The sequence below is a fragment of the Bradyrhizobium sp. 87 genome (assembly GCF_023073015.1).
GTDB classification, from domain to species: Bacteria; Pseudomonadota; Alphaproteobacteria; order Rhizobiales; family Xanthobacteraceae; genus Bradyrhizobium; species Bradyrhizobium canariense_D.
The window spans coordinates 1-40,858 of sequence record NZ_JADPIQ010000023.1 but is presented as its reverse complement, the minus strand read 5'-3'; the positions used below and the strand labels follow the sequence as shown (position 1 = coordinate 40,858).

The following is a 40,858-nucleotide window of genomic DNA, read 5'->3' as shown; positions in this document are numbered from 1 at the left end:
CGTATACCTTGCGCAAACCCTTTCTCCTAAGCTGCCCGTAAGACGTTATTTGTACCGTCGTCACCAACAAGAAAAGGCGGGCGGCATGTCGATTGCATTCCGAATGTTTGTTCTCTTGTCCTGTGCTTACGCCGGTTGGGAAACCCCAAGCATTCATTCGGCGAATTGCGAGAACCTCAGCAACAAGGGCGTTCTCCAACCGGATAAGTAAGGAATGAACAAAACAACCCGCCACCTTGAACGTCCGCAACCAAGCCAAGTTCGGCGTGCTGACCTCGCGCCGGCCACCGGTTATGCGATGCTCGTCGATGGTCCTTTCAAGACCGAATTTCTTGATCAGGACGCCGCGACTCAAGCGGCCCTTGAACTGTTGGCCAAGTATCCCATGCTGAAGATCGAGATCTACGATGCAGCATCGAAGTCACGTGGCCCGCGAAATAGCCGCTGCGTCGCAGCATGCGTGATAACCATGTCTTCTGTTTTAATCTACCTTTAGCTTTTTACTAACAATCCAGGTCGCAAGGTCGTTGCCAAACGGAGGCGGCCTATGCCTTTGATGAAATATTTCGCATTCGTCGGCAGCGCTCTCGTCCTGTTGCTGATCGCGATCGGCTGGTGCTTCCCGCAGCAGGCGATGGGCCCCGGTAATAGTGACGTAGAGCGACCGTCCATAAGGATCAGCTCAGCCGAGCGGGCACCTGAACGGGTCATAATCGATGCCAGCTTGCCGACCATTGTGGCTCCGTCGAACATGAGTCCTTCTACATCGATGACGTCGGTGCAATCTGCTTGGCCTCTGCAGAGCGCATTGTCTGAACTCGACGTTGCCCCGAAACCGGTCACTCCGAAATCAGGCGGCGAGGTTTTGAAGCGGAAGCATGCTGCAAAAGGCGCATCTGGGAAAACGGTCCCTAACGATCGAGCAGCGAAACCGTTGAATATTATTCCCGTACCCGCAACGGGAGCGCAAATTGCCGCGCCTGATACGAGAATGTCGTTACTGGAAACACTCAAGGAGCGGCTAGGGCATACGTTTTTCAAGCTGAACTGATGACGGTGCCGACTATAGGACCTCGACGGCGCCATTCACGGCGGAGGCGCACCCGGCTCGATTGGACCGACCTAATAGATAGACTCTGAAGATAGCATCCGACGGCAGCAAATCGGCCCCCCGCGTCGCCGGCGCGGCTGGAGCAAGCCCGCACAAAACGGCTTTAGTTCGAAAAGTCGAATAGCACTTGGCCTCGAACGAGACGGCCGAAACAGGGCAACTGCGGTCCTACAGTGATGAGCAGGGCCAATGAAGCCGCAGGATCGCTCAGTGTCATGCAAACGGAGGCGGTTCGCCGCCAGTACGCTTCAACTAAACGGGACCCCATATCATCGACTGATCAGCTTTCGAAACGAAGGCCTTTTCAACATGAAGAGAGCGCGGGTGCTACGGCTCCTTGCAAGGAACCGCCAGCTTCCGCGATCAGATCACACGATTGTTTTTAGATACAGACTGGGATCAAAATATTTGCTTGCCGGCGTGAAATCCTTGATGCCTGCGTTGGCCATGAACAAATCTGTCGACTGCTGCAGCCAGTTGGTGACCGTCCCGTCTGAGTACATGCGCTTCCACTCCCTGGACGTGAACATCTTCTGGGCCTTGAACGATTCGTTGATGTCGGCCGGCGGGGTTTGGCTATAGTGACCCTTCTGCAGCTTCTCCATCGCTTCGGTGCTGTTCGCGACAATGTAGTCATTCGCATCCGCCCAGCCACGGATCAGCTTCGCCAGCGTTTCCCTGTTTGGCTCGTAATAATCGTTGGCCGCCGCCCACCCGCCGATGATAGCGGCCTTTGGATAGTAGGCCGACGCATCGGCGAGCTTGACCGCCCCTGGCACCTTGTCCCGAACCGTGACGTTGAAGGGTACCCAAAGAGCGACGGCCGGTACCGCGCCGGAGATAAAGGCGGTCACGGCGGCTGGCATGGTCTGGTTGACGAGTTCGACCTCCTTCGGATCGACCTTGTTGGCGCGAAGCGCGGTATCCAGGAACACATGCGCGGTGGTACCGGTCGCGGTCGCGATCCGCTTGCCCTTCAGGTCCTCAAACGACTTGATGCCCTGGTCGCCGCGAACCCAGAGCTGTGCGGTCGCGACCTCAATGTCGTTGATCAGGAACACCTTGCCCTGCCCCCGGGCAGGGAAGTTCGAGAGCACCGCGCCGGTGGCCAGTACGTCGAGGCTGCCGCCGATCAGCGCCTGGAAGATCTCCAAGCCGGTGTTGAATTGTCGCAGCTCGAGATCGAGGCCCTGCTTTTCGAAAGAACCGCGATCCATGCCGGTCCAGATCTGGCCATCAACGGCGACGGTGTGGAGATAGCCGACGCGTACCTTGGTTTTGGCCTGCGCGATCGCGGGCGCTGCGACGGTGAGAGATCCCAGGGCAAGGCCCGCGGTGGTCGTTAGAAATTGTCTGCGATCCATGGTATCCTCCGTTTTGTTTGTTATTCCGAGAATGATGCCGGACGCATTTGCGCCTGCTGGGCGCGATACTCGTCCATGACGAGCTGCCTGATGTAGCTTCGCAACTCGCCGAATTCGGCCCGCTCCTGGATTGATTCATCGCGAGGATAGGCGAACGGCACGTCGATGATCTGCCTGATCCGTGCCGGCCGCGCGGTCACCACCACGATGCGGGAGGCGAGATAGATCGCCTCTTCCACGGAGTGGGTGATTAGCATGACAGTCTTGCCTTCGGTCTCGAGCACCTTGAGCAGCAGGTTCTGCATGTTGGAACGGGTCTGGGCATCGAGTGCGCCGAACGGCTCATCCATCAGCAGGAACTGCGGCTTGACAGCATAGGCACGCGCGATCGCGAGCCGCTGACGCATGCCGCCGGACAAATGCTTGGGATAGGAGCCAGCGAAGTCGGTCAATCCCATCAAGTCAAGATAGTGATCGCAGATGGCATCGCGCTCGGCTGCCGCTACGCGGTTGGCACTGAGCGTCAGGCCGAAAGCGATGTTCTGCTTCACCGTCAGCCACGGGAAGACTCCATATTCCTGAAAGATGACGCCGCGCTCGGGTCCGGGACCCGCGACGCGACGTCCGTCGAACAGCACATTTCCGGTCGTCGGCTTCTGGAAACCCGCGAGCATGCTCATCATCGTGGTCTTGCCACAGCCGGAGGGGCCGATCACCGCGATGAAATCGCCATCGTTGATGTCGTAGCTGACGTCCTCGACGACATTGAGGCGGCCCTTCGGGGTCTCAAAGGACAACGAAACGTTTTCGAATCGCGCACGCTTCGTCATGCGACGACCCGATCCTGCCACACCAGCAACCGCGCCGTGATCCTGCGCAGGATCATGTCCATGATCAGGGCGATCAGGCCGATGCAGATGATGCCGACATAAATGACATCGAGCAGGAAATAGGTCGAGGCATTCTGGATCATCGCGCCAAGTCCGCGCTGGGCCGCTATCAGCTCGGATGCAACGAGAGTCGCCCAGGCCACGCCCAATGCGACCCGCAGCGCGGTGAGGATATGCGGGACGGTGAGGGGAATGATGACCTTGCGGAAGATTTCTGCCTGACTGGCGCCGAGCGTCTGCGCTACGCGGATGTAGAGGGGCGTGATCTGCGAGACGCCTTCATACATCACGATCACGCCGGAGAAGAATGAGGCGTAGAACAGGATGACCAGTTTTGCGACCTCGTCCACGCCGAAATAGACAATCACCAGCGGGATCAGCGCGATTGGTGGCAGCGCGCGAAAAAAGTTGATCATCGGGTCGGCGAAGGTGCGGGCCGGGCGATACCAGCCGAGCAGGAAGCCAACGGGCACCGCTGCAAGAATCCCGAGCGCGACGCCGAAGAAGACGCGTCTGGTCGAGGCGAAGATGTCGACGAGGAGGCCTTCCTTCGTGAGTAGCTCGAAGAACTTGGCGGCGACCTGGTGCGGCGCGGGGATCAGCGAGACGTTGACGAAGCCGCTCCAGCGCACCGTGTACCAGAGCAGGATTGCACCGATCCACGGAATCAATCCGAGACCAAAGCGTCTTACGCCAGCTCCGTTCATTCGACGCGTCCACCCGGATAGCGGTTGATGTTTCCCGATTCATATTATAAATAGGATGACCATACAAGAGCGCCTTTGGTCATAGGCATAGCAGGCCTTTTGAGCATGACATCGTCGTCTTTCACCATTCGCAGCCTCCAGGCTTTCGGCTATCGCTATCCATTGACGACACACGTCATCACCTCGTTCGGGCGGATGGCCGATCGTCCTGCTGTTTTCGTTCGCGTCGAGGATACGGACGGTTACGTGGGTTGGGGCGAGGTGTGGTGCAATTTTCCAGCGCCGGGCGCCGAGCATCGTGTTCGGCTGGTCAACGAGGTGCTCGCGCCGGCCCTTGTCGGATTCAAGGCGCAAGGTCCATCAGCTGCTTTCGAGCGCCTGACGCAGGGAACCTCGGTGCTCGCGCTGCAATCCGGCGAAGCGGGTCCGTTCGCACAGTCCATCGCCGGCATCGACCTTGCTATCTGGGATCTTCACGCGCGTCGCCAGAACGTTGCGCTGTGGAGGCTGCTCGGCGGATCCCGGAACAGGATCAAGGTATATGCCAGCGGCATCAATCCCGCAGGATCAGAGCGCGCCGCTGAGGCAGCCCTCGCACGCGGCTACCGCGCCCTGAAGCTGAAGATAGGTTTTGATCCGGCGGCCGACCGTGCCAATCTGGCGGCCCTGCGGCGGCTTGTTGGCCAGGCCTTGCTTGCCGCCGACGTCAACCAGGCCTGGACCATCGCGCAGGCGCTTGAGCTTGCTCCGCAGCTGGAGGCCTTCGGCCTTGGCTGGCTCGAGGAGCCGATCCGCGCCGACCGCCCGCGGCAGGAATGGAAGCAGCTCCGTCAGAAGATCCGCTTTCCGCTCGCCGCCGGCGAGAACATCGCCAGCCACGCCGGATTTGCCGAGGTGCTGGGCGAGCCGGTTCTCGGCGTGGTCCAGCCGGATATCGCGAAATGGGGTGGACTGTCGGCTTGCGCGGGCATCGCGCGCGACATCCTGCAGTCAGGAAAGATGTTCTGTCCGCATTATCTTGGCGCCGGGGTCGGACTTCTTGCGTCGGCCCACCTTCTGGCCGGCGTCGGCGGGGACGGGCTGCTGGAAGTCGATTGCAATGAGAACCCGCTCCGCGATCGCTTCTGTGGCCCCGTGCTTGAAGTCCGGGACGGAACGATCGAGCTCGGCGACGGGCCGGGTCTCGGCCTCACGCCTGATCTCGCGTCGATCGAACAGTATCGGACCGCCTGATGTCATCGCACGGCTACGATTACATTATCGTCGGAGCGGGCTCCGCCGGCTGCGTAGTCGCAAACCGGTTATCAGCCGATCCCGCCTGCCGCGTGCTGCTGCTGGAAGCCGGGGGATCGAACCGGAACTTTTGGCTCAGGGTTCCGGTCGGATACTACCGGACCATCTACAACGAACGCTTCTCGCGCCTGTTCAGGACAGAACCATCGCAGGGAAGCGGGGGCCGCGCCATTGTCTGGCCGCGCGGTCGTGTGCTCGGCGGGTCCTCATCGATCAACGGCCTGATCTTCATCCGCGGCCAGCACGAAGACTTTGACGATTGGGACCGCCTCGGCGCCGATGGCTGGAGCTATCGCGAACTCCTGCCTTATTTCCGGCGCTACGAACGCTACCGCGGCGGCGAGAGCCAGTTTCACGGTGGCCTTGGGGAGTTCGAGGTCTCCGATCTCCGCAACGACAATCGGGCATCCAGGGCCTGGGTCGAGGCGGGTGTGCAGTTTGGCCTGCCACCCAATCCCGACTTCAACGGCGCAACCACGCTCGGCGTCGGCACTTACCAGCTCGGCATCGGGCGCCACTGGCGGACCAGCTCCGCCTCCGCGTTTCTGCAACCGGTTGCCGGCCGTCGGAATCTTTCCATCATCACCCATGCGCATGTCAGCAGGGTCGTTTTCAACGGTCACGTCGCGAGCGGCGTCGAATGGATTAGCAATGGACAGGTGCACAGCGCGACAGCCGATCGCGAGGTCATCCTGTCGGGTGGGGCCCTGCAGTCGCCGCAGATCCTCCAGCTCTCCGGCGTCGGTCCGGCTGATGTACTGCGCAAGCTCGGCATCCCCGTCGTTTCCGATGCTCCGGAAGTGGGCGCCAATCTTCAGGACCACTATCAAGCCCGGCTGATCGTCCGCCTGAAGGAGCGGATCTCGCTCAACGATCAGGTCCGAAATCCCGTCGAGCTTGCGAAGATGGGCCTGCAATGGATCCTGGCAGGCAGCGGTCCGTTGACGGTCGGCGCAGGGCAGGTGGGCGGTGCAGCCTGCACCGAATACGCCGTCGGCGGCCGGCCGGACGTGCAGTTCAACGTGATGCCACTGTCCGTCGACAAGCCCGGTGAGCCCCTTCACACCTATTCCGGATTTACGGCTTCGGTCTGGCAATGCCACGGAAAGTCGCGCGGCCAGCTTGCGATCAGCTCGACTGACCCATTCGAGCAGCCGCGGATCGTGCCCAACTATTTCGCCGAAGAAATCGATCGCAAGACCATCGTTGCGGGCCTGAAGATCCTGCGCGAGATCTATCAACAGAAGGCGTTTCGTCCGCTGTGGGACGTCGAGGTGGTGCCAGGAGACGCAGCAAGAGACGATGCCGGGTTGTGGGATTTTGCGCGCAGCACGGGTGGCACGGTGTTCCACTGCGTCGGGACCTGTCGTATGGGCCGGGACGAGCGAGCGGTGCTCGATCCGCAGCTGCGCGTGCGCGGCGTCGAGCGGCTCCGCGTGATCGACGCCTCGGTGATGCCGCAGATCACTTCGGCCAACACCAATGCAGCCAGCTTGATGATCGGCGAACGTGGCGCTGCGCTGGTCATGGCCTGAAGGCGCGGCCCTGAATCGGGAGGACGAGATGGAATTGAGTTCCGACAGTCACGTCCCCAAATACGCGCAAATCGCCGACATCTTCCGCCAGCGGATCGCGCGCGGCACCTGGACCCATGGCTTTCGCCTGCCAGCCAACGAAGACCTTGCGGCCGAGTTCGGCGTGTCGCGTGTCACGATCCGTCAGGCGGTCGAGCTGCTTGCCCGCGACGGCGTCATCGAGGCCCAGCAGGGACGAGGCACGTTTGTCACGGGCACCGTGCGGCAGGATCGCTGGCTCAAGGTCGAGACTACGCTGTCCGATCTTGCGGACATGTACCGCGACACCTCGCCGGAGATCATCAACATCTCGGAGAGCCGCAGTAATGCGCCGCTGCTTCCCGAAGACGGCAAGCCGGCCGAGAAATACGTCTTCATGCGCCGCCTGCACTCACGCCGGAAGCTGCCTTACTGCGTGATTTCCATCTATCTCGACGAGAAGATCTTTCGCACGTCGCCAAAGCGTTTCCGCAATGAGACCGTGATCCCGATCCTCAACGATCTCAGGGATCCCGCGATCGCCAGCGCCCGTCAGACGCTGACGATCGGCACCGCGGATCTTGAGGCGGCGCGGCTGCTGCGCATGCCTCTGAACTCGCCCGTGGCCGAAGTCCGTCGTGTCTTCACAACGAGCGACCGCACCGTGATCTATCTCGGCGAGGTCACCTATCGCGGCGATTTCGTGCGTATCGACATGGACCTGCGGCCGTAGAGCCTAATCCGCAAGAGCGCGGAGCGGCTTTCGGGCAAGGTCATGCTCAAACCCGGACTTTGACCATCTACCGGGAAAACAATTCCTGGTTCCGACCTTCAAGTTCTTCGCCATAGGTCCGCAGCACGTGGGATTCGCTTAGCGTTCCGATCGCTGTCCGACTGTCAGCGCGGTCAACGACTGCAAGGACATCTGCCTCGCTGCGTTCGAAGGCTTTCAGGATCTCGCGAACCGACGTAGTCGGAAACAGGCATTCATCCTGTTGCTGCGCCAGCGATCCGAGCGGCTCGTCGTCTCTGTTGGCGACCGAATGCAGCGTGGCGGCCGGAACGATGCCGGCATAAGTCTCGTTGGGATCACGCAGCACGATCTGGCGTACCAGTGCCGGAGAAAACAGCCTTTGCGCCTCGCCGATCGGCATTGTCGTCGGGGCGTTCTCGAAGTCCGTCCGCATCAAGGACGCCGCGCTCATTTGCCTGGCCCAGCCGATGTCCTGCGGGCCACGGATGACCTCGCCCCGCAAATGGAAGCGCCACGTCGCAAAGCTGTAGCCGAAAAGCTCGCGGACAATGAGCGCGCAGACCGATGATGCGACTACCGCGCCAACGGTGACGGAGAAGTCGCCGGTGATTTCGAGCGCGAGACAGACCATGCTGAACGGCGCGCCCAGTACGCCGGTGCCCAGTGCAGCCAACGCGGCAATGGCAGCGGTGCCCGGTTGCAGGGCGAGCGTAGGAAGGAGGCCGGTCAGCACGATGCTGTAGAGTTGCCGATCAACGCGCCGAGCAGCAGCGAAGCGAAGAAAAGTCCGCCACGAAACCCAGAACCGAGCGAGATGGCTGAGGCCAGGATCTTGAACACGATGGTCGTGGTAAGCAGGAGCCAGGTCGGATTGCTGACAAGCAGGATCTGCATCGCGCCGTGGCCGGCGCCCAGCACGGTCGGCGTCAGCAGCGCAAGACCGCCGAGCAGCAAGCCTCCGAGGATCGGCCGCATAAATCCCTTGAATACCGCGATGCGCTGAAAGCACCGCTCTGAGAACGCGACTGCGAGCATGACGAGGATGCTGACGAAGGCGCAGATGACGCCGATCAGCACGGTTTGCCCAATCATCTCGACGGACACCGGCGAGGGGAAGCCGGGCACCATCAGGAACGATTGGTGCGTCAATTGCCGCGCGACCAGCCACGCAGTAACAGCGCTTGCGGTAACGGGAACGAGTGCGGCGGAGGTATACGCGCCCAGCACGACCTCGAAGGCGTAGAAGGCGCCAGCCAGAGGTGCCGAGAACGCGGCGCTGATCGCGCCGGCGGCGCCGCAGGCGACCAGGAGCCGCATGTCGTTACGCCGGGCGGCCAGGCGCTGGCCGATATGAGAGCCGAACATCGCGCAGATCTGAGTGTAGCCAGCTTCCAGTCCGACCGATCCACCGAACCCGTTGGAGAGCAGGGTCTGGACCGAGATTAGCAAGCTGCCGCGAAACGATACCCGGCCGCCATAGAGCGCGTTGGCCTCGATGGCATCGGCGAGCTGCTGGCCCTTCACGCGCCGGGCGAAGTACAGCCCGATGAGCGCGAGCACCAGGCCACCGAGCATCGGGATCAGCAGCGTTCGTTGCCAGGAAATCACCCCGGTGGCGCTGAGATGTGCGTCGAAGGGAATATCGAACAGCAGCGCATGTGAAACCTGGCTGAGGCCCGAGATCGTGGCGACGAGAACGCCGCTGAGCAGTCCGATGACAATGGCGACCAGCACAAGGCCGGTCTCGCGATTGCGCACGAAGTTGCGCAGAAAGAGCGGCAGCAAACGGATGCCGGCAGCTTGAGCCGGCTTCCCGGCATGTGGGGCTGGCGCCATCCTATGCCGGATCCCGCGGCGGTTCAGCGCGCACGACACGGAAGCCGATGTTACTCGATGACGAATCGGGTGAATTGGAGCTTCGCGCCGCGACGCGGTAGCGGTTGCAGTAGGATGCGTGGCAAAGGAAGGATCCGCCGCGCATCGAGCGAGTTGGCGTTGGCTCGCGGTTCAAGGGATCTCGTGATGGCGTGAGGTGGTGATAGCTCGCCGAAAAATAGTCCTCGCACCATTCCCAGACATTTCCGGCGACATTGTGCAGGCCATATCCGTTTGGGGCGAATGCATGAACGGGCGCTGTACCGAAATAGCCATCATCCATGGTATTGCGCTTCGGGAAGTTGCCCTGCCAGATGTTGCAGCGATGCTCGCCGTCGGGCTGCAGCTCATTGCCCCAGGGATAGGTGGCCTGGTCCAGCCCGCCGCGTGCGGCCATCTCCCATTCCGCTTCGGTCGGGAGGCGCGTGCCGGACCATTCGCAGTAAGCCTTCGCGTCATTCCATGAGACGTGGACGACGGGGTGATCGAGCCTGTCGAGTATGCTGCTCGTCGGCCCTTCCGGCTGCGCCCAGTAGGCGTGCAGCACTGGAACCCACCACGGCGTTTCCTGAACGCGTGTCGTGCGTGCGGTGCGCGTCTCTTCGGACAGGAGCCCGTCGAAGACAAAACTCCAGCCGTAGCGTTCGGCTTCCGTCGTGTAGCCCGTGGCACGGACGAAGTCGCCAAATTGCAGATTGCTCACGGAGTGGCAAGCGATGGCAAACGGCGACAGCGTAACAGGCCGCACCGGGCCTTCGCCATCTTCAACGAAACCCCTGTCGGCAGATCCCATGTGGAAGGTCCCCCCAATTGGTGAGCTCCAGCGGCGCGAGATCGGGGTTGAACTACAGGGGATCGCCGCTTGCGTATCGCTGGCCGCCGCCGGCCCCTTGCCGGCGGCGCTTTGGAGGCAGCAATGTGAGTGGTCGTTCGTCATGTCCTAGTTCTGCTTTTCGTCCTCCCAGAAGGCCGTGCCGCCTTCGGCTTTCATCAGCTCGAGAATCTTCTCGCGCGGGATCACGCCGCAGCGACTGGCCCATTGCTGATACTGCGCCGTCATCTCGCGGACCCGATCTGGATGCTGCGCCGCGAGGTCGTTCATCTCGGTGCGGTCCGTCTCCATATCGTAGAGCTCCCAGGGGCCCGGATATTTCCGCACCAGCTTCCACTTGCCGACGCGCACAGCCGCATTGCCTTCATGCTCCCAGAACAGCGGGCCGCGATTGCCATAGGCCGAAGCGAAAGATGGCACCAGGCTCTCGCCCTCGCAGGGCAAAATAGTGTTGCCGTTGTATTCACTTGGGTAGGTGGCACCGGCGACGTCGAGGATGGTCGCCATCACATCGGTGAGCTGGCTTGGATTGTGCCGCAGGCCTCCCTTCTCGGAGATGCCGCGCGGCCAGTGCACGATGAAGGGCGTGGCGATACCTCCTTCGTGGACCCAGTGCTTGTAGAGCCGGAACGGGCTGTTGGAGAGATTGGCCCAGGCGGTGCCGTAGCTCTGGTAGGTGTCCTCGCCGCCAGGCATAAGGCTTGGATCGTTGCCGAAGCGCACCGGCCTGCCGTCGCGGGTCTTTGCCTGTGCGATCATGAGCTGGTCGACCAGCTCCTTCGCAGTGACGCCTTCCGGAATGTCCTCGGCGCACGCGCCATTGTCCGAGAGGAAGATGATCAGCGTGTTGTCGATCTGGCCGGTCTCTTCCAGCGCCTTCAAGATTCGCCCGATGCCCTGGTCCATCCGGTCGATTTGGGCCGCGTAGACCTCCATGCAGCGCAGCGTCCATTCGCGCTGCTCGGCGTCGGTCCACGCAGGCTGGGTCGGATCGCGATCGGTCAGACGCCAGTTCGGATGGATGATGCCGGCCTCGACAAGGCGCTTGAGGCGCTCCTCGCGCAGCTTGTCCCAGCCGGCGTCGAAGCGGCCCTTGTATTTTGCGATGTCCTCGTCATGGGCGTGGAGCGGCCAGTGCGGGGCGGTGTAGGCGACGTACTGGAAGAACGGCGCGTCGGGCTTTTCCGCCTTGTGCTGGCGGATGAAGGCGGCGGCCTGGTCGCTGATCGCATCCGTGTAGAAGAACGACGGGTCCTTGACGGCCTCGTGCTCGATATTATCGTTGCCGCGGGTTAGCGTATTCGGGTGATAGAAGCTGCCGGCGCCGATGATGGTGCCATAGAAATGGTCGAAGCCGCGCTGCATCGGCCAAGCGTCGGTCGGCTCGGTGAGGCTGCTGGCGATATGCCACTTGCCGCTGAGATAGCTCGTGTAGTTCCTGCTCTTGAGCGCTTCCGCGATTGTCACGCAACTCTTGTTCAGATTGCCGGCATAGCCTTCCGGACCGTTGCTGTAGGTGAGGATGCCGATGCCGGTCTGGTGCGGATGCAGGCCGGTGAGCAGCGAGGCGCGAGAGGGGCTGCAGCGGGCGGTGTTGTAGAACTGTGAGTAACGCAGCCCGTTCGCCGCAAGACGATCGAGGTTCGGCGTCTGGATCTCGCCACCGTAACAGCCGATGTCCGAAAAGCCCATGTCGTCGTTGAGGATGAGCAGGATGTTGGGGCTATCCGGAGTCTTTGCGCCATTCGGCATGTTTGTATCCTCGTTATTGTCGTGTGGTGTTGTCAGTGGCGGCGCGTCAGGCTGATGCTGAGGCGGAAGTATTTTGGCAGGTAGATGGCGCGCAGAAGTTCCAGCGCCCGTCCGTCCTTGCCGAAGGTGACGCGCTCGATCGCAAGCAGGGGCGAGCCGACTTTCACGCCGAGCAGTTTTGCACTGCTGGCGTCGGCGAGATCGGCGCTGATGGTTTGCTGCGCATCCTTGATGGAAAAGCCAAGTTCGTCCTCGAAGACGCGGTACATGATGATCGAAACCAGGTCGCGTTTTTCGAGCTCGAGACCGATGTCCGGCGGATAGAAGGCGTGCTCGATCGCGATCGGCGTGTCGTCTGCGAGCCTCAGACGCTTGAGTTGCCAGACAGCGCGCTCGCGCAGCTGCTCGCGAACGGCGGCATCGTGACGGTTGGTCATGCCTTGCTGCAAAATCCTGGCGCCGGCCTGGTAGCCGGCATCGCGGATGGTCTCCGAAAAGCCCATGAGGTGGCCGACCCAGTTTTCGGGCTGGTTGGTCTGCAGGAACGTGCCGCGGCCGCGCGAGCGAGCAAACATACCTTCGTTCACCAGCGGCGCGATGGCGTTGCGAATGGTGATGCGGCTGACGCCGAAATGACGCCCAAGCTCGGCTTCGGTCATTAGGCGACCGGTCTCGTCGATCAGCTTGCCGTCGCGAACCTGGCTGCGAATGGATTCGCGAATCTGGATATGTAGGGGCGTCGCGCCTTCCGTGACGACATCGCTGCCGAGCGCAGCGGGCTTCTTCTTGCGCGTTTGAACAGCCATGGTGTCAGAGCCGCATGCGGGTCGTGGGATCGAACAGGTGAATGTCCTGCGGACGGGCGGTGATCGAGATTGTTTCGCCTTCACCGGGAATGTTGCCGTCGCTGACGCGCATCCGGATCATGGTGCCGGCGCAGTCGAGATCGAGCACGGCGGTATCACCGAGATCCTCGATCAGGTCGACGCGTGCACCTAGTCCGCCTGCCATCATCCGCAATGCGCCCGGACGAAGGCCCACGACTACATCGCGTTCTCCCGCAATCGCGGCTGTAGTCTTGAGGCTATGCCCGGCAATGATGACGTCGCCATTAACATATCGGGCAGGAACGAGGTTCATCGGGGGATTGCCGATGAAGCCGGCGATGTCTATCGAGTTCGGGCGGGCGAACACTTCTGCGGGCGTGCCGACCTGCTGGATCTCGCCGCCCATGAACACCGCCATGCGGTCGGCGAGCGTCATGGCTTCTTCCTGGTCGTGGGTGACGTAGACGGCAGTCACGCCAAGCGAGCGCTGCAGCTTCTTCAGTTCGGCACGGGTCTCCAGCCGAAGCTTGGCGTCGAGATTTGAGAGAGGTTCGTCGAGCAGGAACAGGCGCGCCTTGCGAACAATGGCGCGGGCCAACGCGCAGCGCTGCTGCTGGCCGCCCGAGAGCTGACCCGGCTTGCGATCCAACAGATGGTCGATCTTCACTTTTCTTGCCGCTTCTTGCACGGCGGACGCAATCTCGGCCTTTGGCAGCCTGGCCATCTCAAGCGGGAAGGCGATGTTCTCTGCGACCGTCATGTGCGGATAGAGCGCGTAGCTTTGAAATACCATGGCGATGTCACGATCGCGCGCGTCAGTCGAGGTGACGTCCTTGTCGTCGATCAGCACGCGGCCGGCGGACGGCGCATCCAGGCCGGCGAGAATGCGCAGTGTGGTGCTCTTGCCCGAACCAGAGGGGCCGAGCAGCGCGAAGAACTCGCCCGGCTTGATGTCGAAATTGATGCCCTTGAGCGCGGCGAACTCGCCGTGCATCTTGACGATGTTGCGAAAACTGACCTGACCCTGGCCGCTCATCGGCGCCCTCCGCCTTTGACTGCACCGACTGTCAGGCCCTTAACGATATGCTTCTGTGCGACCACGCCGAGCACGACGACAGGCAGCATGGCAAGGACCGAGACCGCTGCGAGCTTGGCCCACAGCGTCTGCTCGACGGAGACAAAATTGAACATGGCTACCGTGACCGGCCGCACTGTGTTGCCGCTGAGCACAACGGCGAACAGGAATTCATTCCACGCATTGAGGAACACAAACACGACGGTTACGGCGATGCCGCCGCGGACCTGCGGAATGATGATGCGCCACAGCGTCTTGAGCCTGCTGGCGCCGTCGAGATAGGCGGCTTCCTCCATCTCGAAGGGAATGTCCTCGAAATAGGAGACCAGTAGCCAGATCGCGAACGGCAGGGAGAACGACAGATAAATCAGGATGATGCCCTGATAGGTGTCGATCCAGCCGATGTTCCGCAGCACCAGGAAGTAGGGGATGATGATGCCGACTGGTGGCAGCATCTGGGTTGCCAATACGTAGAAGCCCGCGAACTTCTTGCCGCGAAAGCGCAGGCGCGCCAGCGCATAGGCCGCGGGCACCGCCATCAACATGGTGGCGATAGTAGTGCCGACCGAGATGATGGCACTCGAAAGGAGGTTCGGGAGGATCGATCCGGAGCCGAACAGTACGTCGCGATAGGCCTCCAACGTCGGCGAGAAAACCAGCTTGGGCGGATAGGCGAGCACGTCGGAATCGGTCTTGAGCGAATTCAGCACGCTCCAGATGATCGGGAACGCCCAGGCCAGCAGGAAGACCATGGAAATCGCGAGCAGGGCGATGGCGCGGAGGCGCTTTGCCGTCACTTCGCCCTCCGCAGGGCAAACAGGATGCCGGAGATGATGATGGTCACGATCAGCAGTGCCACCGCCAGCGCCGCACCGTACCCGATTGACAACTCAGTGAAGGATTTCCTGTAGGCATAGAGATTGAGGATCTCGGTCGCGGTTCCGGGGCCACCGCCGGTGACGGTGAAGATCGCAGCAAACGCGGTCAGCGCCACCATAGTCCGCATGATGATGACCATGACGATCGCGGGCCGCAGCAAGGGCAGTGTGATGCGGCGGAAGCGCTGCCAGGCCGAGGCCCGATCGAGCCGCGCGGCCTCATAGATGTCCTCGGGGAGTGAGGCCAGCGAAGCCAGCAGCACCATGAACGCGAACGGCGTCCATTGCCAGGTATGGATTGCGATCACCGAGACCATCGCAAGCGTGGGATCGCCGAGCCAGTTCTTGCTGCCGAGACCGGCGTTGATGGCGAGGAAGTCGACGATCCCGAATTCCGGTGCCAGCATGAAAGTGCGCCAAATCATGCCGACGACGGCCGGCGACAGCACGACAGGCAGGATCGCGATGACACGAAACCAGCCCTGGCCGCGCTTCATGTCCATGACTAGCAAGGCGAGCGCCAGGCCGATGATGACCTGAAGCGCGACGGTCGAGCCGGTGTAGACGAGGCTCACCAGCAGCGAGGTCCAGAAGCGCTCGTCGGAGAACAGCACCTGGTAGTTCTCGAATCCGACGAAGCCATTGGTGAAGGGCATCGCCAGATCCATCCGGAACGTGCTGGTATAGACCAGGAAGAGCAGCGGGAACGTCGTCGTGGCGAGCAGGGCGAGAAACGCCGGTGCAAGCAGGGCCGCTGCGAACCGGCGCTCGCGTTGCGCCAAGACCCGACCGAAATCGCTGCGAGGCACCTCGCTCGCGATCTCGACTGATGTCACCACTGTCCTAGCCATAGATCAGCCGCGCATCATCGGTTCGATGCGGCGCTGCGCGTCGTCGAGTGCGGCCTTGACTGTGGCCTGGCCGGAGAGGGCCGACTGGATCGCGGTCGCCATGGTGTCGCCGATCGCCGGCCATTGCGGTACGCGCGGACGCCAGTCGACGTCGGTGTCCTCCTGCAGGGCGCCCATCGTGGCTTCGACGAAATTCTCACCAAAGCCGTTCATCAGCTTGATGTAGTCGGGATTCTTCCAGACTGAGGTGCGGTTGACGCCGGAGCGCTTGGTCGGACCTGCAAAACGATGCGCGGTGCGGGCCTGGGTTTCGGCGCTCGCGGCCCACTGGATAAAAAGCCAGGTCGCCTTTCGCTTCTTTTCCGGCAGCGCGGAATTGATCGGAAAACCCCAATTCCAGATCGAGGTGGTGCGCTTGCCCGATGGGCCCTTCGGCCAGCGCGCATAGGCGACCTTGCCGATGACTTTGGACTTCTCGGGATTGTTGATGACCGAGGCCGACGAATGTGCGTCGATGTAGCTGGCGACGGTGCCTTGCGAGAAGGCGTCGGCGATATCCGGCCAGTTCCAGTTCGCCGCCGCCGTCGGCGCGTACTTCTTCATGATGTCGATATACCAGGCGAGCGCCGCCTCGGCCTCGGGGCCATTGACGGTGAGCTTGCCGCCCTTCATCCAGTCGCCGCCAAACTCTCGGAAAATCGACGGATAGATGTACATGTTCTGGCCGGCACCGGCGACGCCGCGCAACGCTGCGCCCCAGACGCGATCGTTCGGCGTGTTCAGCGCCGCGGCGTTCGACATATAGGCTTCGAGCGTGTCGGCCGGCTTCAGGCCCTTCCCGTCGTAGAGATCTTTGCGATAGACCTGAATGGTGACCTCGCCGTCATAGGGCATGCCGTAGAGCTTGCCGTCGATGCCGTTGGCGCTGCGCCAGGCCGGAATGATGTCGTCGAGCTTGAACCAAGCCTGATCGGTCAGCGATTTGTCGTTCAGATAAGTGTCGAGCGGCTCAACCCACTTGTTCGCGGCATATAGCGCATAATACATCGGATCCGCGGCGTGGGTCGCGTAGGTGCCGGTTTTCGAGGTCAGGTCGATGACGCTCTTCTGCCGGATCTGCGCCGGCGGAATTTTTTCGAAACGGACGTCGATGCCGGTGAGCGCCTTGAACTGCGGCGCCAGCGTGATGAGGTTTTCGAAATAGCTCGCCGGGATCACCGCGACGGTGATGGTCTCGCCGGAGACCTGCTGCCAGTCGATCTGCGCGGATTTGTAGGGCGCAAAGTCAATGTCCTGCGCCGACGCGTACCGCAAAATTCCGGGTCCAAACGTCGCCAGCGCAGCAGCCCCGGTTCCGGTTTTGAGTAGCGTTCGTCGTGTCGGCCTGAATGACGTCATACTGTCCTCCCGAAATCCGGATTTTTCCTCCGGTTAGTCAGAACATTTGCCGAAATGTTATAACAAGTCAACCGCGGCAAGGCTGCCGCTGGTCATTGACATTGGAACGTCATCTTGCGCCGCTCGGAACTCCGGCGCTCGCTTCCTGACCAGAGATAGTTCGAACCCGACGATGCGCCGCTTGACGTATCCGTCGATGTCCAGCCGCCGGTGCTCGCGCGACGTCAGCCTGCGAGAAACCCGCCATCCACAGCAACGACGGTACCGGTCGCATATTGCGACGCCGGCACCAGAGGAACGCGACGGCGCCGGCAATATGTTCCGGCCGTCCCCACCGATTGAACGCGGTGCGGTCGGCGATCCGCTGGTAATGCGCGAGATCAGTCCGGCCGGCGGCGTTGATCGCGGTCTCGATATAGCCGGGCGCCAACCGCGTTGACGCGAATGCCCTCTTCGGCCCACTTCAAGGCCCAGTGCCTTGGTCAACATCACGACGCCCCCTTACTGGGCAATAGGCCGGGATACGCGGCAGCGCCAAAACCACGTTCATCGGGGCGATGTTGACGATCGATCCGTTCGACTCCGCAAACAGCGCGCGAAAAGCCATGCAGGTCCGGAAGGTGCCGGTGAGATTGACGTCGAGAACTCTTCACGAAAGTCTCGATCTCGAATTCCTTGTCGCGGGCGAGAATCCCGGCGCAATTTGACGAGCGCGTCGACCCGCTTGTGCTTGTTGGCGAAGTTTTTGACGGCCGCATCATCGGTGACGTCGAGCGTCCCGAGCGTGAAGCCCGCGCGCGGCTTGAGGAGTGTGCGGGCGAGATCGGCATCGTTGGCGCCGGTTGCGGTCACCGTCGCGCCGAGATCGCAAAACTGGTTGCCGATTGCTGCGCCGGTCGCCGGCGCCGCCGATTACGATCGCATGAAAGCGGGGGGCGAGAGAGAAATTGGAACTCATCGGGACTGTCTCACTTCAGGGATTTTGGAGGCCGGCGCCGTCGACTCGCGGACCGCCATTGAAAAATCGATCTCGCGGTGCATGATGGCCTGCTCGCCGGCGCGGCTGCGCACTAGATATTCGCCGGCTCGTTGCCAGATTTCTCCGGTCGGAACGTGAATCGTGGTCAGGCTCGGTCGCAGATGACGGCTCCAGTCGAGATCGTCGAACCCAACGACCGACAGATCGCGTGGTACCGAAAAGCCGCTGCCCCTCTTTCATCATCTCGACACATATGTCATTATAGCAGTACAAATGTATATGCTGGCCTCTCGGCCGGGCGAGGGAGGGCTGCCCATGGGAAGGAAAGTCGCATTCATTGCGGCCTTGTTCGGTGCGTTGGCATTGGCTGGTCCGGCGCAGGCACGGGTCGAGGTCCAGTGGTGGCACGCCATGAGCGGCGTCCTCGGCGACCGGCTCAATGAGCTGGTCGAGAAGTTCAACGCCTCGCAGGACAAGTACACGGTCGTCGCGGTTGCCAAGGGAAACTATGACGAGGTGACCAACGGGGTGATCGCCGCCTATCGCGCCAAGCGGCCGCCGGAGATGGTGCAGATCGCGGAGCGCGGCTACATGACGATGCTGCTTTCAGGAGCCATCGTTCCCGTGCAGGATCTGGTGGAGCAGAAGGGTCACAAGATCGACTTTTCGGATTTCATCAAGCCAGTGGCGAGCTTCTGGAGCTATAAGGGGCGGATGTCGGCGATGCCCTTCAACTCGTCGACGCCAATCTTCTGGTACAACAAGGATCACTTCCAGAAGGCCGGCTTCGACAAGCCGGCCGACACCTGGCAGGAGCTGGAGAAGCAGCTCTACACCATCAAGTCCAAGGGGATCAGCGACTGCGGCACGGTGCTGCCCGGCGATTTCTACTGGAGCCTGCTCGAGAACTACAGCGCCATCAACAACCAGCCCTACGGCACGCTCGCGAACGGCTTCGACGGGCTGGGCACCGAGTTCGTCTACAACAAGACGAAGGTTGTGTCGCAAGTCGCGCGGCTCAAGAAATGGCTCGATGACGGCGTGATGCAGATCGCGGGCCAGGGCTTCAGTCCCGAGCAATTGTTCACGTCGGGCCGGTGTTCGACCTTCGTCAACTCGACCGCATCGCACGGCAACATCGAGCGCAACGCGACCATCAGCTGGAGCGCCACTTTCCTGCCGCACGAAAGCGACATCAATCCGCCTCTCAACAGCACCATCGGAGGCGGCGCCATCTGGGTCATGAAGGGTCACACGCCGGAGCGCTACGAGGCCGTCGCGGCTTTTCTGGATTTCGTCGCCCAGCCGGAAACCCAGGTCTGGTGGCACGGCGCGACCGGTTATGTTCCGGCGACGAATCGCGCCTATGCGCTCGCGCGGGAGCGGGGTTATTACAAGGATCATCCGACCAGAGAGGTCGCGGTGCTGCAGCTCTCGCGAGGCACGCCGAACGAGAACTCGCGCGGCTTCCGCTTCGGCAACTTCGTGCAGACGATGCTGGCTCAGCGCCAGGAGGTCGAGGCGGTGTTCACGGGTCAGAAGCAGCCGCAGCAGGCCATGGATGACGCGGTCAAGCGGGGCAACGAGATCCTGCGGCAGTTCGAGAAGCTGAATGCCGGGAAAACTCCGGAAACCGAGCGTCCATGACGTTGCGCCTGTCCGTGCCGTGGCGTGACGCGCGCGCCCCCGTGCTTTTGCGAAGGCACGGGAGCGGCGGGTCCAAGGCCCTGCCGGCGGCGGCCGCCGGCAGCTCGCGCAGGTCGGGAAAGACGCGGCGGCGCGAGGAGGCCGGACTGAAGCGCGCCAATTTCGGCGACGGACCGGGCCTGCCGACGCTGCTGCTGCTGCCGCAATTGCTGATCCTGCTGTTCTTCTTCTTCATTCCGTCGCTGCGGGCGCTGATGCAATCGGTCCTACTCAGCGATCCCTTCGGCAATAACGTCCAGTTCGTGTGGTTCGACAATTTCAAGGCGCTGCTTGCGAGCAGCGACTACCGCGAATCGATTGCGGTGACGTTCTGGTTTACGGTGGCGCAGAACGCGCTCACATTGGGCAGCGCGCTCGTGCTCGCCTTTGCCACGGACAGGATCGTGCGCGGCCGCTCGGCCTATCGCACCATCATCCTGTTGCCCTATGCCATCGCGCCCGCGATCGCCGGCATCCTGTGGGCCTTCTTGTTCAATCCTGCGGTCGGCCCGCTCGCGCAGGTGCTGCACAGTTTCGGCATTGCCTGGGACCCCAACCTCAATCCGACCGATGCGCTGATCCTGGTGACGCTCGCCGCGTCATGGAAGCACATCTGCTACGACTACATCTTTCTGGTCGTGGGGTTACTCGCGGTGCCGGTGTCGCTGATGGAGGCCGCCGCCGTGGACGGCGCGGGACCGATCCGCCGCTTCGTCTCGATCGCGCTGCCGATGCTCGGGCCCACCATCTTTTTCCTCACGGTGATGAACTTCATCTATGGCTTCTTCGAAACCTTCGCCATTATCGATGCCGTGACAAAAGGCGGCCCGGCCGGTGCAACCAACATTCTGGTCTACAAGGTTTTCGTCGACGGCTTCGTCACTCTCGATCTCGGCTCATCGGCCGCACAATCGGTTCTCTTGATGAGCTTTGCGCTGATCTGCACGCTGCTGCAATTCCGCTACTTCGATCGCAAGGTCAATTACGGGGTCTAGCCGGATGGTGGAACGCTCACCGGTCCTCAACTTGATGTGCCACGCCGTCTTGATTGCCGGCGCGCTGATGGTGTGCGTGCCGCTCTATTTCGCGTTCGTGGCGGGCTCGCTCACGGTGGCTGAGGTGCAGAAGGTGCCGCTGCCGTGGCTACCGGGAGGCCAGTTCTTCGACAATCTGCAGCTGGCCTGGAGCAAGGGCAATTTTAGCCGCACCTTCGCCAATTCGATCATCGTGGCGCTCGGCATCACCGCCGGCAAGATCGCGGTGTCGCTGCTCTCGGCCTTCGCCATCACCTACTTCCGATTCCGCTACCGAATGCTCGCATTCTGGCTCATCTTCATGTCGTTGATGCTGCCGATCGAGGTTCGGATCGTGCCGACCTTCGAAGCCGTGGCCAATGCGGCGCTGCCGCTGCAATGGCTCCTCGAGACCCTGCATGTCGCGGATATCTGGACCTGGATCAGCGGTCATGAGGTCGCGATCGCGCTCGAATGGAACATGGTCAACACCTATCCCGGGCTGATCCTCCCGCTGATCGCCTCGGCCACCGCCACGTTCCTGTTTCGCCAGTTCTTCCTTACGATTCCGGAGGAGCTCTGCGAGGCGGCGCGGCTCGACGGCGCCTCGCCGCTGCACTTCTTCTGGAGCATCCTGCTGCCGCTGTCCGTCCCGAACATGGTGGCGCTCGCCATCATCCTGTTCCTGTTCGGCTGGAATCAGTATCTCTGGCCGTTGCTGTTCACGACCGACAAGGACATGGCAACGGCGGTCATTGCGTTGAAGGGCCTGATCCCGCGCTCCGACAGCGAGCCGGCCTGGAACATCGCCATGAGCGGTGCGCTTCTCACGATGTTGCCGCCGATCTTGGTCGTTCTGCTGTTGCAACGCTGGTTCATCAAGGGTCTTGTGGACAGCAGCAAATAGGCTCTGATCATGGTTTTCATCGCTGGGCATCGCGGCGGACGCAATCTTTGGCCGGAGAACAGCCTGACGGGCTTCCGCAACCTTTGCAGGGAAGGGGGCGACGCGGTCGAGTTCGACGTCCATCAGAGCGCGGACGGCGGGCTTGTCGTGATCCATGATCCCCTGCTCGATCGCACCACATTCGAGAGCGGGCCGGTGGGCGAGCGCACCTTGCGAGGCTTGACGGCAATGCGTCTTCGCGATGCCGGCGATGAGTGCATTCCGACGCTGGACGAGGTGCTCGACGTGTTCAGCGAAACCACGCTCGAGCTGCATATCGAGATCAAGACGGATGCGCTCGGCAATCCCTATTCGGGCCTCGAGGCGCGCCTAGTCGACCAGATCAAGCGCCGCGGCCTGGAACGGCGCGCCGTCATCACCTGCTTCGTGCCCGGCGTGATCGAGACCGTGCGCCGGCTGTGGTCGGAGGCGCGGGTGCTCGTTTCGCTCGACCGTCGTTCGGCAGAGATGATGGGGGGAATTGAGCCTGCGTTGGCGCAATTGTCCGCCATTCCCGGCTGCATCGTCGCGGTCGAGAAATCGCTGCTGGGGCTCGCCTTGCCGCTCGCCCTCAAGATGCTCGGCTCGGAGCGTCTCGGTGCATGGGTGACCAACGAGCCGGAGGATATCGCCTACTGGCTTGCCCAACCGGTGCGGCAGATCACGACCGATCGGCCGGATCTCGCCGTGAGCATTCGCCGCAGGCTCGAAACGATGCCGGCGCGCTCATGATTCCCCGCCGTCGCTTTCTCGTGGGATCGCTGGCGAGCGCCACCTTGGCTGCGCCCGCCGGGTTCGTGCGGGAAGCTCGGGCGTCGTTCACTGCGGATCCGTTCACGCTAGGTATTGCGTCCGGAAGCCCGCGGAAGGATCGCGTCATCTTGTGGACCCGCCTTGCGCCGCAGCCGCTCGAGGGCGGCGGCGTGCAGGATGGGTCAGTGGATGTCGAATGGCAGGTTGCCGACGACGAGGCCTTCTCGCGGATCGTCTCCCGCGGCGTCGTGCGGACGACGGCAGAGCTTGCGCATTCCGTGCATGCCGAGGCGACGGGGCTGCGGCCGGATCGGGTCTACTGGTATCGCTTCCGCGCGGGCCCGGCGCTCAGCCCGGTCGGACGCACCCGAACCGCGCCCGCCGGTTCGGCGAGGCCTTTCCGTTTTGCTTTCGCATCCTGCCAGCAGTACGAGCAGGGCTATTTTACCGCCTACCGCGACATGGCTGCACGCGATCTCGACCTCGTCGTGCATCTCGGCGACTACATCTATGAGAAATCCTGGGGATCGCGCCACGTCCGCCAGCATGGCGTCGGAATTCCGACGACGCTCGAGGAATTCCGCAACCGCTACGCGCTCTACAAGAGCGATCCCGATCTGCAAGCGGCGCACGCCGCCTTTCCCTGGCTTTCGGTCTGGGACGATCACGAGGTGATGGACGACTATGCCAATGATCGCTCCTACGCCGTACGTGACGCCGGTCAGTTCCTGAAGATCCGTGCGGCCGCCTACCAGGCCTATTACGAGCACATGCCGCTGCCGCCTTCGGCGCGCCCGCGCGGCGCGGAGGCCACGATCTATGGGCACTACCGCTTCGGCGAGATGCTCGACGTGGTGCTGCTCGACGACCGGCAATATCGCTCGGCATCGGCATGCGTCGGAAGTGGGCGGCCGACCTGGGTGGCGGACTGTGCAAGCCGGACCGACGAAGCGCGGACGATGTTGGGCCAGGAACAGGAGCAATGGCTCGATGCGCGCCTGCGCGACTGTCGCGGCCGCTGGACCATCGTCGCGCAGCAGACCTTGATGGCGCAAGACAAGCGTGAAGCGGACGATGGCGAGCGTTTCTGGATGGACGGCTGGGACGGCTATCCCAATGCACGCCGCCGTCTGCTTGATTCGCTCGTGGCGCATCGACGGCGCAATCCGATCGTGATCGGCGGCGATCGTCACGCCTTCTTTACCGCCGATCTCAAGCAGGATTACGCCCGCCCGGATGGCCCGACCATTGCGACCGAGTTCGTCGGCACGTCGATCACCTCAGACGGGCCGAGCCAAGCAAGCGTGCGCAAGTCGCTGGCGGAGAACCCGCATCTGGTCTATGCGCGTGGCGACAAGCGCGGCTATGCGACCGTCGAGCTCGACACCCGGCGTTGCACCGTGGGATTCGAGGCGCTCGACGACGTCAAGGACGCCGCGAGCGCCGTGCGCCGGTTGACGAGCTTTGTGGTCGAGGATGGCGTGCCGGGCGTGAAGGCAGCATGACGAAATCCGTGTGTTGCAGATTTGACGGCCAACGAAAGATCGCCTCAAATGCTTCGACGTCTGACTGTGCCTTGAGGCCGCTGTGGGGGGCTGCGCCGTGACTGATCAAACCATCCTGCGGGTCGCCTGGCTCTACTACATGGAGAACCTGACCCAGGCCGAGATCGGCGAGCGGCTCGGGCTGACCCGCGCCCGCGTCAACCGCATGCTTTCGGATGCGCGGCAGACCGGCATCGTCAACATTCGCCTCAACTCCGCTTTTGCAAGCTGCACGGAGCTGGAGCACCGCTTGCGCCGGGAATGCGGCCTCGAGGACGCCGTCGTCATTCCAAGCCCGGAGAATCCCGAGCAGGTCGGCAGTCTCATCGGGATGGCGGCGGGAGCTTATTTATCGAAATTCCTCGAACAGAAGCGGCCGCGTATTATCGGCATCGGCTGGGGCGCGACCTTGCGCGAGACCATCCGTTACGTTACGCCGGCGGACTATCCCGATCTCTCCATCGTCTCCATGATGGGCGGCCTGTCGCACGGACTCGAGCTCAACACTTTCGAGATCGCGGGTGAGCTTGCGCACCGGCTGCACGCCCAGTGCAGCTATCTGGCCGCCCCGATCTTTGTCAGCAGCCGGCGCTCGCGCGACACATTTTTGGCCCAGGAGGTCTATCAGGAGGTGCTGAACAGCGTTGAGCGGATCGATCTTGCGCTTCTGAGCATGGGAGACATGACGCCGCGCTCGCTCTTGATGCGTCATGGGCTGCCGCCGGACGTCCGCGCCGAGCATCTGCGGGCGGCGGGTGGCGTCGGCGACGTCCTGGCGCAATTTCTCGACAAGGCCGGCCGGCCCATCGATCACGGCATCAACAGCCGCGCCATTGCGATGCCGCTCGACAAGCTGGCGCGCGTGCCGACATCGATCCTGATCGCCGGGGGGCTCAACAAGGCGCCGATCATCGCTGCGGTGCTGCGCGGCCGGATCGGCAAGGTGCTGGTGACAGACGAGAACACCGCCATCGCCGCGCTGAAACTGATCGACAAGCAGAAATAGCCGTACTTTCCGCTACCGCTATTACATCCGCCCGTGGCACCCGCGGAAGGGCTGCAAAAGCATTTGTCACGTTGTTGTTACATATGTAATATGTCGAGAACAATTGCTCAGAAGGATGGCGTTGACATGCGCGCTGCGGTGCTCCAGGACATTCGTGATATCCGCATCCTCGATATCCCCGAGCCGAGGCCGCTCGCGGAGGACGAACTCATCGTCCGCGTCAAGGCCGTCGGTGTCTGCGGCAGCGACCTGCATTCATATCTCGAGGGCGGAACAACCGGCCCGACCAGCGTCAAGCCATTCGTTCTGGGGCATGAATTCTCAGGCGTGCTCACACCGGACTCGGCGCGCAAGGCGGGGTTCTCGGCCGATGCGCTGGTGGCGGTCGATCCTTCCATTCCCTGCGGCCATTGCGAATGGTGTCACCGCGGTCACACCAATCTCTGCCCCAATGTGAAATTCCTGGGCTACGCGCCTCACAACGGCGCCATGGCCGAATTCGTCTGCGTGCCCAGATCCGCCGTGCATCTGGTGCCTGACAGCATCGACCCGGCCGGCGCGGCGATCCTGGAGACGCTCGGCGTCGCGATCCATGCCATGGATCTGGCGCATCCGCGACTTCTGGAAAGCGTGGCGGTACTCGGCTGCGGCCCTGTTGGATTGCTGCTCGTGCAACTGGCGCGGCTCGCGGGCAGTGGAAAGATCATCGCGATCGACCCGGTCGCGCAACGTACCGCACTGGCCTGCGACCTCGGTGCGGACGTTGCGTGCCGAAGCTACGCCGAGGTCGGCGTGGCTACTGAAGGCCGCGGCGTCGATCTGGTGATCGAGGCGACCGACTCCTCGCATGGCTTCGAGCACGCCGCGCGGTGTGCCCGTATCGGCGGCCGGGTCGTGCTCGTCGGCATCCCAGAGAATAATCAGTACATCCTCAGCGGCGCGGAGTCGCGCCGGAAGGGCCTGTCGATCAAGTTTTCACGTCGCATGCCGGAGGTTTATCCGCGGGCCATCGCGCTTGCGCAAGGCGGACAGGTCAAGCTGGCGCCACTGGCGACGCATCGCTTCTCGCTCGACCAGACGCCCGCCGCGTTCGAGCAGCAGGTCGCGCGGCGCGACGGCATCATCAAGGCGATCATCTGCCCGTAGATGGAGCGCCATCTCGTCAAGCGCCTGGTGCAATGGAGCAGGCACAGAAGCAGGACCGGTCGTGATGGCGAAATCGTCGAAGTTGGTTGTCGCCCGAAAAGGGCGCGTGCTGATGGTGAGACGCAGACGCGACGGGCTCTGGATGTTTCCCGGCGGCCGGAAGCGGGCAGGCGAGAGCGACAGGAGCTGCCTCCGTCGCGAGATCAAGGAGGAGCTTCCGAAGCTGAAGCTCGGGCCGTTGAAACTCTGGAAGGAAGTCAAAGCGCGGAAGCGCCAGACCGGTCGGCGGATGAGCGATGCGATCTTCCTGGCCAAGAAGGTGTCGGGGCGGCTGAAGGTCGGCGACAAAAAGGAGATCGACAGGGCGGTTTGGCGTAAGCCGCGCGGCGCCAGACTGACGCCGACTTCGCACTATATCCGCGATAAGCTGTTCCCCAGGCGGGGCCGCCGTTAGGTCGCTTGCGCGAGCGTCATTCGTGAAGGTTCGTCCGTCATGCGGGTCTGGAACCGCTCGTCATTGCAGCGCCTGACGCAGGAGAGCGAGCAATTCCCCGTGGATCAATCCGTTGGAAGCGATCTTGTCGAGATCGTCATTGCGGCACGGACGCCCTGTCAGCGTCGTGACCTGCCCGCCGCCGGCCCACACCATCGGCATTGCGGCCGCGTGCGAGACGATGTCGGCCTTCAGTGAAACAAAGCCGTCCAGACGACCCGAGGCGACCATCGTCGTCTCGAGGGCGCCGGAGACGACGATACGCACGCCGCGGGCCACTCTGCCGAGCAGTTCGATCACACGCGTCGTCCGCTGGACTTCGTCGGGCGAGAAATGCGAGGTCAGAATCACCGAGATCACCGCATCCGACAGTAAACGTGTCGTGGAGACGCGTGCCGGCAAGCCGTCGATGGTCGCGCCTTCCCCCGCGAGATAGCGCGCCGTCAGTCCGATCTTGGGCGCGTTGATCAGGCCAAGCTTCGTCTCGTCGTCGACCTCGTAGGCGACCGTCACGGAAAACCACGGCAGCCCCCGGGCGTAGTTGATCGTGCCGTCGAGCGGATCGATGATCCAGCGCGCAGCATTGTCCCCGGGGCTCGCGCCGCTCTCCTCGGCGAGAATGCCGGCCTCCGGCGTCAGCGCCTTCAAGCCCGCGACCACGATCGCTTCGGAGGCGAGATCCGCCTCGGTGACTATGTCGAGATGGTCCTTGCGCTCCGTGCGCAGCGGCGTGGATTGCATCGCGACCAGCTTGGCCGCCGCCTCGCCGACGACGGCCTCTGCGCGCCTCAGCAGTGCCGGAAGGCCGTCGCCCCGGTCCGTTCCCGGATGGTCTTGGTCGGCCGCGATCTCGAATAGGCGACCGTAGTCTCCGACCGGAACGAGGTGGCTGGTGATGCCCATGTCTGGCCGCCAGCAGTGCAAGGCAAATCCCGGCGGCTCCATGATGAAGCGATTGGTGTGGCCGGGCCGCAGGTCGAGCGCAACCTGATGCGCCGTGCTTGGCGCCACATAGCCTACGGTTCCCGCATAGCGCGCGGTGATCGAGCGGTGATAGTGACCGCACAGCACGCGTTCGATTTCGGGATGGCCTTTGATGATTGCGTCGAGCGCGTCGGCCCCGAGGAGGCGCAGATCGTCCATCCCATCGGCCCCGACAAGGAACGGCGGATGATGAATCACGACGACCGTCGGCTTGCCGCGCCCGGTCGCGAGCACGTCGCGCAGCCATTGTTGCCGGGCCGCGCAGAAGGTGCCGTGGATCTTTCCGGCCTCGACGCTGTCGAGGAAGATCAGCCGGACCGGAAAATCGTCCACGACAAAATTGATGAAGCCCTCGGACGGAAGATAGCGGTGACGAGAGCGTAGCGAAGCTATCAGCTGCTCGCGGCGGTCGTGGTTGCCGGGAATGACGAACACCGGCATCGGCAGCCTGGGCAGGCCGGCGGCGACGATCTCATATTCCTCTTCGAGCCCGCCATCCGTGAGGTCGCCGCTGACCACGACGCAATCGGGCCGCGGATCGAGCCTCAGCACGGCGTCGATGGCGTCGTGAAACATCGCGTTGGTATCGACGTCGCCGTAAGCGAGCTTGCCGAGCGGTCGGACGTGCAGATCGCTCAGCTGGGCAATGATGAACACAGAATTCCGCCTCCGAAGGGAACAGTTGCGGCCAGCGCCAGGCCGCTTGCCGCAATCGATCGCCCGCTGCCTACGAGCTCTTCATCAGGGCGTTGCTTTCCTTGACCATGCGATCGAGTCCGGCCTCGGCGGTCATCTCCCCGCGCATGACGGCATGGATGATCTCGCGCTGTGTGCGCCAGATCTTCACGGACTGTCCGCCTGGATAACCCTGCCACGGCTTCGCGCGCTCGATCTGCTGCGACACGGTGCGGAAGTTCGGGTTCTTGTCGTAGAACGGGGCCAGGAATTCGGACCCCGAGGCACGCAAATTGGTCGGCATATAGCCCGTCGTCTCGACCACGATCTTCTGCGCTTCCGGGCCACTCACGAATTTCAGGAACTCCCAGGCGGCCTGCTGCTTCGCCGGATCTTTCGCCGTGATGATCGCGGCGTTGCCGCCGGTGGGCAGTCCACCCCTCTGCTTGTCGTCGATCGGGGAGGTGCAGGTGCGCAAGGTGAACTTGTCGCCGATCAGGTCCGTGACCTGGCGCAACCGGGCCGGGGTGTCGGCAAAAATGCCGATCTTCCCGGCGATGAATTGCTGACGCGAGGAGTCCCAATCGATCAGCGGCATCTTGGCGTCGGCCACGAACCGCCGGCAATGGGCCAGGGCCTTTAGCCCGGCGTCGTTGCCGAATCCGGCAGCGGTTTCCGATGCATCGAGCATCTGGCCACCACCTTGCAGGATCAGGGAACGGAACAGCCAATCGTCGGGCCAGTCGTGGATGTTATAGGCGATGCCGGCGACGTCGGAGCCCTTGCTCTTGATGCTGACAGCGAGGGCGATCATGTCCGTCCAGTTGTCGGGCATCTTGTCGGGATCGCCGCCCGCTTGTTTCACGAGCTGCGCGTTGAAATAGATGATCGGCAGCGAGGCATTGAACGCGAGGCCGTAGATCTTGCCGTCGACCGCTCCGAGCGCCAGGATCCCGTCGGAGTAATTGGCCTTGCGCCAGGCGGCGTCCTCCTTCTGCAGCATCGGAGCAACCTCGGTGATCTGGTTGCGTTTCACCAGCGTGCGCACGAGCTCGGCGAGCAGGTGGTACCCCGAATAGTAGACGTCCGGCAGCTGGTTGGTGACGGCCTGCCGCAGCATGGCCTGATGACCTTCGTCATAGCTCGCTGCCGGCGCCCGGAACTGGATCTTGATGCTCGACTGCCGCTTCATGAACTCCTGGGCGATTGGTTCATGGAATTTCGCGAAGGCGGGAAAGGCATAAAGCACATCCAGCGTCACGTCCTGCGCGTAGGCCGACCGTGTCAGAAACGGACTTGAAAGCGCAGTGGTCCCGACGGCAGCGGCGCTCTTCAGGAGGTCTCGGCGGTGCAGCATGACGGTGTCTCCCTGGCAGTGGTTGAAGTCATTTTATTCCGGTCATGGTGATGCCGGCGATGAAGTGCCGCCGCGCGATCAGAAAGGCGATGACCAGCGGTGCCGTGATGATGGTGGCGCCGGCAGCGAGCGCGCCGTAATTCGAGCCCAACTCGGAATCGGCGAAGTACATCATGCCGAGCGGCGGCGTCGCGAGCTTGGTGTCGGAGACGACGATGAGCGGCCAATACAGATCGTTCCAGTGCGCTACGACGGAGAAGATCGAAAACGCCGCGATTGCCGGCCAGGCGCTCGGCACCACGATGCGCCACACGATCTCGAACTCGCCGACACCGTCCAGCCGCGCGGCCTGGATGATCTCGTCCGGATAGGACTTGAAGAACTGGCGGAACAGGAAGATCGCGAACACTGACAGGAAGAACGGCATCATCATTGACAGGTAAGTGTTGAGGATGCCGAGTTCGGCGAACGCGATGTAGAGCGGGAGCGAAGGCGCCTGGACCGGAATGCAGAGTCCGAGCAGGACCAGCGAAAACAGGATCGGCCGTCCCGGAAACCTCAGCTTGGCGAGCGCATAGGCGCATGGGATCGCGACCAGCAGCTGGACGACGAGGATGCCGCCGCAGACGATTAGACCATTGAGCAGGAAGCGCAGCAGCGGCGCGGTGCTCAAGGCGGATTCGAAGTTCTGCCATCCGTAGAACTGGCGCGGCCAGAGCCGGAACGTCGCCTCGAAGATCTCGCCCGGCGGCTTGATCGCGCTCGTCAACATGAACACGAAGGGCAGCAGCATGAAGACGGCGCCGCCGATCAGCACTGCGTGGACGAGCGCAAGCGACACGAGGCGCCGCATCCGGACCGCGACCGGCGCAGGCGGGCGGGCGATCGTGGCCGATATGCGCATCAATAGTGCACCCGTCGGTCGAGGATGAAGGTCTGCAGCACCGAAAACACCAGGGTGAACGCGAGGAAGACGAGCGTGAGCGTCGCCGCATAGCTCATGTGAAAGTACTGAAACCCCTCCAGATAGATGGCATAGAGCAGCACCTCCGATGCGCCTCCGGGGCCGCCACGCGTCATCACCGCAACCGTGTCGAAGATCTTGAACGCCGTGATGAACGTCGTCACGGTCACGAACATCGTCGTCGGACCAAGCATTGGCCACGTCACTTTCAAGAAGCGGTCGATGGGATGGCTCGCGCCGTCGACGGCGACGGCTTCGTAGAGGTCGCGGGGGATCGCCGAGAGACCGGCAAGGAACAGCACCATGTTGAAGCCGACGAGCTGCCAGATGCCGATCGCGGCGAGCGTCGGTATGACGAGGCGCGGCTCGCTCAGGAACGCTGTCTCGGCGAAACCCAGCCCCTTGAGGGTCTGATTGATCAGTCCCAGGGTCGGGTGCAGCAGGAACTGCCACATCGTGGCCATCGCGATGAGCGTCGAGGTGACCGGGAGAAAATAAATAACCTCATAGAAGCTGCGCGTGCGCTGGCGCTGGTGGATCAGGATCGCGACAAGCAGTGAGATCAGGACGCCGCCGGGCACGACAATCGCCACATAGAGCAACGTGTTAGTCACCGAGCGCCGAATCACGGGATCTTGCAGCGCCGCGCTGAAGTTCTTGAGACCGACGAACGAGAAATCGAGCGCGCCCAACTCGTAGTTGGTTAAACTCAGGAAGGCGAGAGCAGCCAGCGGCAGCAGATTCGTGAGGACCAGCAGGATGAAGGCCGGCGCCGCAAAGCCCACGCCCGCGAACCGCTCGCCCCATTTCTGGCGGCCGGCTGGCGGCGCCAGGTCGAGCGGAGTGACTTGAGCCGCGACCGCGTTCATCGGACCTCGCTCCCGCGGCGCACATCGCGGCTGGCCGCCGTACGGCTTTCCACCTCGATGCGCCGGCCGTTGTGGTCGAACACGTGACAATCCCGCGGCTCAAAGGCGAGCGTGACCTCGCCCTCGGGAATCGGCATGTTGTTGTCGACCCGGCAGAGCACCGCGACCTCCGGAGAGGCCACGAGGTCGAAGTGAAGGATGCTTTCCGAGCCGAGATTTTCGCGGCGCCGGAATCTGCACGTGACGACGCACGGTCCATCCCCGATCCGCATCGCTTCCGGGCGCACGCCGACCGTCAGTTCCGGCGCCGGCGCGTTGCGAACATCGATCGGCAGCATCCGGCCGAGCAGCTCGACCTGGCCGCTGGGCCCACCGCGGGCCGGAAATAGATTAATCGCAGGACTGCCAATGAACTGCGCGACCGCGGTCGTAGCTGGCCGTTCATAGACATCGGCGGGGGTGCCGAGTTGAAGTATGTCGCCGTGATCCATCACGGCGAGGCGATCGGACATCGTCATCGCCTCGATCTGGTCGTGTGTCACGTAGATCATCGTGACGCCCAGACGCGCGTGCAACTCGGTCAGCTCGCCGCGCATGTGCACGCGCAGCTTGGCGTCGAGGTTCGACAAGGGCTCGTCCATCAGGAAAACCTGCGGATGACGCACCATTGCGCGGCCGAGCGCGACGCGCTGCCGTTGGCCGCCTGAAAGCTGTCCGGGGCGGCGGCGAAAGAAAGTTTCGATGCGAAGCTGCTCGGCGACGACCCGCACCTCACGCGCGATCTCGTCCATGACGCGCCTGCGCCGGGGCGACAAATGACGCATCAAGGGCAGGCGTTCGAATAGGTTGAGGCGCGTCATGGTGAGCGGCAGCGCGATGTTGTCGAACACCGACATGTGGGGATAGAGCGCGTAATTCTGGAACACCATGGCGATTCTGCGCTCGTGAGGGCGCAAATGGTCGACCGCGGTCCCGCCGATCGAGACCGAGCCGCGATCCTGCGATTCGAGGCCGGCGATGATGCGCAGGAGCGTCGACTTGCCACATCCGGAGGGACCCACCAGCGTCAGAAACTCGCCGTCCGCAATATCGAGATCGATGTCGTTGAGGACGGCCGTGTCGCCGAAAGCCTTATGGATGCCGCGCAATGTGAGGCCGACCATCGCGATCACGCCTTAGCTACGCGCGGCGGGTAGACCTCGTGCACCACGTCGTCGATCCAGTAATCGGTAAGGCCGGGTACCGCACGAATGCTCACGTCGATGTTTTCGCCGTCGATGTCGTAGATCACGGCTCCGAGCCGCGCGACGCCGCCCATCGGCGGCGCCAATTTCTCACCGACCAGGAAGCCGGCCGCCGGCCCCCAAACGTAGTGCGTGCCGTTCAGCCGAATTTCGTGCCAGCGATGCAGATGTCCGCTTGCCACGATCTCGACCCGATAGCGATGCAGCAAATCGAGAAGGGCCCGGCGCGGCTCCGGCTTGACTGACCAGTAACCAGTGTCGGCCTCGGTCGGTGACTCGATGAAGAGTGGCCGGTGCGTGAACCAGGCAATGCGACGCCCCGCAGCATCGGCCATCGCGGCCTCGAGCCATTGGGTTTGCTGCGCTTCCTGGGGGCCGCCGCCGAAGATCATCGAATTGAGCCCGATCAGGCGCCAGCCGCCTACATCGCGTAGCCAGCGGTCGTCACCGAAGTGGCGGTGAAAGCGATCGAGCCGCTCGTCATCCACCGGCTGGTGGGGATTGCCAACTTCGCCGATGTCGTGATTGCCCGGTACCGCCACGACCGGAACGCCCAGCGAGGCCAGTTGGGCCGCGCAATATGCCGCGTCGGTCTCCTGATCGGCCGCATCGACCGTTACGTCGCCGGTATGTATGACGAGATCTGGCCTGTGTTGCGCGATCCAGCGTGCAAGGGGCGCCCAGTTTGCCTCGAAGTGCTGCTTGGTCGGGCTGAGATGCGTATCGGAAATCTGAACAACTCGGACCATGACGCCTCTGCTATGGCTCGCGTGTCACGCCGTGCGTCGGTCGCGCAGCGGTCTCGCTCGAATCGAACGCGCTGCTCCTCGCAGCGCGGACTTGGCGGTGATTGCAATCGTGGGATCTGAGGTTTTTGGCGCTCTCCCTCCCTTGGTGAAGTCGCTAAGCGGATTGAATGTTTTTCGAAACTATACATATGAATGACGATGGTGACAAATGTAATTTCAAGCCGGAATCTCAGAGTCGTTTCGATCACTGCACTGAGGTTTGGCCCTGCCAAACTACCTCGCAGCGGCAACGAACGAGCATCTCGACCTGCTCAGGGCACCCAGATGCCGTTCCTTTTGGCCGCATGCGAGGGAGCGTTGGCGCCAAGCGCGGGCCGCGACCGGCCATGAGCTTGGGATGTCGGAGGTTTGCTGTCTGCCAATGTATCGCAAGACACTGAGCTTCAGATTGATCTTTGTCCAAGTTGAGCATATTCGCGAACGCAACCTGAACCGGATCGGAGTTCGCACGCGCGTCTTTCGTGTCGCTAGTTGTCGGTGCGTCGCGACGTTGATCGGGAAGCCGCCTTGAGCACAATGAAGGCCAAGGATGGCTTGACGTCGTTCGTTCACCCCTCGCCACTTCATCGCAATCGACTGAAAACATCCGGCAATGAAACCTTTGTATCCGCCATCGCTCTGATTGAGACCACCGCCGCTTGAGCTTCGGCATGGATATCGACATTGTGGTCGCGATAGTCGATCTTGGTATAATGCGCAGGAGGTCGAGCGCAATTTGGCAAGCGCTCACCACCACGGTGCCAGCCCACACGTCCATAAGCGTCACTATCTACCACAGTCCGATTGCGGCACCTCGCGGAACACACTCGCGATGATCCGGCAGAGCAGCATCGAGCCAACGATCATCGAGTATCTCAAGACGCGACCATCGCGCGAGACGCTGAAAGAACTGATCGCCTCGATGGGAATTTCGGTGCGCGAGAAAGGGACGCCGTACGAGAATATTCCCGGGACGAGACCTCCGCTCGCCGCACGTCGCCTCGAAAATCCTCGAAGCCGCGACTCGCGGCGAGACTTCAATGGGGTGATCTCAAGCAAGTCGGTCGGAGAGCACTGAGTGAGGTGCCCACGATGTGGCGGCCGGACCGTCAGCCGAGCGGCGCCCAGCCGGCTTCGGGCAGACCGAGCTCGGCGATCGGCGACGAACTCGTGATCGAAGCTCGGCTGAGTGCGAAGGACCGCCATGAGACTTCCCAAGAAGTCGCGCTCCGCCGGGTGAGTTCGATGACCTACGGAATGAGTTCGTCCGGCTCTGCCGTGGTGGTGCGCCGCCGCGGCGGACTGTGGGTCTCGCTGCCCTCGCTGGAGGGCCCCCGCTCAGACAAGTCCCGGCGGATGTTGGCTTGCAGCTCCACCAGATCGATGAAGACCTCCGCGCGGCGGCGGAGCTCGTCGGCGATCATCGGTGGGCGGCTGATCGTGGTGGAGACCACCAGGACGCGGACGCCGCGGCGCTGCACAGCCTCGACCAGCGTGCGGAAAGCGCCGTCGCCGGAAAACAGGGTCAGCTCGTCGATCCGCCCGGCGAGTTCCATGGCGTCGACCGCGAGCTCGACGTGCATGTCGCCCTTGACCTTGCGGCGTCCGGAGGCGACGACGTATTCCTTGGTCGCTTTCGTGACGACGGTGTAGCCGTTGTGGTCGAGCCAGTCGACCAGCGGCCGGATCCAGGAGAATTCCTGATCCTCGACAACGGCGGTGTAGTAGTACGCGCGGAGCAGGGTCCCGGGGTTCTGGAATTCACTGAGGCGCTTGTAGTCGATGTCGAGCCCGAGCGACCTGGCGGTGGCGTAGAGATTGGGGCCATCGATGAAGAGCGCAATCCTGGTGGACGTGGACGACATTCCGGCGCGGCTCGAATTGGTGCGGGCAGGCGTTTCTGCACGGGCTCTGGTTTAGCGAAGCAAATGAAGTTGAGGAAATCTGAGGCGGTTTGCATCGCTGGTCGCACGACCGCCACCGGCTCAGGCTCTGCGCATCGCGTAGCGTCGAAGTTACGTAGAATGCGTCAGGGCCAGCGCTTCAGAGCGCGGCTCAACGAAAGGCCCAACGGCCAAATCCATTGCAGCCGACTTTTGCAACAAAATCGGCCAATAGGCGACGTCGCAGTAGACCCGATATGAACAAAGGCCGCAGCGGCAACGGGTCAATCGCGTCCTTTTCCGCATGCCGTTCTCGTCCGATCTACCTCTGTGAACGGACAGGTCAGAGCGCCCTCAGCATGTCTTAAACGGGCCACAAGCGTCGATTTGGCGCTCGGCTGCTAACTTCCGGTCTGCTCTTGTGAGCCGACATGTAGGGCACGGCGTCGATGGACCGGTGGACCAAAACCGGAAGTGACACGCCTTATTCAATCACCTCGTCCGCGCGCGCGAGGACGTTCGCCGGGATTTCGATACCGAGCGATTTCGCCGTCTTTAGATTGATGACAAGCAGGTATTTGGTGGGCTGCTCGATAGGAAGCTCGGCCGTTTTGGCGCCCTTCAGAATTCGGTCGACATAGCGAGCCCCAATTCGAGCCAAAGCAAGAAAGTCCGGCCCATAGGAAATCAATCCACCCGCTCGCGCAAAGTCGAGGTCGAAGGAGATTGATGGTAAGCCGGCCTGTACCGCGAGGTCGGGTACACGATTCGATGGAAAGGAAAATATCGGGTCGCTAAATATGTCCAGTGCCTCTGCTCTCTGAGCTTTTGCAGCGGCAATGGCGCGAGGCACTTCCCCTGCTTCTCGCAAATCAAACACGTCTAACTGAAAGCCGAGCTTAGCTGCCGCAGCTGGTGTCTCCGGAAACACCAGCCGATGCATCTCGTTTAAGGTGTTGAGGAAAACTGCTACGCGCTTGGCCTGTGGCAAAACTTCTCGAAGAATACCAAGAAACTTGCCACCAAAATCGATCCGGTCCATCGTTGCGACGCCTGTCAGGTTACCGCCAGGCTGGGCAAGGCTTGACGCGAGTCCCATACCGACCGGATCGGCGACCAAGACTATTACAATTGGGATGTCGGAAGTGGCGTTCTTTGCAGCCCGCGCGGCGTGAGGGGTGAACGCGACGATGAGATCGGGTTTCGACCGCACGAGGTCGGACGCAAGCGCCGGAAGCTGGTCGAGGTGATAATCCGGGTCCTTCCGCTCGATCGTGATGTTGGTGCCCTCCACCCAACCGATTTTTTTAAGCTCGTCCAAAAACGCCTCATCAAAGGAGACCTTGCAGGCGGGCGCGCAAAGCATCCCGATTCGCGCCATTCTTCGCAGCGATTGAGCTGTGGCTGTCGACGCGAAGGAAAGCAGCACAACCAGAACGGCGGATACTGTAACGGCAAACCGTCTCATGCGATCCCCGTATCGTTGCAAAGGCGATCGGGTCGACAGGCCGAGCGTCTGTCCGGCAAGTGCGACTAATAGCAGCTGCGAAATGATGAAGCGATCAAAAATGAACGCTATGGGTCACAATGCGAAGAACTCAACGTGAGCAAATCTGGTCCGTCATGCCTCGTTGAGGGGACCTCGTGGAGGGGGCCGCCACATAGGCGATGGGCCACTCCGCAGGAGCAGCATCATCGCCTCCGCACTCGACGCCAATAGGTCGTGGCCGCGCCTTACTGCGACCAGCGCAGGACAAGTCAGCGACGCTGACTTGCGTATTCAGTTGGTCGCAGTGTGAAGTTGCTGACACCGGGCCGATCTTCTGGCCCTAAGCAAACTGAGGCATTATGCCTCTTGGGCGAAACACCCGTTTCTAGGACGCGTCCAGCCTCGTAGAATGTGGTTGCCCTTGAAGCGGGATGTGCCGAAGTCACCGTTCGGGACGAACGAGCAGTTCTAGCGCTGTCGGCAGGTGCGCTACCCTCAGAGACCGCCCCCTTTTCGGTTTCACACCACGATTTCACATTCCACACGCGCGCAGCTGCGGCGGTTTGTAACCTAAGGAGAAAAGCGATGAGCAAGATCGATCGAAGGTCTGCATTGGGGTTCGGGTTGGCGGCGGCTACGGCGGCCATGATAAATCCGGCCGCCGCTCAAACTACGGGCTATAAGGACACAACTCCGTGGCCAGGTGTGGTGGTGCGTGAATATGATGGCGAGACACCATCACTGATCCCCGGTTTTAAGACCGTCTCGATGCGCGATATCATCATGCAGCCGGGATCGAAGACCATGGGTCCCCCGATGATGAATGCCATGGTCTGCCATATCACCGAAGGAGAGCTTCGGCTTGCGCAGGACGAAAAGACCTTTACCGGCAAGAAGAATTTTGTCTGGACCTGCAACAAGGACACAAAGGAGCAGGCGTTCAATGATGGGAACGTGGTCGCGGTCATGCGGATCACGGACCTGAAGGCTTGAGGCTCGCTTATTCCGTAAGAATGATTGTAGCAGCGAATGGTGCACGCGACGGCGCGCCATTCCCGTGCGGGACCGCTACGCGCCGATCGCGTCGGTTTGCGCTGTGACGGTGACTTCCGGGTTGCGCCGAATTTCTGGATAGGTCGCTGCGCCAACCGACGCGATGAGCGATGACCGGACAACTTCTCGACCAATGAGACCGCTCTCGCCGCTGCAAACACTTGCGCGATCGCTCGCACTTCGGATTAGATGGGTCGCGTGGCTCACTGTCCAGTTTTGAAGGAGGTGTTTCATGAAATACATGCTCGAATATACAGTCCGCACTGCCGGCCTTTCCTTAGACCAAAACTTTGCAGGATCGCAATCGCTTCTTGCTGCGTTCAGCAAGTGGAAGCCGGATGAAGAGAAGGGGCTGACGATACACGCGTTCGTAGCGAACCTGGCGGGACGAGGGGGCTATGTTTTGGTCGAAGCCAACGACCCAAAAGCCATCACCGCCTTCGTGGCAAAGTACAACTTCTGGAATGACATTGATGTCGTTCCGGTCGTCGATATCAGCGAGTCAGTGCCGATAAACGCGAGTTCACTGGAATGGGCGAGACAAGCGTCCAAGGGCTAGTTGGCGGATGATCTGAAATCGACGAGCGCTCCGACCATTAGTCGGGGCGTCCCAATTCAAAGACGGAACATGAACAGTGGGGCGTCATCGCAGGATTAAGGCAGAGGACCTATTCGCCTATAAGCGCACGCGTGATGAGAAGCGGGGCAAAGCGCTTGCGAATCTCGCTGAGCGGGACGCGGAGCACTTGTAAGCTTGTTTGCAAACCGCTTCACCGCATTCGTCGATGCGTGCTCGCCAGGCGGACTTTTTTTTTCGTCTCCGCTGGTCGAGCCGCGTCCTGGACGAGACCGAAATTGCTATCGGAGAAATCTTGAGCGGCAAAGGCTTTAACGATGCCAAGGCGCGCGCAGAGCGGGCGCGCGCCAGCATGGAAGCTGCCTTCGAAGACGCCATGGTTGCGGATTTTGATAACTTCTTGCCGGTTGCGGCGGGTCTGCCCGATCCCAACGATCACCACGTTGTTGCTGCGGCGGCCAAGACGCAAGCCGCAATGATCGTAACGGAAAACCTTAAGGACTTTCCGGCGGCAGTTCGTCGAATCCCTCTAGCTCAGAAACTAAGACGGCCCTTTTGGCAACACGATCTTGACGCAAACTCGAATTCGGATATTCCATAATGAAGGTTATTCGAAGACGGCGCGCGAGAAGAACGCAGGGGAATGATCCACCGTCTCATCAGCTCCGATGGCCTGACGCCGGGTCTCAGCTTCCAAGCGGCAACGATCAGCGACAAGCCTGGACGCCGAGACCTGGGGCAAGTTGATCGCAAAACTGGCTCTCGCGCGCAAAGATCAGGATCGCGCTGATCGACAACGCCGCGGACACGGACGAGCAGGGTAGGATCGATCTCTAGATCCAGTTATGGAAACTGTTATGCCTATCCAGTTGACACAGCACGCATATGTTGGTTCGCATAACATAGATTATGGAATATCTTCCTATTTTCCGAACGCCGAAACTCGTCCGTAGTCGGGTTTGTTACGACGCGGTCGCTTGTCTTCTCCGGATAGCGTCGCGTTGGCGTCGGCTTCGTTTCCGCACGCGTCGAACTAGAGCAATCGAAGGCATCGGTGACAGAGTCGTGGCTGGCGTCGGCTCCTCGACCGCGCGGACATCACGAGCCTCCATGGTCTCGAGAACCGCGCGTCCCTTGTCAGTGATACGCCAGCCGCCGTTCAACCGCTCGATGAGATCTTGGGAGAAGATATCCAGGTCAGGCACGCGGGCTGCCAATCGCTTCGTGCGTTCGGTCCAATCCCGCCCGCTGGTCGCCAGAGTCGCCATATCGCGCTTGAGGTCCGCCATAAGGGCGAACCCGTCTGGATAGCTGACCAGCACCTTGAGAACCGTCACCTGGAAGTTCACTGCCCCACCCGTACCGGCTTCCGCGAACTTACTTCCTCTACATATTAGGAGCATTCGTGATCTTCTGTCGACTCAGGGATGATGGTCATCACCGACGATCAACCAAAACGGAGAACCCCCCTATGCCAGCAGCGTAGGCACGGCCAACGGATGCTTCTGGTCCGTGGTCGCTAACAGAGTACCTAACCGACGACGAAGTGCAGTCGCTGATCACTGCTGCGAAAGCCAATCGCCATGGTCATCGCGATGGCACTATGATCCTCGTCGCTTATCGACATGGCTTCCGCGCTTCCGAACTGACGGATCTTCGCTGGGATCAAGTCGAGTTCTCGGCAGCCGCTCTCCATGTCCGACGAGTCAAGCAGGGTACGCCGAGTACGCACCCCATCCTCGGAGATGAGCTACGTGCGTTGCGCAAGCTTCAGCGAGAGCAAAAACCAAAATCGCCGTTTGTGTTCACATCGGAGCGCGGCAGTCCTTTCACCATTTGCGCGAATGGTTGAGCGAACAGGTACAGCCGCAACGCTTCGGTTCAAAGTTCATCCACATATGCTGCGACACGCTTGCGGCTACACGCTAGCTAACAAAGGCCACGACACGCGCGCAGTGCAAGCGTATCTGGGCCACAAGAATATTCAGCACACCGTGCGCTACACTGAGCTCTCCCCAACCCGTTTCAAGAACTTCTGGCGTTAGCAACAGTCAGTCCGCTTGGCCTCGAAAGCAGACGTCCGCCCGGAATGCGAATCTGACTGTTAAGGGCCGATTTTGTTGCAAAAGTCGGTTGAGACAAGTCACGAAGCGTGATTCCGTTGTGTTGACGCGAATCTCGGCGAGGTCGATCCATGATGGGCCGTCTGAAGAGTGACCAAGGTCACTGTTCTACGAGTTTTGTCTTGG

Annotated in this window: 41 protein-coding genes and 2 pseudogenes; 20 read left to right on the top strand and 23 right to left on the bottom strand. The window is 61.8% G+C overall.

All coding sequences use genetic code 11. The annotated features are described in order from the left end of the window. From IVB50_RS07975 to IVB50_RS07965, 3 genes are all read left to right on the top strand, one after another. On the top strand, window positions 1-211 hold a 211-nt coding region (locus tag IVB50_RS07975; protein ID WP_247295252.1), incomplete at its 5' end, for a hypothetical protein. Window positions 212-214: 3 nt separating this feature from the next. After that, window positions 215-496, top strand: a complete 282-nt coding sequence (locus IVB50_RS07970; RefSeq protein WP_247295250.1) for a hypothetical protein — start codon at window positions 215-217, stop codon at window positions 494-496. Window positions 497-547: 51 nt separating this feature from the next. After that, window positions 548-1,051, top strand: coding sequence for a hypothetical protein (locus IVB50_RS07965; RefSeq protein WP_247295248.1), 504 nt, complete (start codon window positions 548-550; stop codon window positions 1,049-1,051). Window positions 1,052-1,479: 428 nt separating this feature from the next. Here IVB50_RS07965 and IVB50_RS07960 read toward each other — a convergent pair whose 3' ends face one another. Genes IVB50_RS07960 through IVB50_RS07950 form a run of 3 tightly spaced genes read right to left on the bottom strand, consistent with a single transcriptional unit; the run spans window position 1,480 to window position 4,072 of the window. Next, window positions 1,480-2,475: an ABC transporter substrate-binding protein gene (locus IVB50_RS07960; protein ID WP_247295246.1), complete on the bottom strand. Its 996-nt coding sequence runs from the start codon at window positions 2,473-2,475 to the stop codon at window positions 1,480-1,482. 20 nt (window positions 2,476-2,495) lie between these two features. Next, a complete protein-coding gene (locus IVB50_RS07955; protein WP_247295244.1) occupies window positions 2,496-3,305 on the bottom strand; it encodes an ABC transporter ATP-binding protein in 810 nt (269 codons plus the stop codon). Then, the gene (locus IVB50_RS07950) at window positions 3,302-4,072 is read right to left on the bottom strand and encodes an ABC transporter permease (protein WP_247295241.1); all 771 of its coding nucleotides are present in this window, start codon (window positions 4,070-4,072) and stop codon (window positions 3,302-3,304) included. The genes IVB50_RS07955 and IVB50_RS07950 overlap by 4 nt, the downstream gene beginning before the upstream one ends. Window positions 4,073-4,177: 105 nt before the next feature. Between IVB50_RS07950 and IVB50_RS07945 the strand changes: the two genes are divergently transcribed. The 3 genes from IVB50_RS07945 to IVB50_RS07935 are packed head-to-tail and all read left to right on the top strand — an operon-like array spanning window position 4,178 to window position 7,651. Further along, window positions 4,178-5,305, top strand: coding sequence for a mandelate racemase/muconate lactonizing enzyme family protein (locus IVB50_RS07945; protein WP_247295237.1), 1,128 nt, complete (start codon window positions 4,178-4,180; stop codon window positions 5,303-5,305). Further along, on the top strand, window positions 5,305-6,900 hold the full coding sequence (locus tag IVB50_RS07940) for a GMC family oxidoreductase N-terminal domain-containing protein (RefSeq protein WP_247295232.1): 1,596 nt from the start codon (window positions 5,305-5,307) through the stop codon (window positions 6,898-6,900). The genes IVB50_RS07945 and IVB50_RS07940 overlap by 1 nt, the downstream gene beginning before the upstream one ends. Before the next feature lie 28 nt (window positions 6,901-6,928). After that, the gene (locus IVB50_RS07935; RefSeq protein WP_247295229.1) at window positions 6,929-7,651 is read left to right on the top strand and encodes a GntR family transcriptional regulator; all 723 of its coding nucleotides are present in this window, start codon (window positions 6,929-6,931) and stop codon (window positions 7,649-7,651) included. 67 nt (window positions 7,652-7,718) lie between these two features. Here the strand turns inward: IVB50_RS07935 and IVB50_RS07930 are convergent, their stop codons facing one another. The 11 genes from IVB50_RS07930 to IVB50_RS07880 form a co-directional block, all read right to left on the bottom strand. After that, complete coding sequence (locus tag IVB50_RS07930) at window positions 7,719-8,405, bottom strand: hypothetical protein (RefSeq protein WP_247295227.1); 687 nt, start codon at window positions 8,403-8,405, stop codon at window positions 7,719-7,721. Further along, a complete protein-coding gene (locus IVB50_RS07925) occupies window positions 8,399-9,508 on the bottom strand; it encodes a chloride channel protein (RefSeq protein ID WP_247295225.1) in 1,110 nt (369 codons plus the stop codon). The genes IVB50_RS07930 and IVB50_RS07925 overlap by 7 nt, the downstream gene beginning before the upstream one ends. 1 nt (window position 9,509) lies before the next feature. Continuing rightward, on the bottom strand, window positions 9,510-10,484 hold the full coding sequence (locus IVB50_RS07920) for a formylglycine-generating enzyme family protein (protein ID WP_256465340.1): 975 nt from the start codon (window positions 10,482-10,484) through the stop codon (window positions 9,510-9,512). Window positions 10,485-10,487: 3 nt separating this feature from the next. After that, window positions 10,488-12,131, bottom strand: a complete 1,644-nt coding sequence (locus tag IVB50_RS07915; protein ID WP_247295221.1) for an arylsulfatase — start codon at window positions 12,129-12,131, stop codon at window positions 10,488-10,490. Window positions 12,132-12,163: 32 nt separating this feature from the next. Continuing rightward, window positions 12,164-12,937 carry a GntR family transcriptional regulator gene (locus tag IVB50_RS07910; RefSeq protein WP_247295219.1) on the bottom strand — a complete coding sequence of 258 codons (774 nt, stop codon included), beginning with the start codon at window positions 12,935-12,937 and terminating at the stop codon, window positions 12,164-12,166. A 4-nt stretch (window positions 12,938-12,941) separates the two neighbouring features. Then, entirely contained in the window at window positions 12,942-13,994 is a 1,053-nt protein-coding gene (locus tag IVB50_RS07905; protein WP_247295217.1) for an ABC transporter ATP-binding protein, read from the bottom strand. After that, on the bottom strand, window positions 13,991-14,830 hold the full coding sequence (locus tag IVB50_RS07900) for a carbohydrate ABC transporter permease (protein ID WP_247295215.1): 840 nt from the start codon (window positions 14,828-14,830) through the stop codon (window positions 13,991-13,993). The genes IVB50_RS07905 and IVB50_RS07900 overlap by 4 nt, the downstream gene beginning before the upstream one ends. Then, a complete protein-coding gene (locus IVB50_RS42140; RefSeq protein ID WP_247295214.1) occupies window positions 14,827-15,750 on the bottom strand; it encodes a sugar ABC transporter permease in 924 nt (307 codons plus the stop codon). The genes IVB50_RS07900 and IVB50_RS42140 overlap by 4 nt, the downstream gene beginning before the upstream one ends. Window positions 15,751-15,765: 15 nt before the next feature. Further along, window positions 15,766-17,160 (bottom strand): sugar ABC transporter substrate-binding protein, encoded by a 1,395-nt coding sequence (locus IVB50_RS07890; RefSeq protein ID WP_247295212.1) that lies wholly within the window; start codon window positions 17,158-17,160, stop codon window positions 15,766-15,768. Between the two features lie 546 nt (window positions 17,161-17,706). Then, a complete protein-coding gene (locus IVB50_RS07885) occupies window positions 17,707-18,012 on the bottom strand; it encodes a hypothetical protein (protein WP_247295209.1) in 306 nt (101 codons plus the stop codon). 102 nt (window positions 18,013-18,114) lie between these two features. After that, on the bottom strand, window positions 18,115-18,342 hold the full coding sequence (locus tag IVB50_RS07880; RefSeq protein ID WP_247295256.1) for a substrate-binding domain-containing protein: 228 nt from the start codon (window positions 18,340-18,342) through the stop codon (window positions 18,115-18,117). A 112-nt stretch (window positions 18,343-18,454) separates the two neighbouring features. Between IVB50_RS07880 and IVB50_RS07875 the strand changes: the two genes are divergently transcribed. The 8 genes from IVB50_RS07875 (at window position 18,455) to IVB50_RS07840 (ending at window position 26,687) form a co-directional block, all read left to right on the top strand. Then, window positions 18,455-19,786, top strand: a complete 1,332-nt coding sequence (locus tag IVB50_RS07875) for an extracellular solute-binding protein (RefSeq protein ID WP_247295206.1) — start codon at window positions 18,455-18,457, stop codon at window positions 19,784-19,786. After that, a complete protein-coding gene (locus tag IVB50_RS07870) occupies window positions 19,783-20,820 on the top strand; it encodes an ABC transporter permease subunit (protein WP_247295204.1) in 1,038 nt (345 codons plus the stop codon). The genes IVB50_RS07875 and IVB50_RS07870 overlap by 4 nt, the downstream gene beginning before the upstream one ends. A 4-nt stretch (window positions 20,821-20,824) precedes the next feature. Further along, a complete protein-coding gene (locus tag IVB50_RS07865; RefSeq protein WP_247295202.1) occupies window positions 20,825-21,745 on the top strand; it encodes an ABC transporter permease subunit in 921 nt (306 codons plus the stop codon). 9 nt (window positions 21,746-21,754) lie between these two features. Next, complete coding sequence (locus tag IVB50_RS07860) at window positions 21,755-22,516, top strand: glycerophosphodiester phosphodiesterase family protein (protein WP_247295199.1); 762 nt, start codon at window positions 21,755-21,757, stop codon at window positions 22,514-22,516. Continuing rightward, window positions 22,513-24,042: an alkaline phosphatase D family protein gene (locus IVB50_RS07855; RefSeq protein ID WP_256465339.1), complete on the top strand. Its 1,530-nt coding sequence runs from the start codon at window positions 22,513-22,515 to the stop codon at window positions 24,040-24,042. The genes IVB50_RS07860 and IVB50_RS07855 overlap by 4 nt, the downstream gene beginning before the upstream one ends. 97 nt (window positions 24,043-24,139) lie before the next feature. Further along, the gene (locus tag IVB50_RS07850) at window positions 24,140-25,087 is read left to right on the top strand and encodes a sugar-binding transcriptional regulator (RefSeq protein ID WP_247295195.1); all 948 of its coding nucleotides are present in this window, start codon (window positions 24,140-24,142) and stop codon (window positions 25,085-25,087) included. 126 nt (window positions 25,088-25,213) lie between these two features. Next, complete coding sequence (locus IVB50_RS07845; RefSeq protein WP_247295193.1) at window positions 25,214-26,233, top strand: alcohol dehydrogenase catalytic domain-containing protein; 1,020 nt, start codon at window positions 25,214-25,216, stop codon at window positions 26,231-26,233. A 64-nt stretch (window positions 26,234-26,297) separates the two neighbouring features. Then, on the top strand, window positions 26,298-26,687 hold the full coding sequence (locus tag IVB50_RS07840; protein WP_247295191.1) for an NUDIX hydrolase: 390 nt from the start codon (window positions 26,298-26,300) through the stop codon (window positions 26,685-26,687). A 60-nt stretch (window positions 26,688-26,747) separates the two neighbouring features. On the opposite strand, the gene IVB50_RS07835 is transcribed toward IVB50_RS07840, so the two are convergent. The 6 genes from IVB50_RS07835 to IVB50_RS07810 form a co-directional block, all read right to left on the bottom strand. Further along, a complete protein-coding gene (locus IVB50_RS07835; protein ID WP_247295189.1) occupies window positions 26,748-28,367 on the bottom strand; it encodes an inositol monophosphatase family protein in 1,620 nt (539 codons plus the stop codon). A 70-nt stretch (window positions 28,368-28,437) separates the two neighbouring features. Continuing rightward, window positions 28,438-29,742, bottom strand: a complete 1,305-nt coding sequence (locus IVB50_RS07830; RefSeq protein WP_247295186.1) for an ABC transporter substrate-binding protein — start codon at window positions 29,740-29,742, stop codon at window positions 28,438-28,440. A 28-nt stretch (window positions 29,743-29,770) separates the two neighbouring features. Then, window positions 29,771-30,595, bottom strand: coding sequence for a carbohydrate ABC transporter permease (locus tag IVB50_RS07825; RefSeq protein WP_247295254.1), 825 nt, complete (start codon window positions 30,593-30,595; stop codon window positions 29,771-29,773). Between the two features lie 50 nt (window positions 30,596-30,645). Then, window positions 30,646-31,575, bottom strand: a complete 930-nt coding sequence (locus IVB50_RS07820) for a sugar ABC transporter permease (protein WP_247295184.1) — start codon at window positions 31,573-31,575, stop codon at window positions 30,646-30,648. Next, on the bottom strand, window positions 31,572-32,738 hold the full coding sequence (locus tag IVB50_RS07815) for an ABC transporter ATP-binding protein (protein ID WP_247295182.1): 1,167 nt from the start codon (window positions 32,736-32,738) through the stop codon (window positions 31,572-31,574). The genes IVB50_RS07820 and IVB50_RS07815 overlap by 4 nt, the downstream gene beginning before the upstream one ends. Before the next feature lie 5 nt (window positions 32,739-32,743). Beyond that, window positions 32,744-33,568: a metallophosphoesterase gene (locus IVB50_RS07810; protein WP_247295181.1), complete on the bottom strand. Its 825-nt coding sequence runs from the start codon at window positions 33,566-33,568 to the stop codon at window positions 32,744-32,746. A gap of 815 nt (window positions 33,569-34,383) precedes the next feature. On the opposite strand from IVB50_RS07810, the pseudogene IVB50_RS07805 reads away from it, so the two are divergent. Next, a pseudogene (locus IVB50_RS07805) lies at window positions 34,384-34,574 on the top strand (arsenate reductase (glutaredoxin)); the annotation flags it as partial. A gap of 283 nt (window positions 34,575-34,857) precedes the next feature. On the opposite strand, the gene IVB50_RS07800 reads toward IVB50_RS07805, so the two are convergent. Further along, a complete protein-coding gene (locus tag IVB50_RS07800; RefSeq protein ID WP_247295179.1) occupies window positions 34,858-35,472 on the bottom strand; it encodes an NYN domain-containing protein in 615 nt (204 codons plus the stop codon). 502 nt (window positions 35,473-35,974) lie between these two features. Continuing rightward, entirely contained in the window at window positions 35,975-36,958 is a 984-nt protein-coding gene (locus IVB50_RS07795) for an ABC transporter substrate-binding protein (protein WP_247295177.1), read from the bottom strand. A gap of 606 nt (window positions 36,959-37,564) precedes the next feature. On the opposite strand from IVB50_RS07795, the gene IVB50_RS07790 reads away from it, so the two are divergent. The 4 genes and pseudogenes from IVB50_RS07790 (at window position 37,565) to IVB50_RS07775 (ending at window position 39,210) form a co-directional block, all read left to right on the top strand. Then, entirely contained in the window at window positions 37,565-37,972 is a 408-nt protein-coding gene (locus tag IVB50_RS07790) for a hypothetical protein (protein WP_247295175.1), read from the top strand. 292 nt (window positions 37,973-38,264) lie between these two features. Next, window positions 38,265-38,591: a DUF3303 family protein gene (locus IVB50_RS07785; protein WP_247295173.1), complete on the top strand. Its 327-nt coding sequence runs from the start codon at window positions 38,265-38,267 to the stop codon at window positions 38,589-38,591. A gap of 76 nt (window positions 38,592-38,667) precedes the next feature. Beyond that, window positions 38,668-38,784: pseudogene (locus tag IVB50_RS07780) on the top strand (DNA-binding protein); the annotation flags it as partial. 33 nt (window positions 38,785-38,817) lie between these two features. Continuing rightward, entirely contained in the window at window positions 38,818-39,210 is a 393-nt protein-coding gene (locus IVB50_RS07775; RefSeq protein WP_247295171.1) for a PIN domain-containing protein, read from the top strand. A gap of 361 nt (window positions 39,211-39,571) precedes the next feature. Here the strand turns inward: IVB50_RS07775 and IVB50_RS07770 are convergent, their stop codons facing one another. Further along, window positions 39,572-39,958 (bottom strand): hypothetical protein, encoded by a 387-nt coding sequence (locus IVB50_RS07770; protein WP_247295168.1) that lies wholly within the window; start codon window positions 39,956-39,958, stop codon window positions 39,572-39,574. 197 nt (window positions 39,959-40,155) lie between these two features. On the opposite strand from IVB50_RS07770, the gene IVB50_RS07765 reads away from it, so the two are divergent. Beyond that, window positions 40,156-40,461, top strand: coding sequence for a tyrosine-type recombinase/integrase (locus tag IVB50_RS07765; protein ID WP_247295165.1), 306 nt, complete (start codon window positions 40,156-40,158; stop codon window positions 40,459-40,461). Window positions 40,462-40,858 lie beyond the last annotated feature (397 nt).

Excerpts from the sequence above, each read along its gene's own strand:
- IVB50_RS07860 (WP_247295199.1), top strand. The coding sequence starts at position 21,755 with ATGGTTTTCATCGCTGGGCATCGCGGCGGACGCAATCTTTGGCCGGAG.
- IVB50_RS07875 (WP_247295206.1), top strand. The coding sequence starts at position 18,455 with ATGGGAAGGAAAGTCGCATTCATTGCGGCCTTGTTCGGTGCGTTGGCA.
- IVB50_RS07865 (WP_247295202.1), top strand. The coding sequence starts at position 20,825 with ATGGTGGAACGCTCACCGGTCCTCAACTTGATGTGCCACGCCGTCTTG.
- IVB50_RS07955 (WP_247295244.1), bottom strand. The coding sequence starts at position 3,305 with ATGACGAAGCGTGCGCGATTCGAAAACGTTTCGTTGTCCTTTGAGACC.
- IVB50_RS07960 (WP_247295246.1), bottom strand. The coding sequence starts at position 2,475 with ATGGATCGCAGACAATTTCTAACGACCACCGCGGGCCTTGCCCTGGGA.
- IVB50_RS07785 (WP_247295173.1), top strand. The coding sequence starts at position 38,265 with ATGAAATACATGCTCGAATATACAGTCCGCACTGCCGGCCTTTCCTTA.
- IVB50_RS07840 (WP_247295191.1), top strand. The coding sequence starts at position 26,298 with ATGGCGAAATCGTCGAAGTTGGTTGTCGCCCGAAAAGGGCGCGTGCTG.
- IVB50_RS07845 (WP_247295193.1), top strand. The coding sequence starts at position 25,214 with ATGCGCGCTGCGGTGCTCCAGGACATTCGTGATATCCGCATCCTCGAT.
- IVB50_RS07950 (WP_247295241.1), bottom strand. The coding sequence starts at position 4,072 with ATGAACGGAGCTGGCGTAAGACGCTTTGGTCTCGGATTGATTCCGTGG.
- IVB50_RS07890 (WP_247295212.1), bottom strand. The coding sequence starts at position 17,160 with ATGACGTCATTCAGGCCGACACGACGAACGCTACTCAAAACCGGAACC.
- IVB50_RS07915 (WP_247295221.1), bottom strand. The coding sequence starts at position 12,131 with ATGCCGAATGGCGCAAAGACTCCGGATAGCCCCAACATCCTGCTCATC.
- IVB50_RS07965 (WP_247295248.1), top strand. The coding sequence starts at position 548 with ATGCCTTTGATGAAATATTTCGCATTCGTCGGCAGCGCTCTCGTCCTG.
- IVB50_RS07945 (WP_247295237.1), top strand. The coding sequence starts at position 4,178 with ATGACATCGTCGTCTTTCACCATTCGCAGCCTCCAGGCTTTCGGCTAT.
- IVB50_RS07970 (WP_247295250.1), top strand. The coding sequence starts at position 215 with ATGAACAAAACAACCCGCCACCTTGAACGTCCGCAACCAAGCCAAGTT.
- IVB50_RS07815 (WP_247295182.1), bottom strand. The coding sequence starts at position 32,738 with ATGGTCGGCCTCACATTGCGCGGCATCCATAAGGCTTTCGGCGACACG.
- IVB50_RS07855 (WP_256465339.1), top strand. The coding sequence starts at position 22,513 with ATGATTCCCCGCCGTCGCTTTCTCGTGGGATCGCTGGCGAGCGCCACC.
- IVB50_RS07940 (WP_247295232.1), top strand. The coding sequence starts at position 5,305 with ATGTCATCGCACGGCTACGATTACATTATCGTCGGAGCGGGCTCCGCC.
- IVB50_RS07820 (WP_247295184.1), bottom strand. The coding sequence starts at position 31,575 with ATGAACGCGGTCGCGGCTCAAGTCACTCCGCTCGACCTGGCGCCGCCA.
- IVB50_RS07830 (WP_247295186.1), bottom strand. The coding sequence starts at position 29,742 with ATGCTGCACCGCCGAGACCTCCTGAAGAGCGCCGCTGCCGTCGGGACC.
- IVB50_RS07790 (WP_247295175.1), top strand. The coding sequence starts at position 37,565 with ATGAGCAAGATCGATCGAAGGTCTGCATTGGGGTTCGGGTTGGCGGCG.
- IVB50_RS07935 (WP_247295229.1), top strand. The coding sequence starts at position 6,929 with ATGGAATTGAGTTCCGACAGTCACGTCCCCAAATACGCGCAAATCGCC.
- IVB50_RS07810 (WP_247295181.1), bottom strand. The coding sequence starts at position 33,568 with ATGGTCCGAGTTGTTCAGATTTCCGATACGCATCTCAGCCCGACCAAG.
- IVB50_RS07825 (WP_247295254.1), bottom strand. The coding sequence starts at position 30,595 with ATGCGGCGCCTCGTGTCGCTTGCGCTCGTCCACGCAGTGCTGATCGGC.
- IVB50_RS07870 (WP_247295204.1), top strand. The coding sequence starts at position 19,783 with ATGACGTTGCGCCTGTCCGTGCCGTGGCGTGACGCGCGCGCCCCCGTG.
- IVB50_RS07920 (WP_256465340.1), bottom strand. The coding sequence starts at position 10,484 with ATGACGAACGACCACTCACATTGCTGCCTCCAAAGCGCCGCCGGCAAG.
- IVB50_RS07925 (WP_247295225.1), bottom strand. The coding sequence starts at position 9,508 with ATGGCGCCAGCCCCACATGCCGGGAAGCCGGCTCAAGCTGCCGGCATC.
- IVB50_RS07795 (WP_247295177.1), bottom strand. The coding sequence starts at position 36,958 with ATGAGACGGTTTGCCGTTACAGTATCCGCCGTTCTGGTTGTGCTGCTT.
- IVB50_RS07910 (WP_247295219.1), bottom strand. The coding sequence starts at position 12,937 with ATGGCTGTTCAAACGCGCAAGAAGAAGCCCGCTGCGCTCGGCAGCGAT.
- IVB50_RS07775 (WP_247295171.1), top strand. The coding sequence starts at position 38,818 with ATGCGTGCTCGCCAGGCGGACTTTTTTTTTCGTCTCCGCTGGTCGAGC.
- IVB50_RS07905 (WP_247295217.1), bottom strand. The coding sequence starts at position 13,994 with ATGAGCGGCCAGGGTCAGGTCAGTTTTCGCAACATCGTCAAGATGCAC.
- IVB50_RS07800 (WP_247295179.1), bottom strand. The coding sequence starts at position 35,472 with ATGTCGTCCACGTCCACCAGGATTGCGCTCTTCATCGATGGCCCCAAT.